General features: G+C 54.7%; 43 protein-coding genes and 1 tRNA gene (1 of these 44 running past the window's edge). 14 read left to right on the top strand and 30 right to left on the bottom strand.

Going from position 1 to position 57,671, the window contains the following annotated elements; translation table 11 throughout:
- On the top strand, positions 1–1,529 hold the 3' portion of the coding sequence (locus EU557_RS06360) for a S8 family serine peptidase (protein ID WP_135529598.1). Its footprint begins 1,108 nt before the window's first position; only the last 1,529 of its 2,637 coding nucleotides appear in the window; its start codon lies off the left edge, out of view; the stop codon is at positions 1,527–1,529.
- A gap of 187 nt (positions 1,530–1,716) precedes the next feature.
- On the opposite strand, the gene EU557_RS06355 is transcribed toward EU557_RS06360, so the two are convergent.
- The gene (locus EU557_RS06355) at positions 1,717–2,520 is read right to left on the bottom strand and encodes a M57 family metalloprotease (protein WP_135529597.1); all 804 of its coding nucleotides are present in this window, start codon (positions 2,518–2,520) and stop codon (positions 1,717–1,719) included.
- 376 nt (positions 2,521–2,896) lie between these two features.
- Here EU557_RS06355 and EU557_RS06350 point away from each other — a divergent pair, with 376 nt between their 5' ends.
- Together EU557_RS06350 and EU557_RS06345 are read left to right on the top strand one after the other, a co-directional pair.
- Positions 2,897–4,468 (top strand): PSP1 domain-containing protein, encoded by a 1,572-nt coding sequence (locus EU557_RS06350; protein WP_210116000.1) that lies wholly within the window; start codon positions 2,897–2,899, stop codon positions 4,466–4,468.
- 3 nt (positions 4,469–4,471) lie between these two features.
- Positions 4,472–4,981: a gliding motility lipoprotein GldH gene (locus EU557_RS06345; protein WP_245326185.1), complete on the top strand. Its 510-nt coding sequence runs from the start codon at positions 4,472–4,474 to the stop codon at positions 4,979–4,981.
- A gap of 174 nt (positions 4,982–5,155) precedes the next feature.
- Here the strand turns inward: EU557_RS06345 and EU557_RS06340 are convergent, their stop codons facing one another.
- Positions 5,156–5,347 carry a cold-shock protein gene (locus tag EU557_RS06340; RefSeq protein ID WP_135431636.1) on the bottom strand — a complete coding sequence of 64 codons (192 nt, stop codon included), beginning with the start codon at positions 5,345–5,347 and terminating at the stop codon, positions 5,156–5,158.
- Between the two features lie 146 nt (positions 5,348–5,493).
- Here EU557_RS06340 and EU557_RS06335 point away from each other — a divergent pair, with 146 nt between their 5' ends.
- Positions 5,494–6,486, top strand: a complete 993-nt coding sequence (locus EU557_RS06335) for a hypothetical protein (protein WP_135529596.1) — start codon at positions 5,494–5,496, stop codon at positions 6,484–6,486.
- 67 nt (positions 6,487–6,553) lie between these two features.
- Here the strand turns inward: EU557_RS06335 and EU557_RS06330 are convergent, their stop codons facing one another.
- Complete coding sequence (locus EU557_RS06330) at positions 6,554–7,420, bottom strand: hypothetical protein (RefSeq protein ID WP_135529595.1); 867 nt, start codon at positions 7,418–7,420, stop codon at positions 6,554–6,556.
- Positions 7,421–7,583: 163 nt separating this feature from the next.
- Between EU557_RS06330 and EU557_RS06325 the strand changes: the two genes are divergently transcribed.
- A complete protein-coding gene (locus EU557_RS06325; protein WP_135529594.1) occupies positions 7,584–8,378 on the top strand; it encodes a phosphatase PAP2 family protein in 795 nt (264 codons plus the stop codon).
- A gap of 69 nt (positions 8,379–8,447) precedes the next feature.
- Here EU557_RS06325 and EU557_RS06320 read toward each other — a convergent pair whose 3' ends face one another.
- On the bottom strand, positions 8,448–9,497 hold the full coding sequence (locus tag EU557_RS06320; protein ID WP_135529593.1) for a ComEA family DNA-binding protein: 1,050 nt from the start codon (positions 9,495–9,497) through the stop codon (positions 8,448–8,450).
- A 296-nt stretch (positions 9,498–9,793) separates the two neighbouring features.
- On the opposite strand from EU557_RS06320, the gene EU557_RS06315 reads away from it, so the two are divergent.
- Complete coding sequence (locus EU557_RS06315; protein WP_167855105.1) at positions 9,794–10,378, top strand: DinB family protein; 585 nt, start codon at positions 9,794–9,796, stop codon at positions 10,376–10,378.
- Between the two features lie 26 nt (positions 10,379–10,404).
- On the opposite strand, the gene EU557_RS06310 is transcribed toward EU557_RS06315, so the two are convergent.
- The 3 genes from EU557_RS06310 to EU557_RS06300 all read right to left on the bottom strand — a co-directional run bounded on the left by EU557_RS06310 (position 10,405) and on the right by EU557_RS06300 (position 12,860).
- Positions 10,405–11,169 (bottom strand): fatty acid desaturase family protein, encoded by a 765-nt coding sequence (locus tag EU557_RS06310; RefSeq protein ID WP_135529591.1) that lies wholly within the window; start codon positions 11,167–11,169, stop codon positions 10,405–10,407.
- A gap of 75 nt (positions 11,170–11,244) precedes the next feature.
- Positions 11,245–11,925, bottom strand: coding sequence for a DUF4166 domain-containing protein (locus EU557_RS06305; protein WP_135529590.1), 681 nt, complete (start codon positions 11,923–11,925; stop codon positions 11,245–11,247).
- Between the two features lie 20 nt (positions 11,926–11,945).
- Positions 11,946–12,860, bottom strand: coding sequence for a DoxX-like family protein (locus EU557_RS06300; protein ID WP_135529589.1), 915 nt, complete (start codon positions 12,858–12,860; stop codon positions 11,946–11,948).
- 190 nt (positions 12,861–13,050) lie between these two features.
- Between EU557_RS06300 and EU557_RS06295 the strand changes: the two genes are divergently transcribed.
- Together EU557_RS06295 and EU557_RS06290 are read left to right on the top strand one after the other, a co-directional pair.
- Positions 13,051–19,341: an alpha-2-macroglobulin family protein gene (locus EU557_RS06295; RefSeq protein ID WP_135529588.1), complete on the top strand. Its 6,291-nt coding sequence runs from the start codon at positions 13,051–13,053 to the stop codon at positions 19,339–19,341.
- Between the two features lie 201 nt (positions 19,342–19,542).
- Positions 19,543–20,019 (top strand): hypothetical protein, encoded by a 477-nt coding sequence (locus EU557_RS06290; protein ID WP_135529587.1) that lies wholly within the window; start codon positions 19,543–19,545, stop codon positions 20,017–20,019.
- A gap of 119 nt (positions 20,020–20,138) precedes the next feature.
- On the opposite strand, the gene EU557_RS06285 is transcribed toward EU557_RS06290, so the two are convergent.
- The 8 genes from EU557_RS06285 to EU557_RS06250 form a co-directional block, all read right to left on the bottom strand.
- On the bottom strand, positions 20,139–20,465 hold the full coding sequence (locus tag EU557_RS06285; RefSeq protein ID WP_135529586.1) for a 2Fe-2S iron-sulfur cluster-binding protein: 327 nt from the start codon (positions 20,463–20,465) through the stop codon (positions 20,139–20,141).
- 72 nt (positions 20,466–20,537) lie between these two features.
- On the bottom strand, positions 20,538–21,551 hold the full coding sequence (locus tag EU557_RS06280) for an NAD(P)/FAD-dependent oxidoreductase (RefSeq protein WP_135529585.1): 1,014 nt from the start codon (positions 21,549–21,551) through the stop codon (positions 20,538–20,540).
- A 210-nt stretch (positions 21,552–21,761) separates the two neighbouring features.
- Positions 21,762–22,499, bottom strand: coding sequence for an SDR family oxidoreductase (locus tag EU557_RS06275; RefSeq protein ID WP_135529584.1), 738 nt, complete (start codon positions 22,497–22,499; stop codon positions 21,762–21,764).
- A 74-nt stretch (positions 22,500–22,573) separates the two neighbouring features.
- Positions 22,574–23,464, bottom strand: a complete 891-nt coding sequence (locus tag EU557_RS06270; protein ID WP_135529583.1) for an AraC family transcriptional regulator — start codon at positions 23,462–23,464, stop codon at positions 22,574–22,576.
- Positions 23,465–23,561: 97 nt separating this feature from the next.
- Positions 23,562–23,969 carry a hypothetical protein gene (locus EU557_RS06265; protein WP_135529582.1) on the bottom strand — a complete coding sequence of 136 codons (408 nt, stop codon included), beginning with the start codon at positions 23,967–23,969 and terminating at the stop codon, positions 23,562–23,564.
- Between the two features lie 175 nt (positions 23,970–24,144).
- Positions 24,145–24,218, bottom strand: a tRNA-Arg gene (locus tag EU557_RS06260).
- A gap of 144 nt (positions 24,219–24,362) precedes the next feature.
- On the bottom strand, positions 24,363–25,073 hold the full coding sequence (locus tag EU557_RS06255) for a TVP38/TMEM64 family protein (RefSeq protein ID WP_245326184.1): 711 nt from the start codon (positions 25,071–25,073) through the stop codon (positions 24,363–24,365).
- 71 nt (positions 25,074–25,144) lie between these two features.
- The gene (locus EU557_RS06250; RefSeq protein ID WP_135529580.1) at positions 25,145–26,083 is read right to left on the bottom strand and encodes a DUF2167 domain-containing protein; all 939 of its coding nucleotides are present in this window, start codon (positions 26,081–26,083) and stop codon (positions 25,145–25,147) included.
- A 217-nt stretch (positions 26,084–26,300) separates the two neighbouring features.
- Between EU557_RS06250 and EU557_RS06245 the strand changes: the two genes are divergently transcribed.
- From EU557_RS06245 to EU557_RS06235, 3 genes are all read left to right on the top strand, one after another.
- Complete coding sequence (locus EU557_RS06245) at positions 26,301–27,440, top strand: cystathionine gamma-synthase (protein WP_135529579.1); 1,140 nt, start codon at positions 26,301–26,303, stop codon at positions 27,438–27,440.
- 214 nt (positions 27,441–27,654) lie between these two features.
- Positions 27,655–28,380, top strand: coding sequence for an SGNH/GDSL hydrolase family protein (locus EU557_RS06240; RefSeq protein WP_245326183.1), 726 nt, complete (start codon positions 27,655–27,657; stop codon positions 28,378–28,380).
- 310 nt (positions 28,381–28,690) lie between these two features.
- Complete coding sequence (locus tag EU557_RS06235; protein ID WP_135529578.1) at positions 28,691–30,808, top strand: beta-galactosidase; 2,118 nt, start codon at positions 28,691–28,693, stop codon at positions 30,806–30,808.
- A gap of 125 nt (positions 30,809–30,933) precedes the next feature.
- On the opposite strand, the gene EU557_RS06230 is transcribed toward EU557_RS06235, so the two are convergent.
- The 14 genes from EU557_RS06230 to EU557_RS06165 all read right to left on the bottom strand — a co-directional run bounded on the left by EU557_RS06230 (position 30,934) and on the right by EU557_RS06165 (position 48,331).
- Positions 30,934–32,295 carry a lipopolysaccharide biosynthesis protein gene (locus tag EU557_RS06230; RefSeq protein ID WP_167855104.1) on the bottom strand — a complete coding sequence of 454 codons (1,362 nt, stop codon included), beginning with the start codon at positions 32,293–32,295 and terminating at the stop codon, positions 30,934–30,936.
- Positions 32,296–32,418: 123 nt separating this feature from the next.
- Positions 32,419–33,204 (bottom strand): glycosyltransferase, encoded by a 786-nt coding sequence (locus tag EU557_RS06225; RefSeq protein ID WP_135529576.1) that lies wholly within the window; start codon positions 33,202–33,204, stop codon positions 32,419–32,421.
- A gap of 53 nt (positions 33,205–33,257) precedes the next feature.
- Positions 33,258–34,439 carry a glycosyltransferase family 2 protein gene (locus EU557_RS06220; protein WP_135529575.1) on the bottom strand — a complete coding sequence of 394 codons (1,182 nt, stop codon included), beginning with the start codon at positions 34,437–34,439 and terminating at the stop codon, positions 33,258–33,260.
- Between the two features lie 90 nt (positions 34,440–34,529).
- A complete protein-coding gene (locus tag EU557_RS06215; RefSeq protein ID WP_135529574.1) occupies positions 34,530–35,417 on the bottom strand; it encodes a glycosyltransferase family 2 protein in 888 nt (295 codons plus the stop codon).
- 63 nt (positions 35,418–35,480) lie between these two features.
- Entirely contained in the window at positions 35,481–36,476 is a 996-nt protein-coding gene (locus EU557_RS06210) for a WaaS/CpsH family glycosyltransferase (protein ID WP_135529573.1), read from the bottom strand.
- Positions 36,477–36,574: 98 nt separating this feature from the next.
- Positions 36,575–37,774 carry a glycosyltransferase gene (locus EU557_RS06205; RefSeq protein WP_135529572.1) on the bottom strand — a complete coding sequence of 400 codons (1,200 nt, stop codon included), beginning with the start codon at positions 37,772–37,774 and terminating at the stop codon, positions 36,575–36,577.
- A 120-nt stretch (positions 37,775–37,894) separates the two neighbouring features.
- A complete protein-coding gene (locus tag EU557_RS06200) occupies positions 37,895–39,103 on the bottom strand; it encodes a glycosyltransferase family 2 protein (RefSeq protein ID WP_135529571.1) in 1,209 nt (402 codons plus the stop codon).
- The gene (locus tag EU557_RS06195; RefSeq protein ID WP_135529570.1) at positions 39,100–40,008 is read right to left on the bottom strand and encodes a glycosyltransferase family 2 protein; all 909 of its coding nucleotides are present in this window, start codon (positions 40,006–40,008) and stop codon (positions 39,100–39,102) included. Before EU557_RS06195 ends, EU557_RS06200 begins: the two co-directional genes overlap by 4 nt.
- The gene (locus EU557_RS06190) at positions 40,001–41,452 is read right to left on the bottom strand and encodes an O-antigen ligase family protein (protein ID WP_135529569.1); all 1,452 of its coding nucleotides are present in this window, start codon (positions 41,450–41,452) and stop codon (positions 40,001–40,003) included. Before EU557_RS06190 ends, EU557_RS06195 begins: the two co-directional genes overlap by 8 nt.
- 39 nt (positions 41,453–41,491) lie before the next feature.
- Positions 41,492–43,621, bottom strand: a complete 2,130-nt coding sequence (locus EU557_RS06185; protein ID WP_135529568.1) for a GumC family protein — start codon at positions 43,619–43,621, stop codon at positions 41,492–41,494.
- The gene (locus EU557_RS06180) at positions 43,618–44,358 is read right to left on the bottom strand and encodes a TolC family protein (protein ID WP_135529567.1); all 741 of its coding nucleotides are present in this window, start codon (positions 44,356–44,358) and stop codon (positions 43,618–43,620) included. The genes EU557_RS06185 and EU557_RS06180 overlap by 4 nt, the downstream gene beginning before the upstream one ends.
- On the bottom strand, positions 44,358–45,275 hold the full coding sequence (locus EU557_RS06175; RefSeq protein ID WP_135529566.1) for a sugar transferase: 918 nt from the start codon (positions 45,273–45,275) through the stop codon (positions 44,358–44,360). The genes EU557_RS06180 and EU557_RS06175 overlap by 1 nt, the downstream gene beginning before the upstream one ends.
- Positions 45,276–45,358: 83 nt before the next feature.
- Positions 45,359–45,736: a response regulator transcription factor gene (locus EU557_RS06170; protein ID WP_135529565.1), complete on the bottom strand. Its 378-nt coding sequence runs from the start codon at positions 45,734–45,736 to the stop codon at positions 45,359–45,361.
- A 540-nt stretch (positions 45,737–46,276) separates the two neighbouring features.
- Positions 46,277–48,331 carry an ATP-binding protein gene (locus EU557_RS06165; protein ID WP_135529564.1) on the bottom strand — a complete coding sequence of 685 codons (2,055 nt, stop codon included), beginning with the start codon at positions 48,329–48,331 and terminating at the stop codon, positions 46,277–46,279.
- 202 nt (positions 48,332–48,533) lie between these two features.
- Between EU557_RS06165 and EU557_RS06160 the strand changes: the two genes are divergently transcribed.
- From EU557_RS06160 to EU557_RS06150, 3 genes are all read left to right on the top strand, one after another.
- Positions 48,534–49,550 (top strand): MBL fold metallo-hydrolase, encoded by a 1,017-nt coding sequence (locus tag EU557_RS06160; protein WP_135529563.1) that lies wholly within the window; start codon positions 48,534–48,536, stop codon positions 49,548–49,550.
- A gap of 496 nt (positions 49,551–50,046) precedes the next feature.
- The gene (locus EU557_RS06155; protein WP_135529562.1) at positions 50,047–52,806 is read left to right on the top strand and encodes a TonB-dependent receptor; all 2,760 of its coding nucleotides are present in this window, start codon (positions 50,047–50,049) and stop codon (positions 52,804–52,806) included.
- A gap of 309 nt (positions 52,807–53,115) precedes the next feature.
- Entirely contained in the window at positions 53,116–55,959 is a 2,844-nt protein-coding gene (locus tag EU557_RS06150) for a TonB-dependent receptor (protein ID WP_135529561.1), read from the top strand.
- Between the two features lie 88 nt (positions 55,960–56,047).
- Here EU557_RS06150 and EU557_RS06145 read toward each other — a convergent pair whose 3' ends face one another.
- The gene (locus EU557_RS06145) at positions 56,048–56,737 is read right to left on the bottom strand and encodes a hypothetical protein (RefSeq protein WP_135529560.1); all 690 of its coding nucleotides are present in this window, start codon (positions 56,735–56,737) and stop codon (positions 56,048–56,050) included.
- Between the last annotated feature and the right edge of the window lie 934 nt (positions 56,738–57,671).

Below are 57,671 nucleotides of genomic sequence, written 5' to 3'. Positions count from 1 at the left end.
AGGCCGCTCTGCTGAATAGTGCCGATGACACCGGTCGGCCAGCCGTAGATTTTGAGTCGGGCTACGGGCAGGCCGATGCCTTGGGCGCTGTGCAAACAATTCTGGAAAACAGGTTTTCGCAGGGCAGCGTAGGCCAGGGGCAAGAGCAGGTAATACCACTTACAGTACCCCCCGGAGCCCAGCAACTGAAAGTTACGCTGGTGTGGGCCGACCCCGAAGCCGCTGCCAATGCTCCCCGCGCCCTGCTCAACGACCTCGACCTAACGTTGGTGCGCCCCACCAATGGGCAGCGCTGGTTGCCCTGGACGTTAAGCGCCTATCCGCACCTTGATTCATTAAAGCTCCCGGCCCAAAGGCGCCCTGATCACCTCAACAACGCTGAGCAAATAACACTAGATGTTCCGGCGCCTGGCGCGTACGAACTGCACGTGCGGGGCTACCAAATTGTGCAAGGTCCCCAAGCCTTTAGTGTGGCCTACGAGTATGGGCAAGGCTTTACCTGGACGCAGCCCACTGCCGCGCGCAACCTGCCAGCGGGCGCCCCGGCTCTGTTACGCTGGCAATGGCTGGGCCCCGCCACAACTGCCCAATTAGAGTATCGTGCAGTTGGCCGAAGCCAATGGCAAGTGCTGAGCCCAGCGGTCAGCCTTGGGCAACAGTACTTCCTCTGGACCACCCCCGACACCACGGCACCCATGCAGGTGCGCATGCGTACTGGCACCGCCGCCTATGAATCTGACACTTTTTTGGTAGCTAGGCCACTGGCGCTACAAGTAGGCTATGCCTGTCCCGAGGAAACGCTGCTGACTTGGGCACGAGTACCAGGGGCCACCCAATACCAGGTATACAGGTTGGGCGCTACTCAGCTAGAGCCCTTCCGGCTGGTATCCGATACGGTTCTGTTCCTGACGCCAGCCGAAGCCGCCCAGCGCTACTACTCCGTGGCTCCCATTGTGCGAGGCAAAGTAGGGGAGCGAGGCAGTACCCCCGACATCACGCAGGAGGCCTACGGCTGCTACATCCGGTCATTCATACCCCGGCAGCTGGTTTCCGATACGGTGCAGTTTCAGTTGCAGCTAGGCACCACATATCGGTTAAAGACCGTGCAGCTTGAACGCCGCGAGCCAGATGGCTCTTTCCGGGTAGTCCAGACAATAGCGCCAGCGCTGAGTTCAATTCTGATTGATCAAGCTCCAGTGTCTGGTCGGGCCGAGTATCGGGTGCGCGTAGAGGCGCAAACGGGTCGTATCTATTATAGCGCCCTCGAAGAAGCCTTTTTTGTTCGCAAAACAGATGTGTTGGTTTATCCGGTGCCCGTGGCGCAAGGCGAGCCCCTAACGGTAGTTGGTCCGAAAGGGGAGCCAATTCGGGTGCGGGTGTATGATATGCTCGGGCGCTTCCGGGGGGAGGCTTCCGCCGATGGGGCCATCAACTCCATAGTGCTGCCCATGGTGGGCAAGGGAGCGTTCTTGCTGCGCATAAGTGCAGGCGCCAGGCCCGAGCAGACGCGCCGTATCTTAGTCTTGTAGGGCGCTGCATTAAGCTGCCCAGCCACTATGATAGGTTGGTTGGGCAGTAGCAAAGAAATCAACTAGCTCCGGCTTCGGTGACTAATAACTAGCACGTAGTCAGCCGCTCTATAAACACCAAAAAAGCCCCCAGCTCCAATGAGCTGGGGGCTTTTGCTAAGCTAACAGGCCACTGCTGGCCTAGCGCTTAGTACAAGTAGCTAAGCGCTGTGCGGTCGTTGGCATTGAACGGACGGTCTACGCCAGTGCCGATGCAAGCCAGCATCCAGGAGTTCGGATCTGGGCCCGAAGGAGTACCAGGAATCAGGATAGCGCCTACCGTGCTAGCACCTTCGTTTACAGCCGAACCACCGCAGCTATACTGACGGCTCATGTAGTCGGTGTGACGGAAGCCAATGCAGTGGCCAATTTCGTGAGCCAATACCGAGGCAATGGTGGTAGTAGCGTAGCTGGTGCCCAGAGCATCGGAGTTTACCAGTACTTGGTTATAGGGGTTGCCGCCCGAGGGGAAGCCTGCCGAAGCTAGATACGAAGAGCCAGTTGGAGCCTTGGTCAGAACGATGCTACCGCCCGACGTCACACGCGAGAAGCGCAGCTGTAGGTTTTGCGCATTGTACCGACGGATAGCCTCATCAGCCGCCGTAACATATGCTGAGGGCAAGGTAGTAGATACGCGTACCGTGATAGTGCGGGGCAGGCCCGTTACCAAATTGGTGGTGCGGTACTGCTCATCTTCACCTACGCGCATCACCTTGTAATCGGGCTTGCTGGCGAGCATGTCGTTGGTGAGCATAATGTCACCTTCTACCATTACGCCACCGTCAACTAGGCGCGCTTCAGCGGCTGAGAAGCCAAGTGCTTTGATTTGACCAATGGTGGTTTCAGACACTTCGTTCTTGACCTCAACATTGGCTTTTTCCTGGCACGATGCCAGTGAGAAAGCTGCCGCCGCAAACAGCGCAAGGGGGGTGAGTACTCTTGAATTTTTCATGTGTTTTGGTTGTGGTTAGTGAAAAGATCGATGAAAAGGTAGGGATATATTAATGACTTGTCAAAATGAGCGGGTCTATTTTGCCAAAATTATATACTAATATTAATAGATGTGTATGAAATAAAACAGGAAGTCTACAGGTGGGAATTTGAACTTTTCTATTTTGAGAAAAATAGAAGACCGTGAAACCTTCCACTACTATGCCACCGTTTAAGGCTGCTGCCTTAACTTGGAAGCAGCGACAAAGGGCAGAGTTTTGCGCACAAGGGTGGCTAATAGCCCTAGCCGGCCTTGCGCCGCCTAAATCTGTATCTTTGTACAAGACCATTTTCGTGCGGACTCCTTTCCTCCGCCTTACCTATAGATTCTACAAGCCGTGGCTTGCACTTCCTGCTCCTCCGGTGGAGGCTGCTCCACTACATCTGCCAAGGGCTGCGGCTCGAAAGGCAGCTGTAGTAGCGGCTGTACCCGCCTTAATGTATTCGACTGGCTTCAGGACCTCGACCTGCCCAGCGACTTTAAAGAATTCGACATAGTAGAAATCCGCTTCAAAGGCGGCCGCAAAGACTTCTTCCGCAATACCAGTCGCTTGCCCCTTATCACGGGCGACGCCGTGGTAGTAGAAGCCGCCAGCAATGGTTGGCACCTAGGCCACGTCTCGCTCAAAGGTGAGTTGGTGCGCCTACAGATGAAGAAAAAGAAGGTGCCACTTGACTCCAAAGACATCCGTGGCATTCTGCGGGTAGCTACCGACCAGGACGTGGAGCGCTGGAATGCCGTGCGTGACCTGGAAACCGGTACCATGTTTCGGGCCCGTTCGGTGGTAGATGAGCTGCGGCTCAAAATGAAGCTCTCCGATGTAGAGTACCAGGCCGACCGTACCCGCGCCACGTTCTTCTACTCTGCTGAAGACCGCGTTGACTTCCGCGACCTGATCAAGCGCCTCGCCGATGAATTTCGGGTGCGCGTAGAGATGCGCCAGATTTCCCTGCGTCATGAAGCGGGCCGCTTAGGTGGCATTGGCTCCTGCGGGCGGGAACTGTGCTGCTCTACTTGGCTCACTGATTTTAAAAGCGTAAGCACTACGGCGGCGCGTTACCAAAACCTCAGCCTTAATCCCGCCAAGCTCTCTGGCCAGTGCGGGCGCCTCAAGTGCTGCCTCAACTACGAGCTGGATACGTACCTCGATGCCCTGAAGGACATTCCGCAGGTGCAGCGCCCGTTGCTCACGGAAAAAGGCGACTACGTGCTCCAGAAGACTGACATTTTCAAGCGGAAGATGTGGTTTGCCGTACGCGGCGACAATAACTGGGTGGTGCTGCCCACTGAGCGCGTGCGCGAGGTGCAGGAAATGAACAAACGCGGTGAAAAACCCGAAAGCCTGCTCCCACCCGTGCGGGAAGAGGAAAAAGCGCCCGAGGTAACGGCTATTGTAGAAGGCTCCCTGGAGCGCCTCGACGATAAAATCAAAGGCTCTAAGCGCAGCAAACGCAAGAAGCAAAAGGATAAGTCTGCGCCAGCCGCTACTGCGCCAGCTGCCCCCAAAACTGGCCGCCCCGTCACGGGTAAAGTGGTTCCCGCCGATCCATCGGTGCTAGACCCTCAGGCCCCCGCCGAAACGTCGGACACCCCGGCTGGTGAAGTTCGCCGGCCTCGTGGTGCGGCGGCGCGGCCACTCAACCGCCGGGGCCGGGGCCGCGGCGAAGGCAAGCGCAATGATGCTGGGCGTGCCGGAGCCGAAGGAGATACCCCAGCCGGAGAAGGCCGCAACCCGCGTAATGCTGAAGGTCGGACACCGCGTGGCGCTGCACCGGAGGCGGGTTCTGACGCGCCGCGGGCTGCCGGTGAGCCCGGTGGCAATGAGCGCCGTCGGCATAACTCGCGGCGGGGCTCTAGGCCAGGTCGCTCGTCAGAGGGCGGTGCTACTCCTCCAACCCCAGCCTCGTAAGCTATGCGCGCTGTTTTTCGTCTGATGCCCATACTGGGCTTGCTAGGCCTGTTGGTGCTTACTGCCTGCGATTCAGGTCAGGTGTATGAAAAGAATACCGACCTGAAATCACCTTCGGGCGTGCCGTACGTGTGGGCGGTGCAAGAGAAACCCACATTTGAGTTTGAGATACCCGATACAACATTGCGGTATGATGTGTACTTCAATGTGCGCAATGCCTCAAACTACGAGTACTATAATCTCTATGTGAAGCACACCCTTACGGGCCCCGACGGGAAGTCTATCTCGCGGCTGCTGCACCAAATGCTGCTGATGGACCCTCAGACCGGTGAGCCGCGCGGCAATGGTACCGGCGACATTTACGACCACCAGTTTCTGGCCCTGCCTAACCAGCACTTCTCTCAAACTGGTCCGTATAAAATCATGCTAGAGCAGTACATGCGCCAAGATCAACTGCCGAATATCATGGCCGTGGGCGTACGAGTAGCTAAGCATACCGACGCTAAGAAATAGGCTCGGCGACTATTACACAGCAAGCCCCCGGCGGCAGGTATCGACCACTACCTGCTGCCGGGGGCTTGCTATTTAGCCTATGATGCGAGCTGGCTAGGCCATAAAAAACTGCTCCAGCCTACTGCCGAGGGGCAGAAGCTGGAGCAGGCAATAGGCGGGCCGGTGTGGGAAAGGCTAGATGCGCTCTACTTTAACAGCATTCTGACCTTTCTTGCCGTCGATGATGTCGAAGGAAACGCGGTCATTCTCGCGGATTTCGTGAATCAGACCGGTTTGGTGTACGAAAATCTCCTGGCCATTTTCATCCTGTACGATGAAACCATAGCCTTTCGATTCGTTAAAAAATTTCACTTTGCCAGTTTTCATAGCAGGTGTTAAAAATTGTGGGTGAAAGAATGCGGTAAAACTAAGGGGTATTTCCAAACTACGGAAACACGGCGGGGGAGAGAAAGGAACACATAGCGCGGCAGTGCGTATGAATTTACGCATCCTACTTGATATGACACTCTCCCATGCCAGAGCAACCTACTTCCCCGAACCAGAACCCCGCCGCCGCTAGCGAGTCGTTGGCCGCCTCCGAAACGAGCGTAGGCCAGGGTGGCCTAACGGATAATCAGAACCAGGATGAGCGCCCTAATCAGGACGCTAATCCGCATAATCTTCAGACACCGGCGAATACCACTGGCCAGCAGCCATTTGCAAACGACCGGAATCACGAAGAAAATGAGCTGCAAAGCCCCAGCCGGGGTGAGTTTGGGCGGCAAGCAACGCAGGGGGTAACCCAGGGCGGCTACGGCAATGAACTGAGCCGGGGCGCTGAAACCTACGCCGGTACGCTAAATACACCCGGTGCCACAACGGGCTACGACGGCGAGCGAGAGCAGAAGCCAGCTGGCTTTCATGAACCCATGGGCAGCCGCTATGGCGCCGAAGTGGACCCGGCCATCATCCAAGAAAACTCTGCAGTGAGCCCTGGTTTCGCCAACGATAATGCCGCTCCTAAAGGCCTAGACTCAGGATATAGCGAAAACTATGGCACTTCTTCCTTAGGGGGCGGAACGCAAAACGGTACTGCCGCCGCTCAGCCCGATGCCCAGCAACGTAACCAGTCGGAAGACTACCGCCCCGGCCACCCGGAGCAAGGCCCGGCTGGGCTAGATACCGGCCGCGGTGCTACCGGCCCAGCAAACGGCGACCAAGAAGCTGGCACCAGTAACACCGGTGGCACGCGTAGCGGCTATAATGCTACTGGCTCCAGCGCCCAAGGCAGCGACCAAAAAGGCTTTGGCTCTAAGGGAGGCTCCTACAACGATGAGTATGACTCTGCCAACAACAGCGGCCAACCGGGCTCGCCCTCGCGGGGCGACTACGACAAGCAGGATGCTGCGCAGAACTACGGTGGCGCAGCCGGTGACCGAAATAGCCAGCAAGAGTCGCCAGATTATGGCTCCGCGCCGCGCCGGGCCGAGTCTCATGATGAGTCTGCTACGCCTAAACCAGAATAGGTGCTAAGCCCAATCACGCAAAAGCGCCGCCTACTAGATAGTAGGCGGCGCTTTTGCGTGATTGGGCTTAGTCTTTTTTCTTGGCGTGGTAGATGCGGCCCTTCTCATTGCTGAGAATGAACTCCTGGTTGCTGGTAAACACGATGGCCTCGGCTTGGCCCGTGGAAGGAATGGGTAGGCAGGTTTTCAGGCCGTCGAAGAGGCGGCGGCCAGGCAAGCGCTCAATCATGTACACGTGGCCGTAGCCTAGCAGTGCCACCTGCCGCCCATTAGGGCTAATGTCGGCGGAGGTAATCCAAGTGTTGATCTTAAGACTATCGGCCAGGCGAGCGGTGTGGTGGCCTGGCTGAGCCGGCAGCACGTACTCCTTTACCCATTGGCCTGCGCCGCGGTTTTTGGTAAAGAGATAGAGACTATCCTGATAATAGTAAAAAGCCTCGCAATCGAAGTTGCGGTCGGGTTTGCGCGGCGGAAATTTCCGCTGGTCGGCATACTCAAAACGGATAGTATCAACCTGCTTTAAATCAGGGCCGCTGAGCCGGTAAATGCGCAGGTTGCGGCGCTTGTTTTGGTTATTGCCGAAGTCGCCAATGTACAGGCGCTTTTCATCGTCCTGGGTAAGGTCTTCCCAATCAATATTGATCAAGGGCGCCAAGTCTAGCGTTTGCAGCAGGTCGCCTTGGGGAGTGACTTTGTAGAGCCGAGACGAATTGCCTCCGTCGGCGTGGGTCCAGAGGTCACCTTCCGGATCGGCTATTTCCAGCCCGGAGCTCTCCGCCACCTGCTGCCGATTCAGGCGTCCTATCCGCTGAACATCGTAGGCCTGCTGCACTAGCTTAAACTCACCACGGCCCTTATCGGGACTACACCCACAGACCACCGATTGCAAAAAGACGAAAATGGGGAAGAGTTTATCGCGAAGCAGGAACAACATAGGCAGGAAACAGGCTGCTTGCTCAGCGCTTTACGAACAAGATAGGCCGAGCAAAAACAGGTGGCCGCCGGTAATTACGGCTTTTTTGCGGGAAGGGTACGTATCGGGACTTTTTAAGCGAGTATCTTGTTAGCCATCCCTCCGCCGTAATTACCTCTTAGGAATGCGTTTGGCTTCTGTTTTATTGCTCCTGACCCTGCTGGCCAGTCAGCCCCTTATGGCCCAGGTTTCTGTCCCGTCGGCCCCCGACTCAGTGTCGGTAGCAACTGCCCGACCAGGGCTAGTTTCTTGGATGAAAAAGCCCGCGGTTTGGCATACAGCTATTCCCGTCGGCCTCATTGGCCTTGGCTACATCAGCCGTAACGAGAACGTGCTGGATGAAATTAAGGAAGAGGTAGGGGAGGAAACGCATGAAGCTTTCCCCCATTTCCATACCAGCCTCGATGACTACAGCCGGCACGTACCCATTGTAGTGGCCTACGGGCTGTATGCTGGCGGCATGAAAGGTGCACGCGGCGTTGTGCCCTTCACCATTATTTATGGTCTCTCGCACGCACTAAGCACCGGGGTAGTCAGTAATCTGAAGAATGTCAGCCATACCAAGCGCCCAGATAATGCTCTGGACTTTAGCTCTTTCCCCTCGGCGCACACGGCAGAAGCCTTTATGACAGCCACATTGCTGTATGAGCAATTTGGCCGTACCCGGCCGTGGGTAGCAGTAGGAGGTTATAGTATTGCCACGGCCACTGGGGCCATGCGCATGCTCAACAACCGGCATTGGATTACAGATGTGCTAGCTGGGGCCAGCATTGGGGTGCTGTCGGCGGAGGCAGTTTGGCACTTGTATCCGGTGGCAGCGCATTTGCTGCCGGGGCATGTAGGAGAAAAGCTGCTTCTGGTGCCCACGTACATGCCCGGCGGTGGTATGGGTGTTTCGCTGGCCGTGAAAACCAAGTAAAGTAGCGGTAGGGTAGAAGCCCCTGGTTATAGCCTCTTTGTAGCCCCTTACATTGCGGCCTTGTGTGCGTTAGTCGAACCGCAGGTAAGGCCGCAGCTTTTCTACAGTAGCCTCATCGATGATTCGAATCTGCCGCAGATCAGCAGGCTGCCGGAAAGGGCCGTGCTGCTGCCGGTAGGCCACTACCACGCGGGCCAGGCGCTTGCCAATGTAAGGGTGCGCCTGTAGTACCTCGAATGGCTCAGTATTTATATTGACTGCGGACGGCGCAAAGGCAGCTCCCACAAACGTGTATTTACGCAGGCTGTCAACAAGATCAGGGGCATCGCGGAGACTGTAAATTTCGCCTAACTGCTCTTCCTGCGTGAAGCCACCCAGCCGCTGCCGGTACTCCACCACCCGCCGGGCGTAGCCGCGCCCAATCCCCCGTATCTGCATAAGCTGAGTGGTGTCAGCCAGGTTCAGGTCAAAAGCTGCCAAGTGCGTAGGCTTGCGGGTAAAGCCAGAAGTGGCTGCAGAATATTTGGGGAAACGTGAGTCTAGGCCACTTGTGCCATTCGCGTACTGCCGGGCTCCGCGGGCGGGTAACAACTCCGGCAGTTGCATAAAAGGGGCCAACCGGCTGTACAAAGAATCGGAGAGGCCATAAGTCCGCTTGATCTGTTCCTTCGCCTTGAAGCCACCAATAACATCACGGTAGTGCACCAACCGCCGCGCAATAAAGGCTGGCAACCCACGCGCCTGCCAGTCTAGTTCAGTGAGTTGGTTAGGGTTAAAGGGGGCAAGCGTAACCTGAGGCACGGTAGGCCGTGCTGCATACTCTCGGCGCGGGTAGCGCGACGGATAACGGCGAGGCTGCCGTTGTGCTGCCAACTCAGCGGCCCAAGCATTGAGGCGAGCTTGATCAGAAACTGGGTTATACTGCGGCAGTGCCGGCCGCAGCAGCTCAGGTAGCCAGAGGAGCAGCACCATAAGCAAGAGCAGCACGATAAACCCCGAGGTTTCCCGCCGAGAAAAACCGAAATGACGCCGAAGAGCTACCTGGAGCGGACTGAATAAAGTGCGTTTGCGGGCCCGAGAGGAAGCAGGTTTAGGGCGGGCAGTGCGCGGCGCGGTCATTAGAATAAGAGAATAAGTCGACTTATAGATACAGGGCAGGGAGCTGGCATTGCGCCCTCCAATAGCTTGGCTAATATAAGCTTAATGCGGAGTTAAGTCTGGGGAAATACGTGATAAAGCCGGTTGATAATCATATTTGCCGGTACGTATGCGTTACTAGGCCATGAGCTGCCCGTTTGGCTGGTGCAAGGGCTTTACTCATGAGCAATTTATGCGTACCAGTAGCCGGGCCGTTGGCTAAACCACGCCGGGCGCGTATCATTACATCTGCAATTCGCTTACTTATCAACTCCGCCATGTCTGCCACCACCCGTCGTACTACTGAGTTTCTGGATTCTCTGGCTGCTGACCTGCGCCAGGTGCGCGAAACAGTAGACCGGCGTTTTCGGCCCCTCACCGACGACCAGCTTAACCGCGGTCCGGGACCGGGCAAATGGAGCGTAGGCCAGTGCTTGGAGCACCTCAACATTGTGGGCGGGTTGTACTTGCCCGTCATCAGCAAGAAAATAAAAGCTGCTCAGGAGCGCGGCTCAAAGCCTGCCGAAATGGTGGCGCACGGGTTTATTGGCAAGAGAATGACCGAATCTATGCGGGTGCCCGCCACAGAGAAGGCCATGAAGTCGCCGCAGCAGTATGCGCCTAGCGGGTTCCGCTTGCCCCGTACGGTACTAGAGGTGTTCAGCCGCCAGCTTGATGAACTAAACGGCCTGATCGATCAGACTCGCGGCGTCAATGCCAACGCCATCCGCATTCCCAATCCTATTATTCCGCTGTTGCTGCCTCGCCTTACCGATGCGCTAGAACTATTGGTAGTGCACATGCAGCGCCATATTGCCCAGGCTGAGGCTGTGCTAGATGGCCAAGGTGTGAGCAGGGAGTAGCAATACCGGTTCTAAGCCGCTAAGCTCTAGTGGTGGTGCTCTTCTGGCGGGGGCGGTAGCTCCGCGGCAGCCCGGTGCAGTAGGGCCGTGGGTACGCGCGGGTAATGATGGTGCACGTGGTGGAAGGCAAACGACGACACTACCGGCGTCCAGACCTGGGCCACCGCTGCAGCTGCCCGCGCTGCTGGGTTACGGGAGGCCACGTGGTGTGGGATGTATGAAGCCCAGATGGGCATGGTAGCACTCATGAAGAATGCCACCCCCCAATAGACCAGGCCTACAACGGAGCCCGTCAGGAAATGCAACGCTACGAATGCCGCCAGTAGAAGCACTGTAAAAGCTGTTTCGAGCAGCTGAATACGACGGGTATTGGGAGCAATGCGCAATGACTCGCGGCGAAGCATCAGAATATGCCAGGGGCCTTGCCAGAGCACCCGAGAAAACTTCCAGTTGGCCGGTGCTCCTTCGGGGTCGTCTTCGGTGAGGCAGCGGCCGTGGTGCCGCAAGTGAGTGACTTGCAGGGCATGGCCACTTTTCAAGATCAACAGCCCGCTAAGTGTAAGAATACGCTCATTAACTGGCTTAGACAGGCCTAGGGCATTGTGCATGGCATCGTGCATTTGCACGAATGCCGCCAGGCACACCGCTACGGCCACCGGCACCGCCAGCCACCACCAGCCCACCGCGGCTAGGCCTATGTACAGCGCCGCCAGGGTCCAGGGGCGTGCCAGCTCCACGTACCGCTGGCCGGTTGTGAGTTGTAAGTGGGCGGAGGTGGCGGTAGACTTCATAAGCGTAGCAGTTAGCTGATAGAAAACACGTAGACTAGCGGAGCTGCCACAAGCATAGCAGGCAGAAACTGAAAGCTATTCGCGCCGCTCGTGGCGGCGGGGTAGCGCGTATTCTGGAATAGCCGTGGGTGCCACCGTCTCCCACCGGGGCTGGAAGGAGCCGTGGTATCCGAAGAGCTTGCCAAAAAGTTTGTTGCTGACCTCCACCTGAATGCGGTAGCAGCCGGCGTCGTCATCGTACCATTCCTCTACCTCCGCCAACCCCGAGAAAAGCATGGGAAACCGGAAGTTCAGGAGGCCTTCGTAGAAGCGTTGTTCCCCCGACCGCAGCTGTAGGCCACCTCGCTCCGTTACGGCCAGGTCAATATCTACGGCTAGGTGCTGGTGGGTGCCGAGGTAGTCTACAATGCGGTTGCGCTGCTGGCTCCTAATCATGGTGGCATCGAAGCAGCGGGTGTGTTTAGGAAACTGAAAGCGCCGGATCCAGGTCACGGTTTCGCGCCCGAGCGGGTCAACGTAGGCGTAGTTTTCAATGCGGAAGGGAATGTTCTGGCCCGCCTCCGGAAACATAATATTGCGCATCAGGCCCACCCGCAGGAAAGGTTGCGTGTAAAATGGGCCGTGCCACACCCGCTCCATGGTGCCCTCGCCAATGAATGCCCGTTGGTGCTCACTGGCAAAAGCTAGGCGCTCCTGAATGCGCGGGTGGAGCTTCTGAAAATCGGGGCCGAGCTGCTGCTGATAGATGGATTCCATGGATATATAGGTAGCAAGGGTTATTGAGGAGGCCGACGCAGGCAGCGGCTGGCGCTGGGTAGCTCATCGGATAAGGTGAGGAGGCCTACGGCGGCCAGCGTCATCATGCACAGGTTCAGCGTGAGCGGGTTAAAGGGGGCCACAAACACCATTGGCTGACTAAACAGCGCACCAGCGCCCAATACCACCAGCCCCACCATATTCAGCCAGTACACGGCCCGTAGGCCACTCCTTGGCAGCAGCCAGAACAGCAAGCCGAAGAGGATTTCACCTACGCCCACGGCCGTTGCAATGCCATGCGCCGCCGGAGCAGAAAAGCCTGCTCCCTGCAGAATGCGCAGCTCACCGGTATCGGGGAAAAGCAGCTTGGGTACTACGCCCTGGTAAATCCAGCTGAGGGCCAGCACCAGCCGCACCAGCCATTGCACCAGCGCCAGCCGCACCGACGTAGCGGGCCGGATGCCCTTTTCCAGCCACAGGCGCAGGCAGTCAAAACTCCAGGCTGTAGCCCACCCAATCAGCGGCCGGAAGGCTACTCGGTCGATGACGGCGCCCGGAAGGCCGAAGCGGGTTTGGTAGTCGTAGCCGGTAAGGAAGCGCAGGCCGTTGTCAGTAGGGATATATTTCCAGTAGCCCGCGCCCGTCCGGATCAGGGACAGCCACTCATCCGACCAGAACTTGAGCACCGAGGTCCGCTCACCATTTTTCTCCTTGGTGCCTACGCTTTCGCCTTTGCCCGCTACGCCCAGCCCAAAGCCAATGCGGGTGGCATAGAGGAACTGCTGGGGCTCAGCTTCAGTAGGGCGGGGCAGATAGCGAATTTCACTAAACCGTAGGTCCCACTGCTCATGTAATTCGGGCTGCTGAGTATGCGCCCACAGGGCATCCATGGGGCAATTAATATGCGCCTCAACGTAAATAGGAGGGTTTTTCAAAATATAGCGGCACCCAAGTAGTAATACCTAAGAAAGGTACTACTGTCGAGGCAGGTAGCCAAGCAGATTACGGTGATTTTATAGCTGATTTTCAGGCGGAGGCAATGTTTTTTACCGCCGTTGTTATGGAATCAAGCTGAACGAGGCATCTACTTTTTACCAACTTGCTTTTGCTATCCGTTCCTGACTTATGCGCTCCTTCCTGTTCAGCTTACTGCTCCTGCTGATGTTGTTCTCCACTGGCTCTTCCCAAACAACCCCACCTAGCAAAGGCGGCGGTAATAATGCGGCTACCTGGAAGAAGATTGATCAGCTGCTAGCGAAAGATCAGACCACTTCCGCCGGCAAACTGCTAGAGCCCATTTATCAAGCTGCCCGCCAGCGGCAAGACACGCCAGAATACCTTAGGGCCTTGCTCTACAAGCTGCGCCTGCTGGAGGTGAAGGAAGAGGATGCCGATGAAAAGGCTATTGCGCTGGTAGAAGTCAATCTGAAAACAGCCCCTTTCCCGGCTAGGCCTATCTTGCACAGCCTGCTAGGCCAGCTCTATGCGCAATACTACCAGCAGAACCGCTATCAGCTCTACGACCGCACCCGCACCGCCCCCAACTCAGCCGATGCCAGCGCCAACGACATCAGCACCTGGGATGCCGCGCGCTTGGGTAGCGCCGTAGTGCAGCATTACCGCGCCTCTCTTATGGATGAGCCCCAACGCCAGCAGCAAATGAAGCTGGCTGCGTTAGGCTATGCCGTGCGGGGCGGCGACGCCGAAAGTCGCGCTCTACGCCCCACGCTATATGATTTGCTGGCACAACGGGCCGTGGATGGCCTTCAGAACGAAGAGTTTTACGTGACGCGGCCCGCCGAGCAGTTTGAGTTGACGCGCCCGGCGTTATTTGGGCCAGCTGAAGAATTTGCCCGCCTCAAGCTGGAAGCCCCCAAAGCCGACTCGCTCAATGGGCAGTTCCATGCCTTGCGGGTGCTGCAGCAACTCACCCAGTTCCGACTAACGGATACCAAAAACCAGGCGGCCCTGGCCGATGTGGAGCTGAAGCGCCTGCGCTTCGTGAAGCAGTTCACCCAGCGCCCTGATGTCGACTCGCTCTACCGCCGGGCGCTGGCACGCGCCGCCGAAACGTTCCGAGCGCTGCCAATCAGTGCCGAGTTTACGGTGGCTGAAGCGCAAACCTGGGAGCAAAGCCAGCCTTCCAAAGCCCGAGAGTTGGCGCTGGAAGCCGAGAAGCGCTTCCCCAAGTCGCGCGGAGCGCAGCTGGCGCGGGATTTACGCCTTCGGCTGGAGGCCGTAGAGCTGCATTTTACAACCGAGGATGTTGTGTTGCCTAATCAGCCGTGGCTGCTGAAGCTGAACGTGCGCAACGTGCCGATGCTTTATGCTAAGGCCTACCGCCTCACCACGGCCCAGGCCATCCGCCAGTTGGAACGCCCCCGCGACACGGATGGCACCACCGCCAGCTTCCGCAAAACCTACGCCCGCGCCCTAGCCGCCGCGCCTGCCGCCACTTGGGCCCTGACCGTGCCTAGCCCCGCCAATTATAAGTCGCACACGGTGCAGCAGGCCGGCCCTGCGCTGCCACTAGGCCACTACCTGATTGTGCTGAGCACTTCTAACGAAAATTCTACTAAAGAACAGCCTGGCCTCACTACAGTTTACTCCACCCTGACGGTGAGTGAGCTGAGCCAGGTCCGCCGCAACGCTGCTGCTACCGAGGGCCCGGAGCTGCTGGTGCTGCATCGGCAGAGCGGGCAGGCGCTGGCCGGAGTGCAAGTGCTGCCTTTCTTTCAGTACTTTAACGGAACTGCTCGCCGCCATGAGCAGCAGCGCGGCAAGCAACTGCCCACTTCCGCCGAAGGACAGTTCCAGATTCCGCTAGGCCTCTCTATGGGCCAGAACGCGGCGCTCCGGGCAGTGCTACTCACCAAAGGGTCCGATTCGTTGCTGACCGAGGGCAGCGGCTACTATGGCCCGCGTCGCCCCAACCGGGACCAGGAACAGGCCCAGCGACGCACCTTCCTCTACACCGACCGCGCCATCTACCGGCCCGGCCAAACGCTGTATTTCAAAGGCATTCTGACCGAAACCCGCGCGGGCAAGTCGCAACTGCTCCCGAAGCAAGCTGTGTCCGTGCGCCTCGTAGACGTGAATGGGCAGACTGTGCAAACGCTGCCCTTCACCACCTCCGACTTCGGCTCTTTCCACGGCTCCCTGGTACTCCCGACTGGCTTACTGAACGGCGAAATGAGCCTGCAAACCGACGAGGGCAGCGTAGGCTTTGCGGTGGAAGACTACAAGCGCCCCACGTTCCAGGTTACGTTTGAGCCGGTGCAGGGCACGCCCATCCTAGGCCAGTCCGTGACGGTGCGGGGCAAGGCAGTGGCCTACGCGGGCCAGCCCATTGATGGGGCCACCGTGCAGTACCGCGTGGTCCGCCGCACCTTCTGGCCATTTTTCGGGCGGGGCTACGGCGGCAGTCAGCCAGAGCTGGAAATCCTCAACGGCACTGCCCAGACTGATTCGGCGGGTGGCTTCAGCATTACGTTCACGGCGAAAGGGGAGGCTCTAGGCCAGGCAAAGCGCGGACCCTGGCAGCCCGGCTACGTGTTTGAGGTAACGGCCGACGTAACCGACGCGGCCGGCGAAACCCGTACTGGCGAGCAGCGCATCAGCCTCGGCACCAACGCCCTAACCCTGCGTCTGGAGCTGCCGGCTCTGCTCAACCGCGAACAGATGCCCATACCGCGCCTGCTCAGCACCAACGCCACCGGCGAGGCCCTGCCTGCCCGCGGCCAGCTGAAGCTCTACCGCCTCACGCCGCCCGCCACTGGCCTACGGCCCCGCGCCTGGGACCGGCCCGAGCGGGAAGCCCTCAGCCGCGCCGAGTTTAAGCGCCAGTTCCCGCTCGATGCCTATGGGCAGGAGGATAATAACAGCACCTGGGCCCGCACGCTGGTGCTGGAACAGGCCTTCGATACCGAGAAAACCACTGCGCTACCTGGCCTACAAACGGCGCTAGGCCAGCAGCAGCCCGGCTGCTACGTGCTGGAAGCCACTGCCCCGGCAGTTGGAAGCGGGCCGCTGGTTACGGCGGAAGCACGGTTTACGCTGTACTCAGCCACCAGCAAGCAACTGCCTGTGCCCACCCCCGATTGGTTTGTAAGCCTACAGGACAGCGTGGTGCCCGGCCAGCCTGCGCGCTTCCTGGTAGGCAGCTCCGAAGCCGGCGCCCGTGTGCTGTTGCAGGCCGAAGCCAAAGGCGAAACCCTGCGCCAGGAGTGGCTCACGCTAGCGGCCGGAGAGCAGCGCGTGGTAGAAATACCCGTGACCGCCGCCCTCGATGGCAATCAGCTCTACGTTCACCTCACCCAAGTGCGCGACAACCGCCTCTACCTGCGCTCAGCCACCGTGCAGGTGGCTACGCCGCCCGCGCCGCTGGTGCTCAGCATCGCCTCCTTCCGCGACAAGCTCCAGCCCGGTCAGAAGGAAACTTGGCGCGTCACCATTCACCAAACAGTCGGCAAGCCCGCTCAAGCGGAGCTGTTGGCCACGCTTTACGATAAGTCGCTGGATGTTTTCCGGCCCCATTCCTTCACGGAGCTGGAGTTTCCCAAACCCTATTATCCGGCCTTGCTAGCCTGGCAGGGGCGGTTTGGAGTGGAAGCGTCAAACAGTTTGTCTAATCAAGTATTTGATCGAGTTACTAAAATTTCCTATCCTCATCTAAATATGTGGGGGTTTAATGGAGAAGATCTGGAGCAGTTCTTTACTCGTTCTGTAAAAGGCAATGCCGATAACCACGCTGACTTATCGGGTTTAGAAGTACAACAGGCGCTATCTGGACGAGCGGCAGGCGTAAGCGTCAGGATTAGAGGTAGTGCAAGCGTACCAGCTCCTGCCGCCATGATGGCAGCCGACTCCAAGCAGCTAAACGAAGTCGTGGTAGTAGGCTATGGCATCCAGCAGCGGCAAAGCATAACAGGAAGCGTCGCAACAGAAAAGCAACCGCAGCGCGACCTGACCGCCGTGCAAGCCCGCACGGATTTTCGGGAAACGGCTTTCTGGATGCCCGCACTGCGCACCAATGCCCAGGGCGAAACCATGCTGGAGTTTCAGATGCCTGAAGCTGTAACGCGCTGGCAGCTGCTGGCCCTAGGCCACGACCAGCAGCTGCACAGTGGCCTACTGACCCGTGAGCTGGTAACGCAGAAGCAGCTGCAGGTGACGCCCAACGCCCCGCGCTTCTTCCGCGAGGGCGACCAGCTGCGCCTCACCGCCAAGCTCAGCAACCTCACCGACCAGCCCCTGCGTGGCACGGCCCAACTATTCCTCTTCGATGCCCGCACCCAACAGCCGCTCGATAGCAAGCTGCTGAAAAGCGCCGGCCAGGTTGCCTTCGACCTCAAAGCCAACCAAAGCTCTGGCCTAGGCTGGGACCTCACCATCCCCGAAACTGCCGAGAATCAGGTGCCAATTGAAGCCATTACTTACCGCGTGGTAGCCTCCGGGCAGGTAACCGGAGCTGGTTCCCAGCTTTCAGGAAAAGAGCAGCGCAAGCAGCGCCGCCAGAACAAACTGGCAACTGTGCAGGACGGCGAGGAAAACACACTGCCGGTGCTGCCCAACCGGACTCTCGTTACCGAAAGCCTGCAACTGCCTGTTGTGGGGCCGGCTACGCGGGAATTTGAGCTAAAGAAATTGACCAGCACTACCTCTGCCACGCGCCGCAACTACTCGCTCACACTGGAAATGACTCTCAACCCAGCTTGGTATGCTGTGCAGGCCCTGCCTTACCTAATGGAATACCCCTATGAGTGCTCGGAGCAGGTATTCAGCCGTCTCTATGCCAACTTACTGGCTGCCAATATTCTGCAGAGCAATCCGCGCTTTAAAACCATGCTGGCCGAGTGGCAACGCGCCGCCCAGGCCGGCGACAAAGCGGCCCTCACTAGCAAGCTGGAGCAAAACCAGGAGCTGAAAAATCTACTCTTGCAGGAAACGCCCTGGGTGCGCGATGCTCAAACGGACACCGAGCACATCCGCCGCCTCGCGGAACTGTTCGATGAGCCCCGCCTCAAAGCTGAAATTGCCCGTGCCCTCACCAAGCTTGCTCGAATGCAGCAGCCCAACGGTGCCTTCCCGTGGTTTGAGCGCATGCCCGACGACCGGTACATCACCCAGCTCATTGTGGCCGGTTTCGGCAAGCTGCAGAAGCTAGGCGCCTTCGATGCTCGCCAGCAGCCGGAAGCCCAGCAGATTCTGCAAAAGGCCCTGGGCTATCTCGATGGTGAACTAGCGCGCGACTATACCGCCCTGCGCAAGCAACCTAAGGTAGACCTGAAGCAAAACCACCTAACAGATCTACAGATTCAGGCCTTGTATGCGCGCAGCTTCTGGGCTGCTCAGGCCGTAGCGAAAGATGTGCAGCCGGCTCTGGCCTACTATCAGGAGCAGGCCGCCACCTATTGGCAAGCCCAGACGCGCTACTTGCAGGCTCAGATCGTGCTAGGTCTGCATCGGCAAAAGAAGCAGCCAGCCGTTGTAAAGACTATTATGCAGGGACTCAGTGAAAATGCGCTGCATTCGGAGGAAATGGGCACGTACTGGAAAGAGGTGCGTGGCGGCTACTATTGGCAGGAGGCACCCACCGAAACCCAGGCTACCCTAATAGAGGCTTATGATGAGGTGCAAAACGATCAAAGGTCAGTAGATGAAATGAAGCTGTGGCTGCTCAAACAGAAGCAAACCCAGAACTGGGAAAGCACCCGCGCCACCGCCGATGCCTGTTACGCCCTTCTGCTACGCGGCTCCGACTGGCTCCAGCCTACCCAGCCCATTCAGGTGTCTGTAGGAGGGAAGCCCGTAGTGCCTACTGCTCAGCAAGCTGGCACGGGCTACTTCAAAACCACTTGGGCGGCCGCCGACATCAAACCCGCCCAAGGCAAGGTAACTGTGCAAAAGACCGAAGCTGGAGTGGCCTGGGGCGCACTCTATTGGCAGTATTTCGAGCAGCTAGATAAGATTACGCCCGCCGCTACACCCCTGAGCCTAGAGCGCCAGCTCTACCGGGAACAGCGTACCGCCGGCGGCCCCGTGCTCCAGCCCATTACTGCGGCCACGCCCCTGCGCGTCGGCGACGTGCTGGTGGTGCGCCTCGTGTTACGCTCCGACCGCGCTTTGGAGTACATGCATCTTAAAGACCAGCGGGCGGCAGGCCTAGAGCTTATTGGCCAGACTTCCGGCTATCGCTACCAAGGTGGCCTAGGCTATTATGAAAGCCCGCGCGATGCGGCCACCAACTTCTTCATAAGCTATTTCCCGAAGGGCACGCACACCTTTGAGTACCGCTTGCGCGCCGCACAGAGCGGTAACTTCAGCGGTGGCCTCTCGCAGTTACAGTGCCTATATGCCCCGGAATTTACGGCTCATTCAGCGGGCACGCGGGTGCAGATTGCGCCGCAGCCTTAACTAGGCAACCCTCGCACTTCTCGCCTGATTACAGAACCTAAAAAATCTTGCACTGAGCATCATCTTCGGAAGGATACTTAGGCTTTTTCGTGGTTAAAATGCGCTATTCAGTAGATGAACTGCGCATTGAGCCCGTTCGAGCTGAAGTGGGGTTGAGTCTAACAGTTATGAGCCTTACCTTTGCAGCCTTTCTCTTTCAGAATGATGATGATGCGTAAGCTATATGTGTTGATGGCCGGGCTGCTGTTGGGCAGTGTTCCGGTGCTGGCTCAGGGCGAAAAACAGCCTTCGGTTTCTGCTACCGTTACACCCACTGCACTGCCTGGGGAAGAAAAACTTTCGGCCCAGGAGCGGGCTGAGCGGGATTTTTTGATGCCCGTACGGCGTAAACAAGCAGCTGCCCTGCGCGCAGCCGCACACGATGAAGTAGCAACTCAGCCAGCGGTGGAGGCCACTGCCCGGGCGTTGGAAGCTACTCCAGCTCCCAAAACCGAAGAAGTAGAGACAAAGCCTACGTACCACAGGCGCTCTACCTCGTCGCATCGGAGCAGCTCTAGCCATAGCAGTCATCGTTCGAGCTCTTCCCACCGCAGTAGCAGCACGAAGCGCAAGTCCAGCTCCAGCTCCTCAAAAAAGAAAACCAGCAGCTCTAAAAAGAGCACTCATCGTCGGCGCTAGGTTGGCGCCAGACGTAGAAAAAGCCACCGGGCCCACCTGCATGAAGGTGGGCCCGGTGGCTTTTTCTACGTCTGGCTAGGCCTCTTGCTTTGGCAAGTAACCTGCCTACTGAAATCGTTCTAGGCCTGTTGAGGCATTAGGCGTAGCACTAGGCCATCAAGCCGCGATGTAACACGTACCTGGCAGGAAAGACGGCTGCCTTGGCTCATGACAGGCAGGCTTTCTAGCATATAGAGCTCTTCATCCGACGGCTCATCTAGAGCGGGGCCAGCCAGTACCTCAATATGGCAGGTGCCACACAAGGCCATGCCACCGCAAGTAGCCTGAATGTCGTAACCCGAAGCTTTCAGCACTTCCATCAGGCTTAGGCCCATATCGGTGGGCGCTATTACCTCACGCCGATGGCCAGGGGCCTCCTCTACATATACGCGTACTTCGTCAGTCATAATTTATCAGTTACCGGTTGCCAGTTGCCGGTTGGCACAGCATGTACTGGCAACCGGCAACTGGTAACTCAATTACAAGGTGGGTACCCCGTTTACGGTCGTGTACTTGAGCACGTATTTTTTATCGGGGTTGATGTATTTAAAGGCGCCCTGGCACATCAGCGCTGCCTCGTGGAAGCCGCAGAGAATGAGCTTCAGCTTGCCGGGGTACGTATTGATGTCACCGATAGCATAAATGCCGGGCTCCGAGGTAGAATAGTCCACCGTGTTCACCTTCACGGCATCATCTTCCAGCTCTAGGCCCCACTCACCGATAGGGCCCAGCTTGGGGGTAAGGCCGAACAGCGGAATAAAGCTATCCACGTGCAGGGTTTCCGGCTCGCCACTATTAGGCGTGATGGTTACGGCTTCTAGCTGCTCGGGGCCGTGCACGTGCGTAACGTTAGAAGAAAGTACTAAGCGTACTTTGCCGGCGTCGTGCAGGTTTTTCACTTTCTCAGCCGAGTCGGCGGCGCCGCGGAACGTGGTGCCCCGGTGTACCAGGGTTACCTCTTTCGCTACATCAGCCAGGAAAATGGTCCAGTCGAGAGCGGAGTCGCCGCCGCCAGCAATAACCAGGCGCTTGTCGCGGAACGTCTCGGGGTCGCGCACCATGTAGTACACGCCCTTGCCGCTTTCGTAATTCTCCAGATTTTCGATGGCGGGCTTACGCGGTTCAAACGAGCCTAGGCCACCAGCAATAGCAATGGCTTTGCACAGAATTTCGGTGCCATCGGTAGTGAATAGCTGGAAGGAGCCATCCTCGAGCTTAGCAAAACGCTCTACCCGCTCACCTAAGGTAAATGTGGGGTGGAAGGGCTCAATCTGGCGCATGAGGTTGCTCACCAAGTCTCCGGCCAGCACTTCCGGGAAACCCGGAATATCATAGATAGGCTTCTTCGGATATATCTCGGAGAGCTGACCACCCACTTGGGGCAGTGCATCCACCACGTGGCAGCGCAGTTTCAGCAATCCGGCTTCGAATACGGCGAACAGCCCCACCGGGCCGGCCCCGATAATGCAGATATCGGTGGAAATAGAATTCATCAGCAAAAAGTGAAAACAAACAAACGGCCCATGGCCATGCTCATAACAGCTAGCCAGGCAAAAACGTTGGGCTAGTGCGCAAGTGCGGGTGCAAAGATAGGCACGGCTGCGTCAGTGGCACAGCTTTCAGATACATCTGCTTTTCAATCGCTCCTTACAACAAAAAAAGCTCCTCTGTATGGAGGAGCTTTGTTAGTGCCTATGCAGGTTTTACCACGGACTGATGCCTGTTTCTGGGGCATTATCGTCGCTGAAAAACTGACTGGTTGGGCCATCAGGGCCTAGCATGGCCGCTTTCACCAAGCGAGCAGCCGCATCGGTCACGCTACCCGGCCCGCTATGATGATTGAAGTCGGTGGCAGTGTAGCCAGGGTCTACGGCGTTTACTTTGAAAGGAGTGTCGCGCAGCTCGTAGGCCAGCATCACCGTGTAGGCATTCAACGCCGTCTTGGATGGCATATACGCGGCACCCTTCACTGCGTAATATTTCCAGGATGGGTCAGTGTGCAATGTGAGCGAGCCCAGCCCCGAGGTTACATTTACAATTCTGGGCTCCGGCGACGGCCGCATCAGGTCAACGAAAGCCTGTGTTACCTCAATTACACCAAACACGTTCGTCTCGAATACCTCCTTGATCATGTCGATGCTGCTGGAGAGAGCTGGTTGCGACATGCCTCCCAGAATGCCAGCATTATTAATGAGCACATCTAGCACCTGCGTTTTCTGGCCTAGGGTCTCGCGGGCGGCAGCTATGGATGCTCTATTGGTTACATCTATCTCAATGGGCTCTACCTGAGAGAGGCCTTCTGCCTGTAGCTGGTCAACGGCCTGCTGGCCTTTTTGTAAATCACGGCTGCCTAAGTATACATAGTAGCCATTCTGTAGTAGCTGCCGAGCTGCTTCAAAGCCAATGCTTCTGTTTGCGCCGGTAATGAGTACTGTCTTCATCTGATTGTCTTTTAATGTTCGACAAGACAAAGCTACCGGGCACTGTTGGCGCCCCTGACACACATTTTACGGTGTTACTGGTACATTTTACGGATGGAGGTGCGGTACTCGGCCGGGGTGAAGCCCGTTTCGCGCTTGAAGAAACGGTTGAAGTAAGAAGTCTCTGCAAACCCAAGGTCAAAAGCTATTTCCTTTAGGGTGCTGTGAGTGTAAAAGAGCATGCGCCGAGCTTCCAGTACTAAGCGCGCATGAATATGCTTGATAGCTGGTTGACCGCTCTGAGCTTTTACTACCTCGCTTAAATGCCCCGCCGAAATATTGAGCAGCGCTGCATACTGGCCTACCTCATGCAACTCGCGAAAACAGGCCTCAATCTTGGCCTGGTAGGTTTTGAGCAACAGCTTATCAGCCGATGGCTCGGCGCCCATATACTGCTCGGTGTATAAACGGCTCAGGTACGTGAGCAACACCGTTAGGTAAGCGGTTAGCATCCGCTGCTGCCACTCTCCGGGGCGGTGGTACTCAGCATCAAGCTTGCTTAGCATCTCTTCCACAAAGTCCCAATCTGCCGGCGTAAGTAGCAACTCATGCCCATTTTGGGGGTTCTGGATGAGCGGCAACTCCCGCAAGGAAGCGTTCTGCTCCAACGCCAGAAACTCGTTTGTAAACGTTAAGAAGGTGCCCCAGAAGGGGGTGGGGGCCTCTTTTACCAGAATCTGGTGCGGGGCACTGAAGTACAGGGTAGTCTCTTTTCGCTCATAAGCCGTCATATCTACCCAATGACGGCCAGGGTTATACTTCACAAAAACCAGCAGATAATGTGCCTTACGGTGCGGTATAAGCAAATCCTCCTCGTACACCAACGCTCCATCGGAGCGAACTATGTTGAACAGGTTGTTACCGGCTGCATGATTCCGTTTGGAAGCATACACTGGTATTGACTGCTTGCTGCTGAGCGTATACATAGCCTAAAAATACTGCTTTGTTAAGAAGCACACCTATTTATAGTCATTGGCTCAGCATAAGCAGGGTACACAGTTGTGGCAACGCTACCAGCTTATTTTAAGAAGCCACTGAGGTTCCGTAACCCAGTAAAAAGTCTTCTGCAGCAGTAACATCAGTGAACTGACGCGTAGGTAAGGCAAAAAGCTGGCTTAATATGCGGTTTACGGGCGTAGGCGCTAGACCTGCCGGATATACTTCGGCCAGCATTGCAATACCTGCTGCTAGCATAAGGCCATAGCTGCGAAAAAAAGTAGGTAGTAAATCGGTGTTCGGACCCAGCGTACGACGAACATCATAGAGCACTGTAAAGCTAGGCTGCACCTGCTCTAACGCCCGCTCCCAATCTCCTAAATAGTAGGGCAGTTGCTTGGCAAAAGTCATTTCCTCTAGCTGCTCATAGAGCAGCATGTTGAGGCGCGTATCTAGATAGATACGGTATTCTGGGCGGTAAGCAACTAAATGCATGAGGTGTGTTACGTAGAGCAGAGCAGTACTTGATAACACACCTCTCAGGAAATAAATCCCAACCTTAAAAAACAGATGTATCTACACTGTATGATAGCAGGGCATGGTAGGTTCTAGAAGTTGAGGTAGGTCTAGAAACAAAAAAAGCCCTCAGCGAGATACTGAGGGCTTTTCGTGGTCGTGTAAGGAGTCGAACCTTAAACCTTCTGATTCGTAGTCAGATGCTCTATCCAATTGAGCTACACAACCATTTTTACCGTTTTGCGGATCGTTCTTCCGTTTTGGTTGTGCAAAGATAGCGGGTAAAATTCCGGTTGTGCAAGCCAGGGCTACTATTTTGTCCCTTATTTTTTAGGGAAAGACTGCAAGGTGCTGAATTTCAGGGAAATTTTTTTATCCTTTTCTTGCGCCCTTGCCAAGCGCCCGTTGCAAAGCCCGGTTAAAAAGGAAGTAAAGGCCAAACAGCGACACCACCACTAGGCCTATCACCAGAAGTTTTCCTGTGGTACCGGTATCGGGGTCGCGGAGCAGCGCAAAAACATCTTGGGCTTTGGTGCCGAGCCAGTAGAAGAACAAGCTGCGGGGCAGCATACCTATCACTGACGCTAAGAGGAAGCGGCGCCGGTCTACGCGCATAACGGCTAGCACGAAGGTCATTAGGGCGAAGGGGAGCACCGGCGATATGCGGGTCAGGATAATCAATTGCCAGCTCTGGCTTTTGAGTTCCTGCATCACGGCATCGGCTTTGGGGAAGTGGTGCAGAAAATTCAGCATCTTCCCATGGTCGAGAGAGGCGGCAATATGGTAGCCAATAAAGGCGGCCAGCGCGTAGGCCAGTACCATCCCCGGCAGCCCCGCCCACCCCAAATAAAAGCCGGTAACTAAAGCTACAAACGTTGTTGGAGTGAAGGCAAAAGCCATGGTAAACGCAATGGCTACAAAGTAGAAAACGCTTTGGCCAGCCGTTAGATGCTCCAGCAACTCCTGGTTACGGTAAAGCATGTAGCTGAGCGAGGAACTACCCAACACGGGTAGCACCACCAGCAAAAACATGGATAGCAGCGTGGAAGCGTTTTTCTGAAATAGCTCCTTGAGAAATGACATAGGCAGGTAAACAATCGGGCCGGCTTTTGTGGGCCGGCCCGAAGGTAAGAACGTAAGAATGGCGCCGAAGGCTACGCTTCAGGCTCCGCGTTGGGGGTGGGGCCGCCAGCCAGAGCCGGCTGTTCATTCCCCGTTTCGGTGGTTTTAGCCCCAAAGAAGCGGCGAATAGCCGTCCAGGCGCCAGCTAAGAGGGCCAGCACAACTTTCCAGAACTTTAAAATCAGGGCGAAGAAGCCCACCTTCGCCAGCACTTTGCCCGCAATAAGCCCACCAATGCCGTAGGCGGCTACTTCATCTAACTTGGGGTCGAAGTCGGCGTAGCGGAGGCCTTTGCTGAAGCTTACGCCTTGCATAACGCCGGGAATGCTGCTGCGAACCTCCGCCAGCTGCCCGGGCGTACCTACTGCGTTCAGTACCAGCACGCCCTTCCGGCCTAGCAGGCGCACGTTGTAGTTGAGGGTAGTTTCGCTTTCGTCGCCAAACTTTAGCTCCTTGGCCCAGTGCAGGGCGTTGAGCTGCTTATCGTAGAAGGGCTTAGCAGCCCAGCCCACCAACGTCACCGATTCGTAACCAGCTTCGGCGCGTTCCTTGTTGGTTTCCACTAGGTCCGACTGCATATCCTTGAGCAGGTCGTCGTAGTTGATGTCATCGGCGTCGTCATCCTTCACGTAGCCCATGGCGTCGTACTGAATCACAAAGGCCCAGTTGTTTTCATCGAGCGGGCCGCGGTCGGCGGGGAAGAGCATGCCCAGGTTTTCTGCCGTGGGGTTGCCCCAGAACTTGGTCAAGACCTTCGTGCTTTGGGGCACGTCGAGGTAGCGGAAGCCCTTTGGAACGTTGATTTCGCCCACCCCATCAGGCAACGTGACGTGGCCCGTCTGGTAATGCAATGAATCCTGCATGGCCTGCATTTTGGCTTTGTACAGGGCTACGGAGTCGGGGGGCGTGCTGGCGGCGCGGGCGCTTACGTGCAAACACACGAAAGCCCATAGGAGTAGGAGTCTTTTCAAGCGAATAAATGAAAAATGATGAATAGGATTTTGCCAACAAGATAGCCATCTGCCTGAACAACCTAAAACAAGAGAAGAAGTAAACTGCTTCTACAGCAGATAAACCGGGACCTGCCTGGCCTAGGCCACCTGCGCCGTACTCGCGTGCACGTCCCTCAGACATTCCTACCTTTGCGCCCAGTGTTTACGAGACGTTAACCTTCCGCATCCCGCCCCTATGAAATTCGGAACCAAAGCCATTCATGCCGGCGTGCATCCTGACCCCGAAACCGGGGCCATTATGACGCCTATCTACCAGACCTCAACCTATGTGCAACGCTCGCCCGGCGACCACAAAGGCTTCGAGTACTCGCGTACCCATAATCCTACTCGTACCCAGCTACAGGATGCCCTGGCTGCCCTCGATAATGGCAAGCATGGCCTAGCCTTCGCTTCCGGTATGGCCGCTATTGACTGCATTGTGAAGCTGCTGCAGCCCGGCGACGAGGTGATTTCCACCAACGACTTGTACGGCGGCAGCTACCGCCTCTTCACAAAGGTGTTTGCCAACTACGGCATCAAGTTTCACTTCGTATCGATGCACGATATGACACAAGTGGAGGCCGTAGCTAATGAGCGTACCAAACTCATCTGGGTAGAAACGCCCACCAACCCGCTGCTCAACATCATTGATATTGAAGCCGCCTCGGCAGTGGCCAAAAAAGTAGGCGCCCTGCTGGTGGTAGATAACACCTTCTCGACGCCTTACTTGCAGACGCCGCTGGACCTGGGGGCCGATATGGTGATGTACTCGCTCACCAAATACATGGGTGGCCACTCCGACGTTGTGATGGGCGCCATTGTGGTGAAAGATGATGAGCTGCACGAGCGGTTGCGCTTCCTGCAGAACGCCTGCGGGGGCACGCCTGGCCCCCAGGACTGCTTCTTGGTGCTGCGGGGTCTCAAAACGCTGCACGTGCGCATGCAGCGCCATTGCGAAAACGGCCGCGCCGTAGCTGAGTTCCTCAAGAGCCACCCCAAAGTGGGTAAAGTATACTGGCCCGGCTTCCCCGATCATCCGAACCACGAGGTAGCGGCCAAGCAAATGCGCAGCTTTGGTGGCATGATTTCCTTTGTGCTGGAAGGCGACCGGAAAGAAGACGCCATAGCCGTGCTCGAGAAGTTTGAGTTGTTCTCCTTGGCCGAGAGCCTTGGAGGAGTGGAAAGTCTGTCGGGGCACCCCGCTACCATGACCCACGCCAGCATTCCGGCTGAAGAGCGCCGCAAAGCGGGCCTTTCTGATTCCTTGATCCGCCTTAGCGTAGGTATTGAAGACGCAGAAGACCTTATTGAAGATCTGAAGCAGGCAATCGGCTAAGCCCAGCTATAGCACCTGAGGGGCTGACGTCTAGGCCTGTCTCGGGCCTTACTGCCCGCCACGAAAGAACATATAGAAACCCGCTTGGTACCTGGTGCCGGGCGGGTTTCTGTTTTGGCGCGCTCTAGGCCAGTTTAGGCAACCGCCTGCTGAAAAGTGCGCCGGAACTATACGCAATCTGCTTTGGCTATAGGGCCGTACATGCACCACCCTTATGGCTACTGCTTTTCTGCGCATGCGCTTTCTTCTGCTGCTCTTCATGCTGCTCAGCTTCGGCTGCGGGCAGCACACCTCCGATCCGGCCCCTAGTACTACGGTGCCGGCACCACCCGCGCCAACTGGCCAAGTGGTGAGCTTCCTGTCGCTCGGCGACTCTTATACCATTGGAGAAGGTGTAAGTGAAGCCGACCGCTGGAGTGTGCAGCTGGCCCAGCTAGGCCAGGCTGAGGGGTTGATGAAGCCGGATATTATTGCCCGCACCGGCTGGACCACGGCAGAGCTGCAAGCTGCTATCAAATCAGCGAACAATCAAAAGACCTACGACCTAGTTTCGCTGCTTATTGGGGTGAACAACCAGTACCGCCGGCAGCCAGTAGCTACGTACCGCACAGAGTTTCGGGAGCTGCTACATACCGCCATACGGTTTGCTGGCAACCGCCCCAGCCGCGTATTCGTGCTTTCCATTCCGGACTGGGGCCGCTCACCTTACGCCCGCACTTATAACCAGGCGCAGATTAGCACCGAGATTGATCAATTTAATGCAGTAGCTCAGCAGGAGTGTCAGCAGGCACAAGGGGCCTACCTCAACATCACCGACCTCACCCGCACTGCCGCCAACGACCCCACGCACTTTGCCCCCGATGGGTTGCATTATTCAGGTAAGCATATGCGGCAGTGGGCGGAGCTGGCATTGCCCGTAGTGCAGGGCCTACTGCAGTAAGCCTGAGGTGCTCAGGTATAACTCACCAGTGCCAAATTAAGTAAGCGAATAGTCCAGTGCGTTTTGGCACTAACTAGGTGGTAATGTACAACTGGGTTTACGAGACGTAGAACCAAGCCAGTAAACAGCCTAGAATTGATGAAGGTGCTACAGTGGCATCTACTCCCGATGGCGCCAGTGCCCTTCCTAAATAGCTGAACCGTGTGCCTTTGTAACGGAGAGCGTATTTTGGCTCGCGCATGTGCCATAAGGCACGTGAGAATGTACACGTAGCACTGTGAAACCTGACTCCTCGCTTAATCCGCCAGTAATGGGCAGAACCCTTCTGAAGATAGTAGTACTAGTGTGTGTTGTTGGGGCAGTGCTGTTTACTGTGGGGCGCCGCATATATCCACAACTGCAGGAAGAAAGCAGTGGAGTAGGTGCGCCGGCAACCCTGACTAGCAATACCAGTGACGCAGTAGAGGGGGCTGGGAAAATCCCGATTGATCCGCAGCGCTGGTACCAGCTGACCAATGCTCCCGATGGTATTCCGGCTCTCTTTGATGGCATTACTAATGCCAATATTTCGCGGGGCTGGGGAAAGCTGCTAGACCACTACGAGGCGTATTATCCCTTGCAAAAGGGTGAGTCGTTTGTGATTGAAAGCGTGAAGATGTACGATGGAGAGGGCTCCAGCTCCGAGGCGCCAATGGTGCTGTCTGTCATCACCGATGCCTGGGAGCAGATCCCGATTGCGAGGTTTACGGGAAGCGAATACCAAGAATGGGTAGGCCCCGACCCAAGTGAGCCCTCTGCTTATGCCCTGGGGCAGCCCGTGCGCAATGCGCGCTACTTGGTTATCACGTCGGGAGGTATCTACCCCACTGAAGTTGAGCTTTATGGCTCTTACAAAGCAGCCAAAGTGGCTACATCCCCTAGTGCTAGTACGCTAGCCGCGCAAAAAGCCGTGAAGCTGCGGCAGATGTTCGGGGTTAACGGGTTTGAGTGGAACTTGGAGGACGGCAATAATCCGGCGGAAGTAGATCCGGCTCGGCTTAAAGCTGTCAAGAACTTCAGCGGTATTCGGCATTATCTCGATTGGGAAAAGCTGGAACCTACGCCGGATACCTACACCTTCAATCCATCGCACAACGGCAGCTGGAACTACGATGCCATGTATAGCCGGCTTAAGCAGGAAGGGGTGGAGGTGCTGGTGTGCTTAAAAACGCTGCCCAAGTGGATGCAGGAATCGTATCCTGCCACAGAAAGAGACGCCGAAAACGTTCCGGCCCAGTATGGCAAAGACCTCACAGTTCCTGCATCGTACACGGAGCAGGCTAAAGTGGCCTTTCAGTTCGCTGCCCGCTACGGCAGCAATTCTACTGTGCCACGTAACCTGATGAAGGTAAGCACCAGCCCGCCTCGCTGGACGGCCGACCCCGTGAATGAAGTGAAGACTGGCCTAGGCCTCATCCGATACATGGAGTGCGACAATGAGCGCGACAAGTGGTGGAAGGGCCGCAAAGCGTATCAAACGGCTGCCGAATACGCGGCTAACCTATCGGCCTTTTACGATGGGCACAAGAATACGCTGGGGCCAGGTGTAGGCGTGAAAAATGCCGACCCCAAGATGCAGGTAGTAATGGGGGGCCTAGCCGCTCCTACTCCTGATTACGTGAAGGGTATGGTAGACTGGTGCCGCCAGCACCGCGGCTATAAGCCCGACGGTAGCGTAAATCTCTGCTGGGACGTAATCAACTATCACCTGTACTCCAACGATGCGCATACATCTCAGGGTGGCGAGCCAACACGTGGCGCTGCCCCCGAGATATCAGAAGCAGGGCAGGTGGCTAAGGCGTTTGTGCAAATGGCCCACGAATATGCTGGCGGAATGCCCGTCTGGATTACTGAAACCGGCTACGACCTCAACCAGGGTAGTCCGTTGAAGGCTATTGCCATCGGCAAAAAGTCGGTGCAAGAAACCCAGGCCGACTGGATTCTGCGCACTTCTCTGTTGTACGCTCGTTGGGGCGTGGAGCGAGTATTTCTGTATCAGCTCTACGATGACAACCCGCAAAACCCCACTCGGTTTGGCTCAATGGGGCTGCTCAACGGCGACAAAACGCCGCGCCCGGCGGCTCAATACGTCAGCCAAGCCAACAAGCTGCTGGGGGCCTACACCTACAAGCAGACTATCCACGCCGCCCCTATTGTGGACCGCTATGAGTTGAAAGGCCGCTCAGCGTACGTGCTGGTAGTGCCCGACGAAAAAGGCCGCACGGCATCCTACACGCTCAACCTAGGCCGCGCAACCTACGCCGACGTGTATCGGCCGGCCATTGGGAAAGAAACCATGGACAAGCAGCGGGTTACGCTCCAGCAGGGCAAACTACCCCTGCAAGTGACGGAAACCCCCGTGTTTGTATTGGCTCCCAGTGCTAAGTAGCTATGGAGCTACGGAGCAGTGTGCTAGGCCTGTTGACAGATAGCAGGTGAGCAACACTACCGAAACCGAAAACGGGCGGTAGAGTGGTCTAGGCCACTCTACCGCCCGTTTTCGGTTTCGGTGTGCTATACACTCTGTACGCGTTTGAAGGAGGCTAGGAACTTAGCTAGTAGTGCTTTGCACTCTGCTAGCCCAACTCGCATCATTTCAGTCAGGGAGAGAGACAGATCTTTCCGTAGCAACAAGTACCCGAACAGGAAGCCGGAGAGTACCGTGGGGAAGCTGGCAATAGCTACGCCGTAGATGCCGTCGAAGAGGTAGATACCCGCAAAGTCGCCGGCCACGTTTATTGTCAGCATCATAAACACCTTGATGAGGTTCAGGCGGGGCTTGTTGATAACCTCAAGGGTAATGCCAGTAAACCGGTCAATAGGGAACAAGATGGCCATAGCCATGAATATGCGGAGCAAGTTGGCCGCTTCCGTCCCAATGTACTTACTGCCACCCAGAATATAAATCGGGATTTCAGCCAGCAGAATGGTGCCTCCCACAATCGGTAGCAGCACCCATGTAACAATGCCGACATTCTTGGTGAGAATATTCCTTAGCTCGGCCTTATCGTTCTTGTTGTAGGCCACTGACAGCATGGGCATGGCCGTAGCAACGGAGCTGCCCACCAGCAGCTCAATAATAATCATGAAGCGTTGCGCCAGGTTGTACACCGCAAGTGCTGCTGGCCCGAGCATGAAGTTGATGATAAACGTATCGGAGTTGCGGAACAGCGTGGCGCCAATCTGGCTGCCCACACTGTACTTACCAAAGTGTGCCAGCTCCTTAATACACTCCATACTGCGGTAACGGATGTCTCCGAGCCGAGTGTAGCCTGCCATCAGTATCACTAAGCTGGTAATGGCCGCCGCAAACAGATTGGTGTAAATAACGTTGGTCACGTTCACCTTGTGCAGCAGCAGCAGGCCAAACAAGCCCAGCACCGACATGCTTAACTGCATAGATCGTAAATACAGCAGCTTATCGAAACGCTGATCTGCCTGCAGCACGCTCATTCCCACGAAGGAGGGCAGCATAAACAGCATAGTCACCCCCGACCACTTAATGAATAGGTTGAACCCCTCATTAGCCAGCGGATAGCTCACCAGGTAAGCTCCTAAATTTAGTATGCCAAACACCACGGTAATGGCAATACTGATAACCCACGTTGAGCCCATGACCTCAGCGGCGCGCTTGACGGCCGCGCCACAATACCACCGGGTAAAAGCAGTAGTCACGAAGCCCGAACGCAGGGAGTCGGCTAGGCCTAGGATGGAATTAAAGAACACGTAAGCGCCCAGCTCCTCTACCTTGAGGTAGCGGAAAAGGAGGCCGAAATACAAGATGTTGATTGCCTGCACAGTCAGATTGCCCGTAAGCGACATCAAGTGCTTGTTGCTCAGGAACGAGGCAATTTTACTGTTCAAACTATTTCCCATTGTGTGTGTTGAGTGCCGCATTCTGGCGCATGCAGTTATGCAACGCGGCTGAGATGTAGGTCGGGTTAGATGCGGTAGGCCTTACGCAGAACGGCTGTGCTACGACAAGGCTCCTTGCAGAGGTTAGGCACTTTTGACCTTGGCTCCGAGGTGCAGGTCGTAGTTGTATTTGACTTGCCGGAAGGCCATCCTGATCATAGCAATCAAGAAGTTGTCGCTGTTGCGCCAATTGCTTCGGGTAACGGTGCTGGGCTCTTCGGCAGAGTTTTCCTGCGTGAATAAATCGTTGAAATTATCGTAGAAAAGCCCCTTCCCGTAGTTCTGAATGAAGGAAAGGCACATGAGATACTCGGTCCGGTCGCTTTTGATGCCTTCCTTGTAGCGACCAAATTTCTCCATGAAAGAGCTCCGGCGCAGGTGCGGATGGTCGCTGTAGTGGTAGATCTTGGTGGTATTCAAGTACCACGGCTTATAGAGCATCTCCGAAAAACCTTGGCCGTAGGGCTTCAGATACGGATAGGCGTAATAAGCGTAGAACCGAACAATATCAATGTCCTCGGCCTTCTGCATGATGGCGTAAGCATCCTGGAAGTGCGGCGTAAATTGCTTAGAAGGCACAAAGTCTTCCTGCACATACAGCGTGTAAGGCGTAGTAACGGCATCTTGCCCCTTATTGAGGTTGTTGCCCAAGCCTTTGTTTACAGGAGTAGTTATCAACCGAAACTGAAATTGCTTCTGCAACTCCTGCAGTGCGTTCTGGTGCACGGGCTTGCTACCGTCGTCTGATACCACAATATCTCCGAAAGTGACTCCCAGATCGGCAAAATTGCGAAGCAGCCGCTCAATGGATTTGCTGCGGTTGTAGTGCGTAATCAGGAGCGTGACCTCAGGGAAACTAGCCGTTGTCATCAGTTCAGGAGAGTAAGAGAAAGGTTAACGCGAAGAGCAAGGCGCACAGTGGCCTAGATAGTAGTGGTAGGAACGGCCACGGCCCGTTGGGCCTTGTCCCAGGCAGCAGGCTGAGAGTTGCGAATGAAGCGCCCAAAACCACGGAAGGCCGCTACGTTCATCATCGTGAAATACAGCGGGACTAGTGCCGCGCCGGCTTGCTTGCCGCGGGTAGCCATCCACCAGCCTAGGCCACTCGCCACGTAAAATAGTACTTGTAACGCCAGCAACACTGAGTAAATGCCGTGCTCAGTATAGGCCAGGTAGGCATTAAGCGGGAGTAGCAACGCCAGCAGGGCGGGGGTCAGGCTCCAGCGCAGCACCCGGTGCGAAACGTACAAAAACGTGACAATCGGCTGGCGTAAGGGGTTGAGCAGGAACGTGAGGCGCGACATGGCCTGCCAGCCGCCGGCGCAGATGCGCACTTTGCGGCGCATCTCTTCCTTCAATGAGGCAGATGGTGGCTCCATGGCATACGCCTTCGGCTCGTACACTACCTTGTAGCCCGCCCCAACAATACGCATCGACTGAATAAAGTCATCGAGGATAACGTCCTTCTCCAGCGGGTCAAACAGCTCCGTCCGGAATGATACTAGTTCACCAGCGGCACCCATTAGACTATAGATTTCCGAGTCGCAACGTTTCAGCAACGACTCATACTTCCAGTAAAGGCCTTCGCCCGAGCCCGAGGCGGTACCATCGTTGAGCACGTGCTTCTCTCCGGAAACTGCGCCCACCCGTGGGTCCTGATAGTGGGTAACCATGGCCCGCACAGCCTCTGGGTTCAGGAGCGTGTTGCAGTCGGTGAAAATGACGTAGGGGGTGGTAATGTGCTGAATAGCGCGGTTTTCGGCCAACGACTTGCCACCGCGTTCCGGAATGTGCAGGTGCTGTACTTCAGGGTAGGCTGCCAGCACTTCTCCCGAGTTGTCATTAGAGCCATCCGTGATGAACATCAGCCGCAGCTTGTCGGTGGGGTAGTCCAGCTCTTGGCAGTTGCGCACCTTAACCGCCAGAATATCCGCTTCGTTGTAGGCCGGTACTACCAGCGTAACCTCAGGCTCAAAAGTGGGTGAGAGGGGCTTCTGCGTAGTGGTTTTCCGAACCAGAAAGGCCCAAACTGCCACAAGCAGGCCGTAGCCCACGTAAGTGTAGAAAACAATGGCCAGAAAAAGCCAGAAACAGAATACAAGCATGAGCAGGAAACCTATGAGATGCGAATTAATTATTGATGCGCTGCAAAAAATATAAATGCACCGCGCAGCAGATAATTAGACTTTCAATTCTTAGTCTTGAACATTTATAGCCGGCCCCGTAATATATTCTGTCATATACTTCGTGTGAAGTTTTAACCGATTGAAGAAGGCTTGTATAATACTACCATCCTGCAATAGCTTTCGGGTAGAAGTGAAAACAATAGCTCTCGGGTCCGTTACCTGTTTTAGGTTTCCTCGTGTTTTCAGGCGAATAGCCATCCTGCCATCTTCTGATTCTTCTACGTTCTCAGCATTATTAAATGTGCGAGCCGTATGCGTTTTGAAACCGCCAGTTTCTCGGCCTATTTCAGTAACCAGGCCCATATTAAAGCCTAGGACATTTATAAATTCGCGGTGTCTTTTTCTAATAGCAATAAGAATATTGCCAATCATCTCATACACCCATAAACCCTTGCGGTCAGCGCCCTCGGCTGGTAAAAATGCATAACGACCATATACCCCCGTTATACCGGCCGATTTAATCATGGGCGCCGTCATGAGCTCAATCCAGTCTGGTGGATAAAACGTGTCGGCGTCGGCACACAGTAAATATTTGCCTTGGGCTTTGTATAGGCCTGTCTGCCGGGCATACGTTATCCCCTGCATTGGCTCAAAATAACTGGTTACCCCCAGCGTGTCTAACACCTGCTGAGTTGAGTCGGTAGAATTATTATTTATTACAATAATTTCTACTTTCAAAGAAGTGGTATTTGCCGCTAACGTAGAGAGAGTACGGTAGATATTATTTTCCTCATTCCAGGCCGGAATTACTACCGATACATCCGGAGAGGCATGCTTGAATTTACTTAAGCGCGTCCGGAGGTTTTCTACTTCAGCAGGAGTAAGGTCGGAAAAACCCTTATTCAAGAATAAGTGCTGCTGAATCCAGTTCGGGACAGAAAGCGGGGGCGTCTTCATATTTCGTTGTATTAAACCTAGTACGTAGGTTAAGTCCGCGTAAGCTTCTTAGGGAGAGGCTATTTAGGCAAATATGTTTTCCAGCCACTTATTAAGCGAGTAGTCTACTCGGCTGGGCTCCAGCTCTTTCTCTAAGAAAGAAGGCGGTAGCTTGATGTCATTTAAATCTATTATGGCTATTTGCTCTGGGTTGTAGCTTGGCTCTTTAGTAACCCAGGCATTAGTAGTTAATACTTTTTTGCCTGTGCCAATAGCATCAATTACCCGCATTGCCATTCCGGTTTGTTTGGCGTTGCTAACGTCAACAATTGCCTTCGATTTATTGAAAAGGGTAAGATATTCTTTGCGGCTCATTGGCGCAAAGCTTATTAAGCTCTTATCCAGTTTCGTGCCCTTTAGTCGTTCAATAAGATAATATCGATACGACATGTAGAAATGGCTATGCAGTTTGTACCCGTGTTGGTTGGCAAATTCCTTGAATTTAACCAGTCCCGCATAGCGCTCAGGTAAGTAAGAACCGAAGAAGAAAAAGTCTATTTCCTTGCGCTCATTCTTGGATTTGGTAGCAAGCTCTTTTACTTCATCAATGTAAAAAGTTGGGCTATACTTTATCCAAGGGTTTTGTTCTACGTCTTTGTAGTCAAAAGACAGTACTTTGTCAAATTCGCCGGTAATGTTGTAGCCATTTTCTAACTCAAGGAATGGGCTATTCACATTAGCGTCCCACTGATACATGATGGACTTTATACCCGGGTTCATGGCCTTTACTGCCCGCACAAAAGATAGTGGCATGCGTAGGCCTCGAATTACTAAAAAGTAGTCAAACTCTTTATTGGCTATTTTTTTAAGAATGGATGTGTAGTGTTTCTGCTGATATTCGTCAAGCCAAAAGGGTAAAAGCCGATTTACAATGCCATATTTAATAGAGGTGTCTCTTTCGGCGAAAAATGTAACTTCTGCGCCATGTTCCTCTATTTTCTTTATTATCTCTAAATGATATTCGTAAAACGCTACACCAATAAATAATACCTTTTTATTTTTGAAAACCTCCTGCAACATGAGTGCTCTGCGTTTGAGTGATGTTAGTGGCCTAGAGTACAGTTTGGGGAATTGGGCAGAGTAGACATGCAGTGGGGCGGTGCAAAGCCTGTGTTCTTCTAAGAAGCGGCTTGCAATGAGGGCTCCAGAGCATCGTAGATTTTAGAGACAACGGCCTCCCAGGTATGGCTCTGAGCGCACCGAATCCGTGCTTTTGCCACCGATTCGTCTTCCTCACTCAGGGCTTGCTCAAGTTGCTCCACCCATTCCTCGTGGGAGCTGGCAACTAACACGTGGGGTAAAAACATCTCCATCGCCTGAGTTTCGGTGGCCACTACGGGCTTGCCCATAGCCAGATACTCGTCTATTTTCAATGGGTAGTTGCCGATGGTGATTTCGTTAACAATCTGTGGGTTAATGCACACATCGAAATGCGCCACATAAGCAGGCAACTGATCCGGAGTTTTAGTACCCAGGAAATAAACGTTGGGCAGCTCATGCAACCGGCTCTTCTCAAAGGCCTCGTCTTCTGGCCCTACTAGCACGAGATTCCACTGGGGGCGTTGGCGCGCGATATGGATTAGTAAGTCGATATCTAACCGCAGCTCAGTGAGGTAGCCCGTATACCCAATGATGGGCCGAGCCACGGTGGCCATGTCCTTGGGCATGTCGTAGTGGCCATTCGACTGGTACAAGGACAGTACGCACCCCTGGCCTACGTCGTGACTTTGGGGGTTGAACTTACGCGCATAATCACGCAGCCAAACCGAGTTGGCCGTTACTACGTCCGCGCGTTTGATTAAATCTGCTTCCAGCCAGGGCCCATGCCGCTTAAAGTAGGGCTGGGGCAGCACAAAGTCGCGGATGTTGTAGATGTATTGTATGGGTTTAAGCAAATGGGGCAATTCCAGGGCAGGGTAAATTAGGCCATCCTGCAAGAAGTAGTAAGAGTCGAAGCCCAGCATCTTAGCGGCCTTCTGAATGCTACGAGCCAGTAGTCGGCCATTTACGCGATTCGCGGTTTTGAACAGGGGTTTAGAGGCCATCCAGTTGGCCGATAGAAAAATAACTCCCGTGTTGTATACCCAAATATTAGGCTCTACCTGCTCCATGGCCTCTGCCTGGCCTAGTACCACCCGCAACCGCTTTTGTATCTCAGGCTGCTGATAGGAGCGCAGCAGGGTGTTCATGTCTAGGGGCAGATTAACATAGAGTACTCGGTTCGTTTTGCTGAACTCTTTCGCCAGGTTGCGTGAATTTATGCCAATGGTTGTGTCCCAGGACTGTTGGGAAATGATGATGATGTTCTGGTTGTTCATGGGGCACACGTGAGTTGGCTGCTACCTGTTGGAAAAAACCTTCAGGCCTTTCCTTAGGCCAACAACAAAGCAGATCAGCGTTGGTAAAGCAATGAATTCCCAAGGCATACGGAGTAATGCTTAGTGCTGCGCGGCCTCGGCGCTGGTGGTAGCGTGCGGGGTAGGCAGAAAGGAGGTTTTGGCTTTTTTGGTCTGCAACAAGGCTATTACCATAGCTCCTAGTGCAATGGGCAAGTGCCATATGGCTTGCCCTACCTGCCGGTTATACATACGGCCCGGAAGCGAAATGAGTAACGACATTCCGGTGCCAAGCAGCAGGCCGGCCCAGAACAACGTAGGAGGCCCTGCCGGCCAACCCGGCAGAGAGAGCAGCAGAAACAGGCCTAGCACCCCTAGCAGCAAAATGCGGGGTACAAGCAGCGTTTGCAGTACTTTGTCAAAGAACTCTCCGTTGCCGCGCCAGAGCTGCACGGGCCCTTCCCAGAAGTATTTCTTCAAAAACTCAAGCTGAGCGGCAATCCAGCGGGTGCGCTGCGTGGTGAAGGCTTTAGAGTTTGGGATTTTCTCGTCGAACACGTAGGAGTTGGGCAGATAGGCAATCTTCACCCCGTCTTTCACGATGCGGAAGTCCATCTCCTTGTCTTCACCAGGAGTATCGCCAATATCTTGAAGTAGTTGCTTGAAGTACCCGTACTCGAAGGCCATACCAGAGCCAATCAAAGCCGCCGACATGCCCAGGCTGGCGTGGCCCTGGCGGAAAATGTGGTTGTTGATTTCCTCGTTGCAGGCATCGAGCACGGCAAAAGGTGAGTCAACGTTTTTGGCAGTGCGGTGGCCCTGTACTACTCGGTAGCCGGCGGCAAAAGCTCGGTTTACTTCCGTCAAGAAGCCAGTATCCATCACGTTATCTACGTCTAGCACCACGGCTACATCGTAGCTCTCGGCCGGGAGCGTCTGCAGGGCCACGAGCAAGGCTTTACCTTTCGTGCTCTTCTCGAAGGCTACCTCAATTACCCCAATGTTCTGGCTGCGCAGTTTTGCGACGGTGGCAGGCTGCAGGCCATCGGCAATAACGTGCACCTGCATCTGACCAGGGTAGGCGTGGCGTTTAGCGGCAGGAGCTGTCTCCAGAATAACGGCATCGGCGTGGTAGGCGGGAATAAGAACGCACATCCGCTGGAAAGCAGCCGGAGCTTTTTCCAGCGGCGCCAAAGGAGCTTGTTTCCAATGCCCCGCCAAAGCAAAAAACAGCAGGTAGAGTACGTTGAAAAGCAGGAAGAGGCCTACCGCATACAGCACCAAAGAAATTAAAGTAAGGAGTAGGCTCATCGTAAGTAATGATTTTGATGCACGTTGTGAGGCTGTAGGTGCCACTTAAGCCCCCGCCATAGTGCGCTTAAATATTTTTGCTCTAATCGTAGTGCATGTACGGCCACTTGTTTGGGCACAGCCACGAACAAGAAGAATAGCAGTCCGCTCCAAAACCGCATACCCGTTGAGTTACGACGGATAAACAGTAGCCGGTTGCGGTACATATAGTAGGTGCGCATCACGGACCCCTGGCCTACGGAGACAGACTCTTTGTGGTAAACGGTAGAGTCGCCGACGTAATGGCACTCGTAGCCGCCACGCTTAATCATCTCACACCAGTCCAGCTCTTCGTAGTACAGGAAGTAGAGCTCTGGCATGAGGCCTACTTCTTTGATTAGGCGCATGGGAACCATCATGGCTGCACCGTGGGCTAGAGCCGTAGGAGCCGAGGCGTTGTGCTGCCCGTGGTCCTTTTCCATCAGGCCGTAGGTTACGCTACGCCCGGTCCAGGGGTTGATGCCGCCACAGCCCGCGTACTGAATGAGGTTATCAGTGCCGTAGAAAATAAGCTTGGGGGAAGCAATGCCCGCCTTTGGGTTGGTCTCGAACAGCTCTACCATAGGCTCCAGGAAGCCCGGCTCTACCTCGGTGTCATTGTTGAGGAAGAGCAGATACTTGCCCTTAGCAGCGGCAATGCCCAGGTTGTTGCCACCGGCAAAGCCCAGGTTCTCGGCAGAGCGAATGACCTGCACATCCGGAAACTGTGCCTCAATGGGCGCAACCTCCTGCTCAGGTGAGGCATTATCAACTATAATAACCTCCACATTTGGGTACGTCACCCGCTGCAACGACGCGAGCATCTCGCAGGTCACGCGGGCCTGTTTGTAGTTGACCGATATAATGGAGACAAGTGGCCTAGACATGCTTAACTACTGCAGTAGAAGGAGGGGTGTCGAGCTCAGGGCCCAGAAAAACGAAAACCCAGGACAGGTAAATGATCATTGCCGACGGTATCTGGTTCATAACCTCGTTGCCGTAGCTAGCTACCAGAATGCCGCTGTAGCCTGCCGTCAGGGCCAGCAGCTTTTGGCGGAGTATGGGGTCGCGGATGCGCCAAACGATGCCGCAGCACTTCCCCAGGATGTAGACCATCATGCCAAACCAGATGATGAAGCCCACAATCCCATACTCTGCCCAGATCTTCACATAGAGACTATCTGGCTCAATGGTAGAAATGTATTTGTTAGGGTTGAACTCGTGGCCCCAGCGGCCAATTGTGCCTACTCCTTCGCCAAAGGGTTTGTCCTCTAGGAATTTACGCAATTTCATCTGATTGGAAAGGCGCAACTGAAAAGAAGCATCCTCAGGGTCGAGCGAAGACCGCAGACGAACAATGTCGGCATTGCCGCTGCCGATACTGGTGAATTTTAGTGCCCCAAAAGCGGCCCCAGCAACCAAGCATCCCAGAATTAGAATTTTGATTTGCTTGCTGAGAGCTAGATAGACAAAGAGACCAGTAGCTACCACAAAAAGAGCTCCTCGGGTACCCGATATGAGCATGCCATAAAACAGTAGGCCACTTGCTACCGCAAACAAAACCCGCTTCCACCAGGTGAAAGGGCCTAGAGCCAGTACCAGACAAATAAGGCCAATCTCAGCCTGCGAAGCACCAAACTGAGCGGCCTCACTATAGTAAGAAAATACCCGCAGCTTGCCCCAGATAAGGTGCGTACGCGCCTGCCCCGAGTCTAGCCAGTGTTGCTCGGCAGCATCTAGGCCGATGAACTTCTGCTTCATGCCATAAAGCGCTCCTAGCACGGAGAGCCCAATGATCAGAATAAGGAACAAGCGTAAGTCGCGCTGGGTATTGAACACGAGGAAGCCCAGCGGTACAGCCAGCACCCAATAGAGGGTAAGGCTGCGCATTTCATAGAACCAACCCGTGACGTTTGCCCCGGATGGATTAGCTAGCTGAAATACGTTGATGATAAACCAAAGTAGCGCCAGCAGGCAAATGTCGTTCTGGATGCGCTGCCACTGTACTTCTTCTGGGCGGAGAAGTACGGCCAGCCACGTGAGTAGCAGTACCCCATCCATCCCAAGCCCCAACGGAATGCCGGTAGCCAAATGGCGCCCAACAAAGCCCAGAAGGAAGCAGTACAGAATGTAGGCCACCATGCCCGTACGAGGGCTATGGAAAACCAAGTACAAGAAAAAGACCAGCAGCGGCAGCCCTAAAAGCACACCCGGTATCACCGGGCCCGCTATGCCAGCCAGCCAACCTGCTCCCAATGCTCCCAGCACCGCCGCCGGTAAGAGCCAGCGCGAGTTCAGTAGGTTTTGAGAAAAAGAGGGGGTGATTTTCATAAACGCAGGCAACAGTGCGGTTAGGAGGGAAGCGCCGCGTTAGCTCAGCGCTTCTTCGCCATCGTGCAAGGCTACCCCTGACAGTACAACTTCAACTGGGGCGGTAGTAGAGGCCCGCAGGCGCTCCACCGTTTCGTGGTCGGTCATGCGCCAAGCGCGGGTAGCAGGTACCGTCAGGAAAACAAGGTTAAGCTGACGCAATACGCCTACTGGCAATGCTTCTTCGCGCAGGGCAGGAAACTCAATAAGTACTACCTGCACATTGGGGGCACTCAGCTCAGTCATGCGCTTAGGTACAGCATGCTGAATCAGTTGGTCAAGGGGCCAACCCTGAACGGCCGCCGCTTCCGAGGGGTAGAAGAGGGTAGGAGCCTCTAGGGTTTCGTCATTGTCGTTGCCATCGGGGTAGAGGGCTAGCGTTTGAATCCCCATCTCGTGGCACCGCTGCGCCAAGGCCTGGCACAAGGTTGTTTTACCTTCCTGGCGCTGCACACTGAATACTCCCACTACGAAAGGAGAAGTAACCGGATTGGAGTTCGCCTTCAGCAGGATGTGCCGAACCAGCTGGTCGAGGCTGCGCTGCTGCGAGGCTTGTAGGAGCTTGGGAGCAGCGTGCGTATCCAGCATCATACCGGCAACGGGCAAGCCTATCCGGCGTGCTGCAACCGTTGGGTTCTTCAGCGACTTATCCAGCATTCCTAGGCCAATCACTAGGCCAGTAACGAATACGAAACCACCCACTCCGCTCAGCAACACGAGCAGCATGAGCTTGCTGGTCTTAGGACGAGCAGGCAGGTTTGGTGGGTCAATAATTTTCAGGTTGGCCGTGAGCTGGGTGTTCTGCTGCGAGGCTTTGCTGGCATTTAAGCTGTTTAGGACCGTCAGGTAATTCTGCTCCGCCAGTTCAATCTCGCGGCCAATACGCTTAAGCGTAGCCCCTAGGGGAGCCATACGCTGGTATTCACGTTCAAACTCCTGCTTGCGGCGGTTCATTACCTCCAGTTTAGCGCGGCTAGATTCTACCTGCACCATATCCTGTACCCATTCAGAAAGCAGATCCTGGTTCGGGACTCCCTCCGTTGAGTTGCTGTGGGCGTAGTAGTTGTCTACGTTAGCCTGAATAGCTTGGGCAGTTTTATCGGCTTCAGCCTGCAGCTGCTTTACTTTTGCTGCCGAGCCAGGCTCCTGCTGTTGGCTGTAAAGTTGCTGATCGGCAATGGCCGCATTTAGGCGAGCAAGCTTTTGCCGCTGCTTAATCACGTCTCCATTGCCAGACACTAAGGCCACTTGGCGGCCGCCCAGCTTCGTGTTGATGGCACGCAAAGCAGCTTGTGCTCCAGCGTACTGCTGGCTTACCTGCGAGAGTTCAGTGGCCAGAGCTTCTTTCTCTGTGGCAATGTTCTTTGACTGCTCCTCGTAATTGATAATGTTATTGTCGCGGTTAAAGGATAGGTTTTCGCCTTCGGCTTTCGCCAGGCGGGCTTTCGCCTGCTTTAGCTCCTCCTCGTAATACGCGATAACGGAAGAAGTTTGGCCTTCCCGCAGATTCTTAGACTGCTCCAGAAATACGTTAGTTACCAGAGCCAACGTAGTGCGGCACAGTTCAGGATTGTAGCTCTCAAACTGCAGCTTAATCAGGTCGCTGCTCCCAATGCGGGCAGCGGTCAGCTGAGTTAACGCATCAATAGAGTAGGTACCGTTGGTGGAGTTTACCAGCTTATACAGCGCGTTGGTATTGTTCGCCTGGGCATAGCGCCGCACATTTTCCAGAGTGGCCTCCTTGGTTGGGCCAGTTAGCTCCTGACGCAGTTTGGTCGGAACACTTTCCCGTAAGGCATCATACGGCGCTACACTCAGCAACGACGGTTGCTGGCTGGCTTGCCAGATATGAATAGCCAGCAGCTGATACACCACCTCCTCTTTAGTAGAGCGCGATGTAATTAGGTTAACCAGGTTGTCAAACGCGTTGCTCGTCTTGTTATAATCAGCTTCAGCATTGCCAGTAAGTGAGTAACCCGAGGCGATACCCGTATAAATGGTGGTATCTGAAGCATATACTTTAGGCAGCTTCCGCGCAAAAAAATACGTTGAGGCACTAAGTGCCAGGGGCACCAGTACTAGTAGTGGCCATTTCCGCGCCAGCAAGCGGAGCAAGTCAGAAAGGTTCATCGAGAGGTCATTAAGGAGGAGATCTTAGTACCTACCATTTCCTCCAGGATCATGAAGGCTGTATCGTATTGGGTACGAGCAGTTTCCTGTGAAACGGACAGCTCTGTGAGCTGATTACTGACGGCTGACAGAGCGGGAAGAGTAATCTGCCCTTGGCGAAACTGCTTTTCAGCGAGTTGATAATTCGTCTGTACCGTTACTAAAGCTTCTTGCCGTAAAGCCAGGGTTTTGCGGGCTAGCAATACATTTTGGTACAACTGAATTACTTCTCGGCGAAGTACATTTTCTTGCTCTTGGCGCAAGGCTTCCATGCGCTGGAAGTTCAGCTCCTCTTTTTTAATCCGGTTGCCGCGGTTTGTAAGCTGGCCGAGCGGCAACCCCACACTAACGCCAGTATTGTAGCGGGGGGCACTCGTAGTTCTGAACTGATTCGGATTGTCAATGTCGGCGGTGGTAATACTAGCCAAGTTGCCATAAGTATAGCTTCCGCCTAGAGCTACACTTTCCAAAATGTTCTTCTTCGCAAGCTTAATATCCTGTTGGCTAATTGATTTCTCAATTTCCATGGACTTCAGTTGCGATGAGTGCTTAACAGCGGCAGTTATCAGCAGAGGAATTGCCGTGTTAGGAGTGTCAAAGAAGGTACTTTGCCAGCTTTCGTTTGACGTAGTTTTGGCTTGGCCTAAGGCTAGTGTAGTGTGTAGAGCCAGTAAAAGGCCGCCCAATAACTTTTTCATTACACGTTTTCTTTCTGGAACAGAGCCGGGATTGTCTTGCAGACAATTTGTAGATCCTTTACTAAAGAGTAGCTTTTAGCATATTCAACATCTAATAGCTTACGCTCTTCGGCCGACATACTCTTGCTGCCACGCTTGCTCACCTGCCAGAGGCCCGTGATACCAGCGGGCGCCATAAAGCGGGCCGCAAACTCATCCGTTGTGATTTTTTCAGCCTCATACAGGGGCAAAGGGCGGTTGCCTACAATAGACATATCGCCGCGGAGTACGTTGAAGAGCTGTGGCAGTTCATCGATGCTGGTGTTCCGAATGAACTGGCCTATGCGGGTTACACGAGGGTCATTGGCAATCTTCACGAAGGCCGATTCAGCTTCTAGCTTTTTAGCAAGCTGGTGCTGGCTTTCGCAGATTACTTCGCCCTTGCTATCAATTAGTTGCTGCCGGCACGACATGCCTTGGGTGCGGCACTTGGGGCAGAGCGGAGAGATATAGGTAGCTTCCTGCTCGGCTGCGGCCTGGTATTGGTTGAGCCCCTTCATTGATGCCAGGAGTTTATCCGCATCTGGGCGCATAGAGCGAAACTTCCAGAACTTAAAGATTTTATAGCCCATGCCCACCCGGTAAGAGTAGTAAAACACGGGCCCCTTCGACTCTAGCTTAATAAGAATAGCAACTATCAGGAAAAGAGGCGATAAGCAAATCAACGCCAGGGTAGCGAAGACCACGTCGAAAATTCTCTTACCTAATAGGAAGCGCACCTGCGGCGGATGCTGCGTAGAGTTTGACTTCGCTTTCGGGGGCTCTACTGGAGAAGAGGGACCAGCGGCATTAGCGTCGTTAGTTGATGCAGGTGTCTGGGGCCGAGACCTATCCTTGGTTGTTTCTTGAAACAACAGGTTGGTGATAGTGGCATTCATAAGCTCTGAATTTTGTGTGTTGCACGGCTCAGGGAGATGGGAACGGGTGGGAGCAGAATAGTGCAGATATTTCTTAGCAAAAGTCAGGCCCGAACTCTATCGAGCAGCTTTTTTACTCGCAAATCGAGTTCTTCTGGGTTAAATGGCTTCACAACGTAGTCATCAGCACCTTGCTTAAGGCACTTGATTTTATTGCTGGTTTCATCCTTGCCAGACAGCATCACTAAAGGAGTGTAGCGGTGAGAGTGATGAGCTCGTACGCGCTTAATGAAGTCAAGCCCATCCATAACGGGCATCGAATAGTCAGCTACAATGGCATCGGGTGTGTTGCCCTCTTCAAGCCAAGTCATTGCTTCCGAGCCATTTGACTTCAGTACTACCTGATAATCAAAGTTGAAGTAGTGCTCCAGAATCAAGCATATCGACGGCTCATCGTCAACTATTAGTAGAGTCTTTCTCATATGAGTAGGAGTGTAAAGCAGGCAGTAAAAAGAGCACTATAACGTATAGCTCATCCTGCTTTACCAGGACAGAGCAAATATAATGTGGTAATAATTATAAAAGTAGCCGCTTAATACCAATTATCCAAATATATTTCTTTTACGGTGGAGCTTGCGTTTTACCGTAAAAAAACAATCTGGGATAAATATAAGGCTATTTGCGTGCCAAAAACCGTTTATAAGAGATTTATAATTTTGAAAATACAGACCTGATACGGAGGTCTATCTTCAGGGTTATACATTTTGGTGATTTTTGTATCAAAAGTTGGCTTAAAACCCCCAAAAGGCTGATTTTTTGTTATTTATACGGATTTATTTGTATTTGAATGGGCGTGTTGTACACCGCTTGAAAAGTCTGATATTATCAATTAATATAACTAAAATAAGTAGTTGCAATCGATTGCAAATGGGCTAACATCTTCTCTAAGTACGAGATAGATCAATTGACCATTGCTATACCAAGGCTGTTCCTGCTAACAGTGGCTTAACTTTAATATAAGATTAAGACAACTGAGCCAACTCTTGCGCGAACAGATCTACAAACTGCTGGGTAGCCTTGGAAACTGCGCTACTCAAGGGTTGTAGCTCATGTTTAGGGGCTTGCAGAGCGGCTAACTCTTCAAGACGCTTCAAATGACTTGTTTCTGGCTGAATGTTCAGGCTGCCAAACGTAGACTTCAACGTATGTGCCTCACGGGCTACATCCTCCCAGTTCTCTTGCTCTATGGCTTGCTGCAAGGTTTCAACCTGACCAGGAACGCGCTGAATAAACAACTCCAGCATTTTTCGGATGAACTCCTTATTAGTGGCCAACTTACCTAGCATATAGAAGTCGTAGCGCAGGTTGGGGTCGTGGGGCGGTACGGGCGGCGCGGGCGGCAACGGGATCTGCTGCCGCTGGCTCACTTGTGCCAAAAGGTTGTAAAGCTCCGTCTCGGAGTAAGGCTTAGTGAGAAAATCAGTGAAGCCGAGCTGCTCATACGAGTCTTCACTGATGCGAATAGCATCGGCCGTTAGCGCAATAATTGCGGTCTGCTGGTTGGGGTTAGCTTCTTTCCGCAGCCAGGCAGTAGCAGCTAGGCCATCAAGTTGAGGCATTTGCACATCCATCAGAATGAGGTCATACTTCCGCAGCTTCGCTTTGTTGATAGCTTCCTCGCCGTTCTGGGCTAGGTCTACCCGCACTTGCCACTGGCCTAGCATGGCCACAGCAATAAGCTGGTTAACGGAGTTGTCTTCAGCCAGCAGAATTGAGAGGTCTTCCAGCAGGTCGAGGGGCTGGGTTATCGAAGCCTCCTTCTGAATAGGCTCGTCGCTTACCTTATAGGGTACCGTGAAGTAAAAGCAGCTACCCTGGCCTAGCTCACTTCGCACTCCAATCTGGCCACCTTGCAACTCCACAATATTCTTGCAGATAGTAAGACCTAAGCCAGTACCCCCGTACAGACGGGGGATGCTGCTATTAGCTTGCTGGAAGCTATTAAAGATCAGGTGCAGGTTGTCAGCACTGATACCAATACCGGTATCGGCTACACTAAAGGTAACGGGCAACGTGCCATCCTCTGCCGCGCGGCCATCAATTGTAATGGTAATGATGCCTTGCTGAGTAAACTTAATAGCGTTACTGATCAGGTTTACCAACACCTGATGCAGCCGGAAAGGGTCGCCCTTGGCTTGGGGTAATTTCTCGTTTAGGTTAACAATGTGCAGTAGTAACCCTTTCTCTGCTATTTTGAAGCTCAGGGAGCGGGCCGCCTCCTGCACTATCTGCATAATGTCGAAGGGGATACTTTCTAAGTTAATGGTCCCGGACTCGATTTTGGCGTAATCGAGAATGTCGTTAATGATAACCAGCAGGTTTTCCGTGCTAGATTGAATCATCTCGACATAATCATCCTGCTCGGCTGAGAGTGAGCTTTTCTTCAGCAGTTCTGTAAGGCCCATCACGCCGTGCAAAGGCGTTCTAATCTCGTGGCTCATGGTGGCCACAAAATTCTGTTTTGCCTGAACGGAGTCTTCTGCTACACGATAGGCGCGTTTTAGGTCTGTTATATCAGAGGAGTAAGTGAGCAGAAAGCGCGACCCATCGCTACGCACCAGGGGGCTTTTGGTGGTGTAAAACCATACTGTCTGGCCATCCTTGAGCTGGTAACACTCCTCAAACGAAGTGGAAGCATCGGTAGGCCACTCCACAGATTGCTGGCTAATAGGAATGCCAGGTTGTTTTTCTTCCAGCCTATTTAAGTCGATACGCTGGTTTTGCAGGTGCAGGTAGCTCTTGTTTGTGAGCACGCAGCGGCCGGCTTCATCCTCCACATATATAAGGTTGGGGCTGTTGTCAATAACCTGACGCGCTAAGCCTTGCTGATCTTCCAATTGCTGCCCCGTGCGTTTTAATTGGCTGATCAGTTCCGTTAAGCTCTCGACGGCATTGGACGGGATGCGTGCCGTGGCTAGGCTAGTAGAAACGGCTTCAAGCTGGGCGCGCAGTCGGATTACCTCAGCTTCAGCAGCTTCGCGCCGCCGCCGCTCAGCAGCTAATTTTCGGATGGTCATGGTAAGGAGGCAAAAGGCCAATTAACCACAAAGTAGCACTCAGCAAATAAAAAACAGAATTTGCGCACTGGCATTGGACAGTAACAGTCCAAAATTTGGGGTGGTATTTTTCCGCAATGGATTGCGGTAGCTAGGCCACTTAAAGTAAACTAATGGGTTACTCGTCTGAGTAACAGCACTGCATAAGCGGTGACTACTCTGCATGAAAACTCCTTCCCGCTTCAACGGCAAAAAATACCTAAATACCATTCCCACCAGCATGTCGGCAAACTATGGTGTGATGCTCCGGCGGTGGTTAACTGGCAAAGAGGAGCGAGAACCCCGCACTCCGCTAGGGCCCTTCCGGGCCGATGTAGCCGCCCTGCACGAGCCCGTGCCCACCGATGCGCTGCGCGTGACGTGGTTTGGGCATTCCTCTACGCTTATTGAAATAGATGGCCTACGTTTCTTGACTGACCCCGTGTGGCGGCTGCGAGCTTCTCCGGTGGCTCTTGGCCCCAAGCGTTTCTTTGCACCACCACTGGCCCTAACCGAACTGCCGCCCCTGGATGGCGTAGTACTCTCCCACGACCACTACGATCATCTTGATAAAGATGCCATTCGGGAGCTAGCCCGCACTGGGGTTGCGTTTTTTTGCCCGTTAGGAGTAGGTGGGCACTTGCGGCGCTGGGGCGTGGCAGCTGCGCAAATCACGGAGCTAGACTGGTGGCAAGAGGTGCGCGTAGGCCACTCGCATACGTTGGCTGCCACCCCGGCTCGCCACTTTACTGGCCGCGGCCTCACCCGCGACAATACCTTATGGGCCTCATGGTGCATTCTGGGACCCAAACATCGCGCGTTCTTCGGCGGCGACTCTGGGCCTTTTGAAGCCGGCTTCAGCGAGATAGGAGAGGTCTACGGACCGTTTGACCTAGTAATGTTGGAAGTAGGGGCATACGATGAGCAATGGGCCAATATTCACATGGGCCCCACTCATGCATTGGCTGCTCACCAAGCTCTAGGTGGGGGGGCGCTGCTACCTCTTCATTGGGCCACGTTTAACCTCGCTTTCCATAGCTGGCACGAGCCGGCTGACCGCTTAGTAGCAGAGGCTAGGCCAGATGTTACCTTATTATTGCCCGCGCCGGGGCAGCGCGTAACCGTAGCCGAGGGGCCATTAGGCGCATACTGGTGGCAAGCTTATCTAACAAACACGCTTGGCGCCTTGGCCAGCAAATAGCAGGAGAGATAAAACAATTTACTTCGGTTAGTAGTAGTTGGCGTCAGATGCCGGATGCTAGGCCACTGCCTGCCCGGCTTTTTGTTGTTGCCACGTGAAAAATTCTCCCGCAGCTGCCCTGCATTTGCACGCAACCCGGCGGCTTGTTACCTGCTTGCCTCTTTCCGCCTATGTTCAGCTGCCCGTTGGTTTTGCTGCAGCGGGATGTTGTTGCTGTTGTTGACACGGTGGAAGGCTGCCTACGCGCAGCATAGGCAGAAGTAATCTGCCAAATTCCGGCTCTTACCATTACTATATGTTAGCTGAACACTACCGGCGTTTGCCTGTGGTTATGCGTATGTGCGCGAAAGGCCTGTAATGGGCATCGATGGTAAAGGCGCTTCATAAAGTTTTTATGTAGTAGGAGCCGCAACATGTTTTTCTGAGTTGACTGTCTCTTGGCTGCCATACACTGGCCTAGGAGCTGTGTAGTTGTTCCCCTTATTCGCTTACCTGTATGGAAAATCTTTTCTCTGCTCGCATTGGGCTAGTGACTGCCTTGTCAGTGACCAGTTTTGCAGCCGTGGCCCAAAATATAACCGTCACGGGCCGCGTCACGAATGCCGCTGGCCAAAGTCAGCCGGGCGTAACCGTGCTCGAACGCGGCACCACCAATGGCACCAGCACCGATGCTGATGGCCGGTTTAGCCTGAGCGTTTCGCCGGCTGCCACCCTAGTTGTATCGGCCATTGGCTCTACCACGCAGCAAATTCCAGTGAGTGGCCGCACGACCGTTGACGTGCGCCTAGCCGATAACGAAACTACCCTGAATGAAGTGGTGGTAACAGGCTCCCGTGCCGCCGAGGGACGGTCCAATATCCTCACGACCTCCCCGGTAGATGTTATTTCGGCCCGCGAAATCAAAGCCTACGCGCAAACCGATGTCACCCAAATTCTAACGTACATCGCGCCCTCCTTCCAGAGCACGCGCCAGACTGTTACGGACGGTACTGACTTCGTAGACCCCGCCACGCTGCGTGGCCTAGGCCCCGACCAGGTGCTGGTACTGGTAAACGGCAAGCGGCGCCACACCTCAGCACTGGTGAATATCAATGGTACACCAGGCCGCGGCTCTGTGGGTACTGATATGAACGTGATTCCGCCCGCGGCCATCAAGCGCATAGAGGTGCTACGTGAAGGCGCCGCCGCGCAGTACGGCTCCGATGCCATTGCCGGCGTTATCAACATTCAGCTGAAGGATGATACCACGGGTGTGCAAGCTAGCAGCACCGTAGGCCAAACCTACGAGGGGGATGGTGAGTTAGTGCAGGCCGATGCCAATGTAGGCATCGGGCTTGGTGGGCGTGGCTTTCTGGATCTGAGTGGGCAGTTCAGCAACCGCTCCTACGTAGACCGTAGCGGACGTGATACGGCACCGCTGATCTACTTGGGCACCACTACCGGTAACTACCCCAGCGGTTTGTCTGACGACCAAAAACGGGCTCTAAAAGCGCAGGACGATGCTTTGGTGGCAGAGCGTGGCTTCAACCGCCGCGATATTCGGGTGGGTAGCTCCGATGTGCGCACCTACGGCACCTTCCTGAATGCGGGCTACACGCTAGCGCCCAGCATTGGCTTAGAGGCCTACGTAGCCGGCGGGCTCACGCGCCGTACGGGGCGTGCAGGTGCACTTTATCGCCTGCCCAGCCAAGTACTTCAAAACGACCCCAGCATTTACCCCAATGGCTTCCTGCCTTTCATCAACAGCACAGTTGACGATGCCTCCATCATCACGGGCATACGGGGGAATGTGCTGGGCTTTGCCGCTGATTTGAGCAATACCTACGGCCGCAACAGCCTGCGCTACGAACTAGAAAATACCCTGAATGCCTCTTTACAAAACAGCCCTACCTCGTTCTACGCCGGCACACTGGTGTTTCAGCAGAATACAGTGAACCTGGGCTTTTCGCGCAAATTCACGAGTGTGCCCGTCATCAGCACGCTGAACGTGGCCTTTGGGGGCGAATTCAGGGTCGATAATTTCCAGATTAAACCTGGGGAAGAAGGATCCTATGCCGCCGGAACGCGCACTGTTAACGGCGCCCGGGCAGCCTTTGGGGCGCAGGGCTTCCCTGGCTACCGGCCTGCCGATGCTACCGACCGCACCCGCACCAACGTGGCGGGGTACATTGACCTAGAAAGCGACATTACAGAGCAGTTGCTGGTAAGCGTAGCTGGCCGCGCCGAGCGCTACTCTGATTTTGGCTCCAATGTGAGCGGCAAGCTAGCGGCTCGCTACAGCCTTACGCCCGATGTGGCCCTGCGAGGCGCCATCAGCAACGGCTTCCGGGCGCCTTCCTTGCAACAGCGCTACTTTACCAACTCCAGCACGCAGTTTACCAGCGGTGAGTTGCGCGACGTACTTACTACCAACAACGACGACCCTATTACGCGCGCTTTCGGCATTGGCTCGCTCAAGCAAGAAACCTCCAATAACTACAGCCTAGGCCTCACGGCGCGCTTATTGCGGAACATCACGTTGACGGTCGACGCCTATCAGATTGATATTGACGACCGAATTGTGCTCAGCTCCCAGTTCAGCCGGAGTACGGATGCCGTGGCGGCCATTCTCAATGCCAACCAGCGCCCAAACCAAAACCCAGTGCAGGGGGTGCAGTTTTTTGCCAACGCCGTGAACACCCGCACCCGTGGTATAGACATAGTAGCTAACCAGCGCCTAACACTAAGTGCTGACAGCCGCCTAACGCTGACGGCCGCGGCCAACTTCAACGAGACGAACGTGCGGAGCTTCAATAGCTCAGAGTTCATCGACAACAACGCCAGCCTGCAGAATACCCTCTTCGACCGGGCCCAGCGTGCCCGCCTCGAAAACGGCCAGCCCCGCAGCAAAATCAACTTAAGTGCTGATTACGGCTACAAAATCTTTAGCGTGAACGTGCGCACGGTGCGCTTTGGGGAAATTCAAACTAAAGATGCCAACCCCGATCGTTCGTACATCGACCAAACCTTCTCAGCTAAGTGGGTGACGGATTTGGTGCTGAGTGCGCAGGTGCTGAAGCAGGTGGGCGTGAGCATTGGCGTGAATAACCTGTTTGATGTGTACCCCGACCGTCTCTACCAGGACCCCAACAACAACGAGCAGAGCCTGAACTATACCACCCTAGACGCCACCAACCGTGGCCGCTTCCCCTATAGCTCCAACCAGTTTGGCTACAGTGGTGGGTTTTACTTTGGCCGCGTAAACGTATCCTTCTAGGCCAGTTCCCGCAATAGGCTAACCTTAATTATAGGCTGCCTCAGCATGTATGTGCTGAGGCAGCCTTTTTTGCTTGGTATGAAAGGAGGAGTAGGATGTGCTAGCCGTGCAGTAGTTCATGCTGGGCTTCAATATGATAACGTTGGTCGAGGAAAAGCAATATCTCGACAGCAAATAGTCAGTTGTCAATATTCGGTGATTATATTGACCAAAGTAAGCCGCGTCTCTGCCTGCCAAAATGCCCACTATTGATTTAAGTCTTCTTTGGCATTTCGCCCGCAACTCTAATTCTTACCATTCATTCCTTGTATGAAGAGACTACTACTTCTCCCCGCAGTAGCCATTGCCATTGTGAGCCAGGCGCAGGCCCAAAATATTACCGTCACTGGACGGGTGTTGGACAACAACGGCGCGGCGCAGCCGGGCGTAACCGTACTAGAAAAGGGCACCACCAACGGCACCAGCACCGATGGCAGCGGCCGCTACAGTTTAAGCGTACCGCCCACGGCCACCTTAGTTGTTTCGGCGGTGGGCTCGGCTACCCAGCAGATTGCGGTAAATGGCCGTACTTCCATTGATGTCCGGCTAGTGGATAATGAAACTGCCCTGAATGAGGTGGTAGTAACGGGTTCCCGGGCTACCGAAGGCCGTTCTAACATCCTGACCACGGCCCCCGTCGATGTGATTTCAGCCCGTGAAATCAAGGTGTTTGCCCAGACTGATGTTTCACAAATCCTGACGTATATCGCGCCGTCGTTTCAGTCGTCGCGGCAAGCCATTTCCGATGGCACCGACCATGTGGACCCCGCCTCCCTGCGTGGTCTAGGCCCCGACCAAGTACTGGTGCTGGTGAACGGCAAGCGTCGGCACTCGTCGGCGCTAGTGAACATCAACGGTACGGTAGGGCGCGGCTCCGTAGGTACCGACCTAAATACTATTCCGAATGCTTCCATCAAGCGTATTGAAGTGCTACGCGATGGTGCGGCGGCGCAGTATGGCTCCGATGCCATTGCTGGCGTCATCAACATTCAGCTAAAAGATGATACCACCGGTGTGCAGGCCAGCAGCACGGTAGGGGAGACTTATGAAGGCGACGGCCGCCTGTACCAAGCCGATGCCAACGTGGGTGTAGGCCTCAACGGCCGCGGCTACCTCGATCTGAGCGGGCAGTTTAGCAACCGGGGCTACACCAACCGCAGCGGCATTGATACGGCACCCCTCATTTATCTCGGAGGTAACGGGGGCAACTACCCCGGTAGTGCCAACACGGAGGATAAGCGTCGCGATTTGAAAGCCCAGGATGATGCCCTGGTAGCACAAAACGGTTATGACCGCAAAAACCTGCGGCTAGGCCAGTCGGAGGCCCGTAACTACGGGGGCTTCTTAAACTTTGGCTACAAGCTGGCCCCCGCCATAGGCCTAGAGGCCTACGTAACGGCTGGAGCCATGCAGCGGACGGGCAAGGCCGCCGGCTTCTACCGCTTACCCAACCAGATTACTCAGGTTGATGCCACCATCTACCCCAATGGATTCCTGCCCTTCATTAATACCACCATCAATGATCAGTCGATCATTTCGGGGCTGCGGGCGCGGGCGTTGGGGTTTGATATTGATTTGAGCAACACCTACGGCCGCAACGAAATCCGGTTCGACATCAGTAACACGCTGAATGCGTCGTTGCCCATTGGCATTAGCCCCACCAATTTCTACGCCGGCACTATTGCCTTCCGGCAGAATACCTCTAACCTCAACTTCACGCGGCGCTTCACTAACGTAGCCGTGCTGAGTACCCTAAACGTGGCCTTCGGCGGCGAATACCGCGACGACAACTACCGCATCAAAGCTGGTGAACGGGGCTCATATGAAAACTACGGCCGCGTCGTGACGCCGGGCACTCCGCCCACGTTTGCTGCGGCTGGCGCGCAGGTATTCCCCGGCTATCAGCCTTCTGATGCTCTAAACCGCTCCCGGCATAATGTAGCAGGCTACCTCGACCTGGAAAGCGACATCACCGAAAAGCTGCTGGTAGGCCTAGCCGGCCGCGCTGAGCGCTACAGCGACTTTGGCTCGAATGTGAGTGGTAAGCTGGCCGCCCGCTATAGCATTCTGCCCGATGTGGCCGTGCGTGGCGCCCTCAGCAACGGCTTCCGGGCGCCTTCTTTGCAGCAGCGCTACTTCACCAACACCAGCACCCAGTTTGTGCAGGGCGCCCCCAACCAGGTTCTCACCGTCAGCAACGACAACCCCATCGTGCGCAACAGCTTTACGCCCGGCGCCACTGGTCAGCAAGGCTTTGGGGTAGCGGCACTGAAGCAGGAGAAGTCGAAGAACTACAGCTTGGGTCTCACAGCTCGCATTCTGAAGAGCGGCTCTATTACCGTTGATGCTTATCAGATTGATATTCGGGACCGGATTGTGCTGTCGTCGCAGTTTAGCCGCGCTAATGCTACCGTGAATACCATCTTGGGTAATCTGCCCGTGAGTCAGGTGCAGTTCTTTGCCAACGCCGTGAACACCCGTACCCGCGGGATTGATATTGTGGCGAACCAGCGTATGCCACTAGGCCCTGGTAACCTGAATCTAACCGTAGCAGCCAACTTCAACGAGACCAAGGTGCGCAAGGTGAATAGCTCCGCCACCATTGATGCCGACCAGACTGGCCTACAGAATACACTGTTCGACCGTCAGCAGCGCGGCCGCCTCGAAAACGCCCAACCTCGCAGCAAAATCAACCTGACGGCCGGTTATTCTTTGGGCATCTTCAGCCTGGAGGCCCGCACGGTGCGTTTTGGAGCTGTGCAGTACAAGGACGCCCGCCTGGGCAGCCCCGCCGGCAACCCCAATTTCCTGTACTCCTCTATCGACCAAACCTTCCGAGCCAAATGGGTAACAGATTTGACCCTGAGCGCTCAGGTAACCAAGCAAATTGGCCTGACAGTAGGAGCTAACAACATCTTCAACGTCTACCCCGACAAATACAAGGTCGATCCGCGCAACAGTGCCACCAACTTCTCAGTCGACCCGCTGCTGAACTACAACTCCAGCCTCGACAACACCAACCGTGGCCGTACCATCTACAACCCCAACCAGTTCGGCTACAACGGCGGCTTCTACTTCGCCCGCGTCATCGTGAACCTGCCTACTACCAAGTAGACTGGCCTAGGCCACCTCAAAGCAAAAGCGCTGACTCCTAAGAGCCAGCGCTTTTGCTTTGAGGTGATTTTTATACGTTGACTTTCCTCTATTCCCGCACAAGTCGCACGAACTGTTGGCCATCAGCAGAGCGGGCGAAATAAATGCCAGGGGCTACCGAAGTAGCGGGGCGCCACGTAGCGGTACCATCGGGGCGGCTGTTTATGTATTCTACAAGCCGGCCTAAACCATCCGTTATCGTGACATGCTGTGAGGTGGCTACGCTGAATGATACCTGCGTGCGGAACGGATTAGGGCTGGCCGAGAGCACGAGTGGCTGTGCCCTTTTCGTCGACAAGACCTGATTGGTAACCCAAAAACTAAGGGTCCGGACTTCGCTGGCGTTGAGGGGGCAACTGTCATCGGCAACGGCAACAGTGAGCCGGTAGCGGCCTAAAGGCAAAGTGGCTGGCACGGCCCACGTCAGGCGGGCCTGCGTAGCGTTTAAAGTTTGGAAGGATGCACCCGGTACAATGGATGGCACGTCGCTCACGAAGCGCAACTTCTGCCCAGCATCGGCATCAGCAGCTGTAAGAGTGAGGACAACTGTTTGGCCGGGATTCACTTTGATAACCTGTTCCAGTGGTTGTGTGGTAGTGCTGTTGTTTACGGTAAGGCCAGTGAAGGTGGGGTTGAGGTTGGTACTGCTACGGTTACGGTATGTCTGGTCGCGAGTAACGCTGCCAATCTTTGTCCAGATATTATTGAGCTTCCGGTATTCATCTACTCGAACAGGCATAATAAATTCACCTGTCTCGAACCGTGCCGAGGTAGAAAGCAATGCTCCAGTAGCAGCATCGATTGTAAAATGAGGAGCAGCTGCATAGGGGGATATTTCATTAGGGCATGCCGCTTGGTTGTGTTGCGCCGCTAAATTTTCTAAAGGTGCAACTGCTTGGTAGACTAATGAATCCCCATCTAAATCAAAAGCGCTAGAACTGTATTGATGGAGTTGGTTACCGCTCATATAAGGTAGCTTGTACGCGGTAAATACTGGTGAGTGGTTCACCAGTCCACTAGAGTTATCTAGAAAGGACTCTATGTATAAGTTATGTGAAGCCGACTGACCTATGTTATAAATACCAATAGACCGGCTCTCTGCGAAAGTGCTCAGTGTCCACCGACCAGCAGGTAATTCTACATCTCCTTCAAATACATGGGTTTCAAATGTGCCAGTAGTGCACAATACAACATCCGGAGCAATTCGACGTGTGCGCAGTAAATCGACCTTGAAGCTGCCAGGGCCTGTGCCATCGCAGCTATTTTTGCTGCAGAGAAGTGCCTTTTGCTCCCCAAACCGAACGTTCGTACCTGCGATATCCTGATAGAGTCGCATGGTGACATGGTAGCGGTTTCCAGCGCCCGTAATGGGTTCATACAGGATTTCGCCGCCAACAGCATGCGTGGCCCAAGCTCGTATGGTTAGGCAAAAACACCCTAATAGGAATGACAAAAAACGGAGGGTATTTCTTTTCATAAGAATAATTGTAAATGTTTATGTGGCAGTAATATACAGGAAGAGCGGCGCACGAAGGTTATGCGCCGACAGGGCGTACGCATCAAAACTAAGACGCTGTCTTGAGGGCTGACCTTTGTCTTGTTAGACATCGTTAAGCACTTCATGCTCAGCCAACTCCTTGTCTCATTCGCTACGCTACCGGACCCACGTTGTC

Origin of the sequence: Hymenobacter wooponensis (assembly GCF_004745865.1) — a bacterium.
Classification (GTDB): Bacteria; Bacteroidota; Bacteroidia; order Cytophagales; family Hymenobacteraceae; genus Hymenobacter; species Hymenobacter wooponensis.
The sequence above is the reverse complement of the archived record's forward strand: the minus strand, read 5'-3'. Positions and strand labels throughout refer to the sequence as shown.

What these genes read in the sequence shown, in the direction of transcription:
- EU557_RS06245 (WP_135529579.1), top strand. Translation starts at nt 26,301, where the DNA reads ATGAAATTCGGAACCAAAGCCATTCATGCCGGCGTGCATCCTGACCCC.
- EU557_RS06160 (WP_135529563.1), top strand. Translation starts at nt 48,534, where the DNA reads ATGAAAACTCCTTCCCGCTTCAACGGCAAAAAATACCTAAATACCATT.
- EU557_RS06195 (WP_135529570.1), bottom strand. Translation starts at nt 40,008, where the DNA reads ATGTCTAGGCCACTTGTCTCCATTATATCGGTCAACTACAAACAGGCC.
- EU557_RS06290 (WP_135529587.1), top strand. Translation starts at nt 19,543, where the DNA reads ATGATGATGATGCGTAAGCTATATGTGTTGATGGCCGGGCTGCTGTTG.
- EU557_RS06230 (WP_167855104.1), bottom strand. Translation starts at nt 32,295, where the DNA reads ATGGGAAATAGTTTGAACAGTAAAATTGCCTCGTTCCTGAGCAACAAG.
- EU557_RS06355 (WP_135529597.1), bottom strand. Translation starts at nt 2,520, where the DNA reads ATGAAAAATTCAAGAGTACTCACCCCCCTTGCGCTGTTTGCGGCGGCA.
- EU557_RS06185 (WP_135529568.1), bottom strand. Translation starts at nt 43,621, where the DNA reads ATGAACCTTTCTGACTTGCTCCGCTTGCTGGCGCGGAAATGGCCACTA.
- EU557_RS06315 (WP_167855105.1), top strand. Translation starts at nt 9,794, where the DNA reads ATGTCTGCCACCACCCGTCGTACTACTGAGTTTCTGGATTCTCTGGCT.
- EU557_RS06310 (WP_135529591.1), bottom strand. Translation starts at nt 11,169, where the DNA reads ATGAAGTCTACCGCCACCTCCGCCCACTTACAACTCACAACCGGCCAG.
- EU557_RS06320 (WP_135529593.1), bottom strand. Translation starts at nt 9,497, where the DNA reads ATGACCGCGCCGCGCACTGCCCGCCCTAAACCTGCTTCCTCTCGGGCC.
- EU557_RS06285 (WP_135529586.1), bottom strand. Translation starts at nt 20,465, where the DNA reads ATGACTGACGAAGTACGCGTATATGTAGAGGAGGCCCCTGGCCATCGG.
- EU557_RS06215 (WP_135529574.1), bottom strand. Translation starts at nt 35,417, where the DNA reads ATGAAGACGCCCCCGCTTTCTGTCCCGAACTGGATTCAGCAGCACTTA.
- EU557_RS06170 (WP_135529565.1), bottom strand. Translation starts at nt 45,736, where the DNA reads ATGAGAAAGACTCTACTAATAGTTGACGATGAGCCGTCGATATGCTTG.
- EU557_RS06255 (WP_245326184.1), bottom strand. Translation starts at nt 25,073, where the DNA reads ATGTCATTTCTCAAGGAGCTATTTCAGAAAAACGCTTCCACGCTGCTA.
- EU557_RS06275 (WP_135529584.1), bottom strand. Translation starts at nt 22,499, where the DNA reads ATGAAGACAGTACTCATTACCGGCGCAAACAGAAGCATTGGCTTTGAA.
- EU557_RS06180 (WP_135529567.1), bottom strand. Translation starts at nt 44,358, where the DNA reads ATGAAAAAGTTATTGGGCGGCCTTTTACTGGCTCTACACACTACACTA.
- EU557_RS06235 (WP_135529578.1), top strand. Translation starts at nt 28,691, where the DNA reads ATGGGCAGAACCCTTCTGAAGATAGTAGTACTAGTGTGTGTTGTTGGG.
- EU557_RS06280 (WP_135529585.1), bottom strand. Translation starts at nt 21,551, where the DNA reads ATGAATTCTATTTCCACCGATATCTGCATTATCGGGGCCGGCCCGGTG.
- EU557_RS06335 (WP_135529596.1), top strand. Translation starts at nt 5,494, where the DNA reads ATGCCAGAGCAACCTACTTCCCCGAACCAGAACCCCGCCGCCGCTAGC.
- EU557_RS06175 (WP_135529566.1), bottom strand. Translation starts at nt 45,275, where the DNA reads ATGAATGCCACTATCACCAACCTGTTGTTTCAAGAAACAACCAAGGAT.
- EU557_RS06225 (WP_135529576.1), bottom strand. Translation starts at nt 33,204, where the DNA reads ATGACAACGGCTAGTTTCCCTGAGGTCACGCTCCTGATTACGCACTAC.
- EU557_RS06210 (WP_135529573.1), bottom strand. Translation starts at nt 36,476, where the DNA reads ATGTTGCAGGAGGTTTTCAAAAATAAAAAGGTATTATTTATTGGTGTA.
- EU557_RS06345 (WP_245326185.1), top strand. Translation starts at nt 4,472, where the DNA reads ATGCGCGCTGTTTTTCGTCTGATGCCCATACTGGGCTTGCTAGGCCTG.
- EU557_RS06340 (WP_135431636.1), bottom strand. Translation starts at nt 5,347, where the DNA reads ATGAAAACTGGCAAAGTGAAATTTTTTAACGAATCGAAAGGCTATGGT.
- EU557_RS06220 (WP_135529575.1), bottom strand. Translation starts at nt 34,439, where the DNA reads ATGCTTGTATTCTGTTTCTGGCTTTTTCTGGCCATTGTTTTCTACACT.
- EU557_RS06165 (WP_135529564.1), bottom strand. Translation starts at nt 48,331, where the DNA reads ATGACCATCCGAAAATTAGCTGCTGAGCGGCGGCGGCGCGAAGCTGCT.
- EU557_RS06325 (WP_135529594.1), top strand. Translation starts at nt 7,584, where the DNA reads ATGCGTTTGGCTTCTGTTTTATTGCTCCTGACCCTGCTGGCCAGTCAG.
- EU557_RS06150 (WP_135529561.1), top strand. Translation starts at nt 53,116, where the DNA reads ATGAAGAGACTACTACTTCTCCCCGCAGTAGCCATTGCCATTGTGAGC.
- EU557_RS06265 (WP_135529582.1), bottom strand. Translation starts at nt 23,969, where the DNA reads ATGCATTTAGTTGCTTACCGCCCAGAATACCGTATCTATCTAGATACG.
- EU557_RS06330 (WP_135529595.1), bottom strand. Translation starts at nt 7,420, where the DNA reads ATGTTGTTCCTGCTTCGCGATAAACTCTTCCCCATTTTCGTCTTTTTG.
- EU557_RS06205 (WP_135529572.1), bottom strand. Translation starts at nt 37,774, where the DNA reads ATGAACAACCAGAACATCATCATCATTTCCCAACAGTCCTGGGACACA.
- EU557_RS06155 (WP_135529562.1), top strand. Translation starts at nt 50,047, where the DNA reads ATGGAAAATCTTTTCTCTGCTCGCATTGGGCTAGTGACTGCCTTGTCA.
- EU557_RS06145 (WP_135529560.1), bottom strand. Translation starts at nt 56,737, where the DNA reads ATGCCTGTTCGAGTAGATGAATACCGGAAGCTCAATAATATCTGGACA.
- EU557_RS06305 (WP_135529590.1), bottom strand. Translation starts at nt 11,925, where the DNA reads ATGGAATCCATCTATCAGCAGCAGCTCGGCCCCGATTTTCAGAAGCTC.
- EU557_RS06200 (WP_135529571.1), bottom strand. Translation starts at nt 39,103, where the DNA reads ATGAGCCTACTCCTTACTTTAATTTCTTTGGTGCTGTATGCGGTAGGC.
- EU557_RS06295 (WP_135529588.1), top strand. Translation starts at nt 13,051, where the DNA reads ATGCGCTCCTTCCTGTTCAGCTTACTGCTCCTGCTGATGTTGTTCTCC.
- EU557_RS06240 (WP_245326183.1), top strand. Translation starts at nt 27,655, where the DNA reads ATGGCTACTGCTTTTCTGCGCATGCGCTTTCTTCTGCTGCTCTTCATG.
- EU557_RS06270 (WP_135529583.1), bottom strand. Translation starts at nt 23,464, where the DNA reads ATGTATACGCTCAGCAGCAAGCAGTCAATACCAGTGTATGCTTCCAAA.
- EU557_RS06190 (WP_135529569.1), bottom strand. Translation starts at nt 41,452, where the DNA reads ATGAAAATCACCCCCTCTTTTTCTCAAAACCTACTGAACTCGCGCTGG.